The organism is Asprobacillus argus, assembly GCF_032248395.1.
GTDB lineage: Bacteria > Bacteroidota > Bacteroidia > Flavobacteriales > Flavobacteriaceae > Polaribacter > Polaribacter argus.
On record NZ_JAVTTO010000005.1, the window covers coordinates 115,344 to 173,014 of the forward strand.

Consider the following 57,671-nt stretch of genomic DNA (forward strand, 5'->3'; position numbering starts at 1 on the left):
GAAAGAAGTAAGTGTAGCCAAAAGAAATGCATGGAACGCATTCTCTAATGAGATTAAATCTGAAGTGGTTACCATTTCTGAACTATTAGAAAATATAGCTACCCAAAGTAGTAATGGAACATTTATTTCCAAGTTAAAGAACGATTTGAATGCCATTGCAGAACCTATTCGTAAAGACGTATTGGTGGCGGCTAGAAAAACGTTGCGATATATAAAAGATGAGAACTTTGCTGAGAAAATAGCATTACAAAACTTTATCGCATCTTATTTAAAAAGTGCAGAACATAAATACTCTTCTCACCTTTTAAGTGAAACGGAAGAAGGAGCTTTAAATGTTGTAGAAGTAGCTCCATCTTATGATAATACACCCGAATCAGTAGATGCGCGTGTAATCATGAGAGATAATTTTGATGCGCTTTTGAATAAATACCCTGAGGTTTTAGTTTTTGGTGAAGACGCAGGTCATATTGGAGATGTCAATCAAGGACTAGAAGGCTTACAAGAGAAATACGGAGATCTTAGAGTGTCTGACACTGGTATTAGAGAAGCAAGTATTTTAGGCCAAGGTATTGGAATGGCTATGCGGGGTCTAAGACCGATTGCAGAGATTCAATATTTAGACTATTTATTATATGCTTTGCAGATCATTAGTGATGATCTAGCCACTTTACGATACAGAACATTTGGCAAGCAAAAAGCGCCATTGATCATAAGAACGCGTGGACACCGTTTAGAAGGGATCTGGCATTCAGGTTCTCCTATGGGTGGAATCATTAATAATGTAAGAGGAATTCATGTATTGGTTCCTAGAAACATGACTAAAGCAGCAGGATTTTATAATACCTTATTACAATCAGATGATCCAGCTTTAATAGTGGAATGTTTAAATGGATATCGTTTAAAAGAAGATCTACCAACAAATCTTGGCGAATTTACGACACCTATTGGTGTAGTTGAAACCATTAAGGAAGGAAAAGATATCACGATAGTTTCTTATGGATCTACCTTACGATTAGTAGAAGAAGCTGCTAAAGACTTGGCACAAGTTGGCATCGACATCGAGATTGTAGACGCACAAAGTTTATTGCCTTTTGACATCAATCATGATACGGTAAAATCAGTAGCTAAAACAAATAGGCTATTGGTAGTCGACGAGGATGTTCCTGGAGGAGCTTCAGCCTACTTATTACAAGAGATTGTAGAAAAACAAAACGGATATCAGTACTTAGATAGCAAACCATCAACATTAAGTGCCAAAGCGCATAGACCTGCTTATGGTACAGATGGGGATTATTTCTCTAAGCCATCAACAGAAGATATCTTTGAGAAGGTGTACGAAATGATGCACGAAGCCGACCCTAATACATTTAAAAGCTTGTATTAAATATTAATAGCCCGCAAAAGAACTAATTTTCACAGCAAAGTTTCCAAACTACAGCTATTTCTAGCATTATAAAGCGTTCTTTTTTGGGCTATTTTTCTAATTATTTATATAATTCTTGAATTCATTTAAATTTTTGAGTTTGATATAATCAAGCTAGCCTTTTCATCAGCTATACCTATTTCAACCACACTTCCTGCATTAAAATTCAGAAAATCTGACTCAATTCCGTCGCTAAAAATTACACCTCTTGTTGGCATATTTGACTCTATTTTTAACGTCCTATTCTTAGTAATCAAACCATAACCTAAACTTCTTTCAGATGTTTTACTCGCAAATGGTTCTCTCACAACAAATACAAGTAAATCATCATCCCAATTCAACCTTTTATTGTATTCAGTTTTTTTGTTACTATATTGACCATTAATGTTATTGACCATATTAAAAACTGAGCTTAGCCATCCGGTAGACCCTGCGCCCGTCGATATAAGTACTCCACTAGAAGATTGTCTTTCCCTTTTCCCATTAAACTCAATATTGTATCTTGAAGACACATGAGAATCTGCACCTATATAAAAATCATTGAATGCCAACAATATTTGACCATCATTTAAAGCGGCTTTAGCCATAGTAATTTGACTAGTCTTATACTTCCCATTCAATACATTCTTTATTACCACACTTAAGTCTTCTGGGTTGTATTTTAATAATACACCATCATATCGTTCCGAATCAGGATTTACACCAATGATTGGCAAACCATTTATATACTTTGCTGTATTTGCAACTAACCCATCTTGTCCAATCACAAAAATTAAATCTTTCTCTGTAAAAATATAAGTTGGCAAAAATGAGCGATCGATGGTTTTATATTTCAAGCTTTTTGCAATAGAGTATTGAACCTTAGATAATGAATTATAAAATGTATCATTTTCAACTTCATAATATTCAAAATTCCCTCCTGACTTTTCAATATAAAACTTAGCTTGAGCTTTTGAATTAAACCTTTCGATTAATTGCTCAAGCCTAGTTTTATCTCTTATTATAATCGCTCTTTCAAATTTCATTCTCTATGATTTACTTTTAACTATAGAATCCAGTAATTCAGGAGAAATATTTAGATTGCCAATCTTATTTGCATTTTCAGCCAACTCTCTAAATGCTAAAGCGATATTGTTGCTTGGGTCGTTACCATTACTACTAATAGCCATTAGAGTTTTCCAATCTAACTCTTTATAAGGTTTTAAATTTGCATTTAGAACATATTCATTAACATCAGCTTCTTTCTTTTTATTGGTAACTTTAATATCAATAAGTTTTTTTCGTTTTTCTTCAAGTGAAATATTTGAAGCCATTTCCATTTCTTTAAGTTCCTGACCATTATTTTGCTTCACAACATCTGTCTCCATCTTTTTTTCAACAATCTGCTTTTGTTTTTCTTCTACCGCAATTTCAGTGTTCAATTCACTCTCTTTAATAATTCTTTCTTGTTCAACAGCAAAATTTCTACGTTCATAAATAGCTTGATCTGCTTCTTTTTGCAATGATTCTCTAGTTTGAGCTTCTAGTGCACGAGCCAATTCTGGATTTGGAGTTACTCCTAATACGTTTACACTTAAAATTTCTAACCCAAGCATTTCAACTGTTTTAGATTTTTGAATACTCGCAAAAATCTCTGCCTCAATTTCCTCTAATTGCCTTAATGCTTCTTTAAGTTTTAAGCGTTCCATTATCGAAGAACTAGCAGTTTGAGCTTCATTGATAATTCTTTGTTGAATTTTCTCATAATCGTTCTTCAAGTAATGTTTTTTCTTATTTACCGTAAAGTCTAGAGTTTCAGCCAGCTGTTTTGGATTCTGAATTTTATATGTTACTTGTCCTTGTAATGTAACTTCCTGATAATCCTTTGTTATTTCATTAAAAACAAATTGAAAATCATTACTTTGAACTGGTATTGAAACGATTGAAGAATTCGGAGAAAAATAAAAAAAAGATAAACCTCTACCTTCTTTTTTAACCCTTCCGTTTTTATAATGAATTACATAATTCATTGAATCGAACTTTATATAATTTACTCCTAGCATGACATTTAATTTAAAGATTATTAATTTGCGTAATTATGACACAAATATATGTTTTAATTAAATACTAGCAAAATTAATTTGCGTTTTTTTAACACAAACTAATTAAATATTTGATTTACAGTAAATTATATTTCAAATATTATTCCCTTCTCTTTTAAGTGAAAGTATCTTTCTTGATTAAACTTGAACAAATTTGCAGGCCTTCCAGACCCTTTTGATATCTTTTCTTCTAATTCATCTAGTACGTTTAAACTAATAATTTTTTTTCTGAAGTTCCTTCTATCAATTTTTCTTCCTAACAATGTAGTATACAACTTTTCTAAATCTGAAAAAGGGAATTTCTTATCAAGTAACTCGAAACCTATAGGTTCATAAGTAATTTTTCCTCTTAACCTTTGGGTCGCAACATTTAATATTTCTTTATGATCAAATGATAATTTTGGTAAATCATCAATATTAAACCATTGAACTTCCTCTGCATCAGTCGAAGCAGAAATTGAAAAAACATTAGGTCTTACTAGACCAAAATATGCTATTGACACTATCCTTCCTCTGGGATCTCTATCTGGCTTTCCAAATGTGTAGAGCTGCTCCAAATAACTAATCTTAATTCCTGTCTCTTCTTGTAGCTCTCTTTCTACTGCTTTCTTCAAAGATTCATTCTCTAAAATAAATCCACCGGGTATAGCCCATTTTCCCTTATATGGTTCATACTTCCTTTTAATCAATAGCACAGAGATAATGCCATCCTCATAACCAAATACAACAGCATCCACTGTTAATCTTATCTTTTGATTTCCCATATGTGTAATTTGTACACAAAAATAGCAATTTAATTTTTTAACAATTCCCTAAGTTTTTAATTTCTATAGATTTGATACCTTAGTTGTTTCAACAACTAACAATCATTTTCACATGAAGAGATTATTATTAGTAGCCTTGATCTGCTCAATGGCTATTCCCTCAGAAGCAACTGCACAAAGAAGGAAATCAAAAAGAAACAAAAAAAACCAAACAACTCAAACCAACAAACCCAAGCCTAAAAAGAAAAATGGGTATGCGAGTATCGTTAATAAAAATACGAAGACCGACAAAGGGTTGTTTGACGTGCACGAAACTAAAGGAAAATACTACTATGAGATTCCAGATAGTTTTCTAGGTACTGAAATGCTTTTAGTTACACGACTCAAAGAAATTCCTGGAGGATTGGGCGGCGGATATGTAAATGCCGGTTCCAAGGTAAACACACAAGTAGTCGTATGGGAAAAGTTTAAGAACAAACTATTACTGAAAGTACGTTCTTATAATGCAGTGGCCGATGATTCTCTACCTATTTATAAATCGGTAAAAGCGAATAATTTAGAGCCTATTATTTATGCCTTCCCTATAAAAACAGTCAACAAAGACTCTACTGCTACACTGGTAGATGTTACCAAATTCTTCTCTTCTGATGTGAAGGCTATTACAGGTATTCCTGCAAGTTTTAGAAGACGTTATAAGGTACGTAGATTAGATGCAAGTAGAAGCTTTATCAATTCGATAAAGAGTTATCCTAAAAACATTGAAGTAGTGCAGGATTTCACCTTTGACGCTGACACACCACCAAGCAACCGTAGTTCTAATACCATTACGGTACGTGTAAATCAATCGATGATCTTACTTCCCGAAAAGCCTATGATGCCAAGATTATTTGACGCAAGAGTAGGATATTTTACGGTAGGAACGGTAGATTATAACTCAGAAAAACTAAAAGCGGATAGCAAACGTTATATCCGTCGTTGGAGATTAGAACCAAAAGATCCTGCTGCCTATGCCAGAGGAGAATTAGTAGAACCCGTAAAACCTATTGTTTATTACTTAGATCCTGCTACTCCAGAAAAATTGAGAAAATATATTAAGCAAGGTGTGGATGACTGGCAAAAAGTTTTTGAGACTGCTGGATTCAAAAATGCCATCATGGCAAAATATCCACCTACGAAAGAAGAAGATCCTGAATTTAGCCCAGAAGACATTCGTTACTCCGTAATTCGTTATGTGGCAAGTACTACGCGAAACGCAGTAGGACCCAGTGTATCAGATCCTAGATCGGGAGAGATTATTGAAAGCGATATTATTTGGTATCACAATCATTTACGTTCTTATAGAAACCGATATTTGCTAGAAACAGGAGCAGCAAATCCATCAGCTAGAACCTTAGATACTCCGGATAAGGAGATTGGGGATATGATGCGTATGGTAATTGCTCATGAAGTAGGACATGCTTTAGGATTACCGCATAATATGGCAGCTAGTTATGCCTACCCTGTGGATTCTTTGCGTTCTGGGCCTTTTACGCAGAAATATGGTATTGCAGCAAGTATTATGGATTACGCTAGGTACAATTATATCGCTCAACCTGGAGATAAAGGGATTCGTTTTATTCGTCAGTTAGGACCTTATGACCACTACTCTATCAACTGGGGATACCGTGTGATTCCGAATGCTACAACTCCTGAGGATGAAGTAAAAACCTTAGATAAATGGATCGCTGCAAAAGCAGATGATCCAAAGTATCTTTTCGGAGTACAACGAAGAGGCGCTTTCGATCCAGCCTCGCAAACAGAAGGTATTGGAAATGATCAGGTAAAAGCAAGTACTTATGGAGTGAAGAATTTAAAATATGTTGCTCAAAACCTGTCAAAATGGACTTCGGATCAAACGAATAATTATGGTGACCTCAATGAACTATATGGAGAATTGTTAGGCGTATGGAGTCGCTATGCAGGTCACGTCACTGGCAATATAGGAGGTATCTATGAGCGCAATAAAAAACCTGAGCAAAATGGTGATGTATATGTGAACGTATCTAAAACAAAGCAAAAAGAGTCGATGAATTGGTTACAGAAAAACGTATTTACTACTCAGAAATGGTTAATGCCGAAAAATATTTTGAAAAACATCAATCACACGGGCTACGCACAACGTATGTTGCGACTACAAAACAGACAATTGTATAGTCTTTTAAGTGGAGGTAGATTGGAACGAATGATGAATGCTGAAACTACAGAAACCAATTATTATTCAGCTGTAGATATGGTTCGCGACCTAAGACGTGGCATCTTCTCGGAAACAGCAGGACAACGTAATGTAGATGTATTTAGGCGTAACCTTCAGAAATCTTTTATAGAAAGAATGGGCACATTAATGACTACAAGAGGCGCTCAAAATTCAGATCTAGTCTCTATTGTAAGAGGTGAATTGAATGTACTTAAGAGTCAACTGAGAACTGCAAGTAACCGAGCAGTAAATAGGATTACCAAATATCACTACAGAGATGGAGTTGCAAGAATTGACGCTATTTTAGATCCGAAAAAATAATTCATCTTTTAGCTAAAGTTATTTTACCTATTGCGCATTCTAAACAACGTTTAGAGGCGCAATAGTTGTTTTTAAGCTGCAATAAACCCTGACTTTCTAGAGCATTTTCTGGTTGAATAGTAAGTTCAGAAAACTTAGTTAAAATACGATTCTTTTCCGGTCGAATGCTGGAAATAAGAGTGATCATAGCCTCTACATTCAACTTTCCTAAACTTTTAAAGTAATGATATTTTATAGGTAAAATGGTGTTTATAACTAACAGATCTATAAACGATTTAGTGATCTTCTTAGCACTGAATGCACTCTTTTTACCAAAGGTAAAATGACATTTCCAATATGAATCAACATTAACATTAAACAAGTTATAATAATCTTCTATTGTTTCCGCTTTTAATATTAAAGAAAATAAATACCCATTTCCAGCATACAAACTTACGAGTTGCGCTATTCGAATAGTTGGAAAATTATGAGGTCGCATTCTAAAGAATTGTAACCGTCCTTTGTCTATTCCCCTCAGTTTATATTTATGACATAGATACCTATACTCCTCTTTTAACTTTACATAAAAGTCATCTTCTAGTTCATCTTCTAACAGTCCACCTTGACCGAATAATAATGCAGCTAGTTTAAATGGATCATGCACCTGCTTTCTTACAATTGACATTTCCATAGATTGCGCCATCATTAACATAGCATCCCCGTTCACACGAGACCCAAAGCCTCTTGCTAACATTTGAAAAAATACTGCCTCCCAATCATTTTTTGACCTATTCAGCAGCCCGTTTATAGTATCCAATTTTTGTTCAAGTCTTTCAAAATACAAACGTTCTAGCCAATTTTTTAACACAAACGATGGGGTTTTTTGGATGTGATTTTCGCATGGTATCCATCTCGAATCGGACTTATACAGCATGGTGTATTTCAAAAGTAATGCCTTAGATACAAAACTACTAAGTTCTAATGTTGGTAATGGCCTGTTGTCTTTCATATAAATATCTACATCGTGATTCCAAACGACATGCAGTATAATAGCGTCGTAATTCGAATCTTCTTCGTGTCTGTGATGATACCAATCAGATGCATTTATATGGATCTCTACATTCCCTACCCACTTCTGGTTATTAATTACTAGCTCGCTTTGCAAGAAATCGGGACCAGCGTTCGTATTATACTGGCCTGGTTTTACAATATAAATACGCTCTTTTTGTACGGTATATATTGTTGACGACGCATATAGACCATAACGCCATATATAATGGAGAAAATCTTCTTTCATAGTTTTTCTTTTCAAGATACAAAATTTCGAAAAACAGTATCTATATCACTATCAAAAATTATGATTATGAGAAATTAATAGCCGCTATAAATCATGTATTTTTGTAGAAAATAAGACAATATGAGTTCTATAGAAAGTTTACAATGGCGTTATGCCGTAAAGAAATTTGACAATACCAGATCTATTTCAGAAGATCAAATAGCCATCTTAAAGGAAGCTTTCAATTTAACTGCAACCTCATATGGTTTGCAACCTATAAAGTTAGTGATCATCAAAAATAAAGAGATCCAAAAAAGCCTTGTTGAGCATTCATGGAATCAGGAACAGGTTGCCCAAGCTTCTCACCTTCTGGTTATCTGTACTCAAAATATTGTTGATAAAGATTCTGTAGAGCACTATTTCAAAATGGTCAAAGAGATACGAAATACACCAGATGAAATCCTGGATCCATTTAAAAATTACTTATCAGACTCCATCTCCCAAAAAACAAAAGAAGAAATTAAAACCTGGGCAAAAAACCAGGCATATCTTGCATTAGGAAATCTATTGACTATTTGTGCATTAGAAAAGATAGACTCATGTCCGATGGAAGGATTTATTCCTGAAAAATACGATGAAACACTTAAACTTCAAGCTCAAAATTTAAGTGCTGCTCTAGTATTACCGGTTGGCTATAGAGCTGAGGATGACTTTATGAAAGATCTCAAAAAAGTGCGAAAAAGCATGAGTGAAATGGTGTTAGAAATACACTAGTTCTACCAAGAATTATATACCTTTGAGCTTCGTTAAAGTAAATCAAAAGTATTCATGAATTCAGACATTCGAAACCTAGAACCAAAAGCGCTTTGGAACCATTTTTCCGACCTTAATGCAGTACCTCGTCCTTCTAAAAAAGAAGAAAGAGTCATTCAGTTTATGGTAGATTTTGGTAAACAATTACAACTAGAAACTATGATAGATTCTGTTGGAAATGTGATCATTAAAAAACCTGCTTCTGCGGGAATGGAAGATCGAAAAACTATTGTCATGCAGAGCCATTTGGATATGGTACATCAAAAAAATTCGGATACTATTTTTGATTTCGATAACGAAGGAATAAAAATGCTTATTGACGGCGATTGGGTAAAAGCTGATGGTACCACTTTAGGAGCAGACAATGGTTTAGGCGTAGCGACCATCATGGCGATCTTGTCTTCAACAAATATTGAACATCCTGCAATTGAAGCTTTATTTACCATAGACGAAGAAACCGGAATGACCGGTGCTATGGGGTTAGAAGGTGGTATATTAGATGGTGAAATATTACTAAATCTGGACACTGAGGAAGATGATGAAATCGATATAGGTTGTGCAGGCGGCGTAGATGTAACGGCTACCCGAACATACGCTTTAAAAGATACTCCCGAGCAATCTATTGCATTCAAAATTTCGGTGACTGGTTTGAGTGGAGGGCATTCAGGAATGGATATTCACAAAGGTCTTGGGAATGCAAACAAGATTATGAATCGACTGTTGTATAACGGATTTGAACATTTTGGTTTGCGAATTACTGCTATTGATGGTGGTAGCTTGCGTAACGCTATTCCAAGAGAAAGCTTTGCCATTATTACCATTGATGAAATATCAAAAGAACCTTTTTTGTTTGAAATTGACGAACTCATTTCTACTATCAAAGAAGAGTTCTCAACTATTGAATCCAATCTCAGCATCGTTGTTGAGCCTACCAAATTACCCGAACATGTTATGGATCTTGGTGTTCAGGAAGGTCTTATAAAATCAATTTATGGGGCCTTAAACGGCGTTTACAAAATGAGTGCTGATATGGAAGACCTTGTGGAGACTTCTAATAATATTGCTCGAGTTATCGTAAAGGATGAAAACATTACTATTGGTTGTTTAACGCGATCTTCATCAGAATCATCAAAATATGACTTGGCAAATTCGCTACGTTCTACTTTTGAATTAGCTGGTTTTGACGTAGAACTTAGCGGTTCATATCCAGGTTGGCAACCTAATGTAGATTCAGAAATACTAGATGTTTTGTCTAACTTATATGAACAATTGCATGGAGAAAAGGCTCGCGTAGTTGCTTGCCATGCTGGGTTGGAATGTGGAATCTTAGGACAGAATTATCCAGAAATGGATATGATTTCATTTGGCCCTACCATCTTAGGAGCACATTCTCCAGATGAACGTGTAAGCATTTCATCAGTGGTGAAGTTCTGGAAATTCGTGGTAGAAATCCTCAAGAATGTTCCTAAGAAATCATAACATCGCTTTTGTTGTAGTAATTGTTTAAAAACTTCAATAAAACAAATCTAACATTCTGTTTTTCAGTGTTTTAAATTTTAACTTTTTTGTTAACATCTTTGGTTTTTAAAAACAGTAATTAATTGTAATTTTACTAGTTGAAAACGGTATTTCTTAATGGGTAAAATTATTGCAATTGCAAATCAAAAAGGTGGCGTAGGTAAAACAACTACTTCTGTAAATTTAGCAGCTTCGTTGGGTGTTTTAGAAAAGAAAGTATTGCTTATAGATGCCGATCCTCAAGCCAATGCTTCATCAGGCTTAGGTATTGATGTTCAAGAAGTTGAACATGGAACCTATCAAGTATTAGAACACACGGTTTCTGCGAAAAAAGCCATTCAGAAAACAACATCTCCTAATGTAGATATTATTCCTGCGCACATAGATTTAGTTGCAATAGAGATTGAACTAGTAGATAAAGAAGAGCGAGAGTATATGTTGAAACGTTCTTTAGAAAGTGTAAAAGGTGATTATGATTATATATTGATTGATTGTGCTCCTTCATTAGGCTTAATAACGTTAAATTCTTTGGTAGCTGCCGATTCGGTGATCATTCCTATCCAATGTGAGTATTTTGCCCTTGAAGGCCTAGGAAAGCTTCTGAATACTGTAAAAAGTGTACAAAAAATTCATAACCCAAATCTAGATATAGAAGGTCTTTTACTTACTATGTTCGATTCCAGATTAAGACTATCAAATCAGGTTGTAGATGAAGTACAGACACATTTTAGCACTATGGTTTTTGACACAATTATTAGAAGAAATACACGTTTAGGAGAGGCACCTAGTTATGGAGAAAGTATTATTGCCTATGATGCTACAAGTAAAGGTGCTGTAAATTACTTAAATTTGGCAAACGAACTCTTAAAAAAGAATTGAGATTATGGCTAAAGCCACGAAAAAACAAGCTTTAGGAAGAGGCTTATCAGCATTATTAAAGGACACAACAGATATCAACTCTGTTAGTGACAAAAATGCGGATAAGGTAGTGGGAAACATCATTGAAATTTCGTTGAATGAAATTGAAGTCAACCCATATCAGCCCAGAACATATTTCGATGAAGAGGCATTACGTGAATTGGCTTCCTCTATTAGAGAGCTAGGAGTAATTCAACCAATAACAGTAAGAAAGCTCAGCGGAAACTCTTTTCAATTAGTTTCTGGAGAACGCCGTTTTAGAGCGTCAAAACTTATTGGCAATACTTCTATTCCAGCATATATTAGGATTGCAAATGATCAAGAGATGCTAGAGATGGCATTGGTCGAAAACATTCAGCGCAAAAATCTAGATCCAATCGAAGTGGCTTTATCCTATCAAAGGTTGATCGATGAAATCAACTTGACTCAAGAAGAATTAAGTGTTCGTGTTGGTAAGAAAAGATCAACAGTTACAAATTACCTTCGATTGTTAAAGTTAGACCCTATTCTTCAAACGGGAATGCGAGATGGATTTATTTCTATGGGACATGGAAGGGCCATTATCAATGTAGAAAATAAAGAAGAGCAATTAAATATCTATGAGAAGATATTACAGGAAAAATTGTCGGTTAGACAAACCGAAGAACTTGTAAAAAACCTAAAGAGCGGTGGAACTTCTAGTAAACCAAAAAGAAAAGTTGTTCCTAAGTACATTAAAGACAGCATACAAGACATTAGTTCCTTTTTCGGCCACAAAGTGGATGTCAATGTGACCTCTAAAGGAAAAGGGAAATTAGTGATTCCATTTCATTCTGAAGAAGATTTTAATAGAATTAAAAACCTATTAAAATAAGTGTGTAAAGTTAGGATCATACTTGTTCTTTTGATATGTACCGTATCAATCAAAGCTTTTTCTCAAAAGGACTCTACGGCAGTTAAAGGCGTTAAGGTAAAAGGTAAAATCGAAGTCACCGATGACTTTTACAATCCTTTATCTCCATCCAAAGCTGCGTTTTATTCAGCTATTTTTCCTGGTATGGGGCAGATTTATAACAAAAAATACTGGAAAGCTCCAATTGTTTGGGGAGCCATGGGAACCAGCATTTACTTTTATCTTGATAATAATAGTGAGTACAAAAGATTTAGACGAGCTTTTAAACAGCGTAAGGCTGGCTTACAAGATGAATTTACCTTAGATGATGGTAGTCAATTGATTTCAGAAGATGGCTTGGTAAATGCGCAGAACATATTACGGCAGAATCGAGATCTTTCTTTATTAGCGACGATCGTATTATACACTTTACAAATAGTTGAAGCCAGTGTAAATGCGCACCTAATGCAATTTAACACCAACGATAATTTATCCTTTAAGCCGGTGATCATTCAAGACCCTTCTATGGTGTATGCACCTACGCTTGGGATGTCTTTTAAACTTACTTTTTAGATGAAAATTGCATTACTCGGTTACGGAAGAATGGGTAAAGAAATTGAAAAGATTGCTTTACAAAGAGGTCATGAAATTGTATTAAAGGTTTCTAAGGATTCTTCATATGATATTTGCAAAGCGGATGTAGCTATTGATTTTAGTATTCCAGATGCTGCCTATGGCAATATTTCAAATTGTATCAACAATAATATTCCTGTTATCTCTGGCACGACGGGTTGGTTGGATCATTATGACGCAATAGAAAAGTTATGTCTTGATAAAGAAGGAGCTTTTATTTACGCTTCAAATTTTAGTTTAGGAGTCAATATCTTTTTTGAGTTGAATAAGCAGCTGGCTACACTGATGAAGACAGTTGAAGGCTACAACACTTCAATTGAAGAAATTCATCACACAAAAAAATTAGACGCACCCAGTGGTACTGCTATTACACTTGCCGAAGGCATCATAGAAGATTCGGAAAAAACAGCATGGAAACTTGATGGCAAAGCATCTGAAAATACCATTCCGATTGCAGCAAAAAGAATTCCAGGTGTGCCCGGTACACACACCATATCGTACGATTCTGATATTGACAGTATCGAGATCAAACATACTGCTCATAATAGACAGGGGTTTGCCCTTGGAGCAGTAGTTGCAGCTGAATGGCTACAACATAGAAAAGGAGTTTTTACAATGAAAGATGTGTTAAACATTGGTTAAAGAATGTAACTTATTTGTTACTTTGCAGCCTAACATCGAATAGAATATAAATAGTTAGATATGACGTTTACAGAATGGTTACTTTTTTTCTTAGGAGTACAATTGATCCATTTTTTTGGAACCTGGAAATTATACCAAAGAGCGGGGAGAAAACCTTGGGAGGCTTTAATTCCCATTTATAACGGATTTGTATTGATGGAGATCATAAAGAGACCACGTTGGTGGATTCTTTTATTATTTATTCCTATTGTAAACCTTTTGATGTTCCCTATAATTTGGATCGAAACTGCGAGAAGTTTTGGTTTTTTAGAACGTAAATACACCATACTAACACTCATTACTTTTGGACTCTTTTCGTACTACATCAGTTATGGAACGGAAGCTCCATATAGAAAAGACAGAGCATTAGATCCAAGAACGCCTTTAGGAGAATGGGTAAGCTCTATTGCTTTTGCTATTATTGCCGCTACAATGGTGCATACGTATTTTATGCAGCCCTATACCATCCCTTCTTCTTCCTTAGAGAAAACACTATTGGTCGGAGATTACCTCTTTGTGAGTAAATTTCATTACGGAGCCAGGGTGCCTATGACCACAGTTGCCGCACCCATGTTGCACGATACACTTCCTATAATCAATAAAAAATCATATCTATATGAAGATGATATGGAGAAGCGGGACCAGGCATTAGTGAACAAACTGCAGTTACCGTATATGCGTTTACCTGGTTTCCAAAAAATAAAACGTAATGATATCGTTGTCTTTAGCTGGCCGGCAGATACTGTACATCAGTTCTTTAAAACTCCGGATAAAAGGATCAGAAAACCTATTGACAAAAGATCTAACTACGTAAAACGTTGTGTTGGGATTCCTGGAGATTCTTTATCTGTGATTGATGGGTTTGTTTATATTAATGGAAAACAAACGGTATTGCCAGATCGAGCAAAATTGCAGTTCTTTTATACAGTATATTCTAGCAAAGGGTTAAGTACAAGAGAGCTTAAATCATATACGCAGAAAGAATTTGGGAGAGAATATGTTGTAAATTTTACGAGTAACGAGCAAATTAAAGCGATTAGTCCTTATGGAGCTCTTGAAAGAATTGAAGGAAATAAGTTTAAACTCTCAACTAGCTATAAAGGTGTCCCTAGAGAAGTTATAACGGGATACAATATCGATATAACAGAACTGAAAATGAAAGTTAGGTTAGCGAACTTAACTACTAAGATAGCGGAAGAATTAAGAAAAAATCCTGCTGTGGATAGTGTGGTTAGAAATATAAAGCCAAAAGGTTCTTATAACGGTTTATTTCCCCAAGACAAAGATTATAAATGGTCCCAGAACAACTTTGGACCTATATATATTCCTGAAGCGGGAAAAACGGTCGCTCTTAATGCTAAAACCATTCCTTTTTATGAAAAGATTATTGGAGAATATGAACATAATGACCTATTAGTTGATGGTGAAAACATTTATATCAACGGATTAAAAACGGACTCTTATACGTTTAAACAGGACTATTACTGGATGATGGGAGATAATAGAGATAATTCTGAAGATTCAAGAACTTGGGGTTATGTTCCTTTTGATCATGTAGTAGGAAAACCTGTAATGGTATGGTTTAGCTGGGATACAGAGACAGGTTCCATTCGTTGGGATAGAATGTTTACGACCGTTGGAGGGAATGGCGAGTTGGTCTCTTATAGATACTTGGTTTTCGCGTTGATTCTATCGTACATCGGTTATAGCGTTTTTAGAAGTCGTCGCAAAAAGAAGGCATAATCATGTCTTTGTTTATACCAACATACTTCTCTCCTGTTTCACAGTATTCTGAGATCATAAAATCTAACACGATCACTTTTGAAGTTGAAGATAATTTTCAAAAGCAGACGTATCGGAATCGTTGTTATATTTATGGAGCAAATGGAAAACAGCTTTTAAACGTACCTGTTTCTCATCCACCTTCACATCAAAGAAAAAAAACAAAAGATACGCTAGTAAGTAATGAATCTGATTGGCAAAGACATCATTTCAAGTCAATACAAATTGCCTATAGATCTTCTCCATTCTTTGAATTCTACGAAGATGATCTTGCTAGAATATTTACCAAAAAGTACAACTACTTATTGGACCTTTCCATAGATACTTTTCTTTTCTTTAATGATGCCTTGGAATTAGAGAAAAAATATGAAAGAACGGTAGAATATCTGGTTGAATCACCTTTACAAGATTTCAGAAGACTTGCCTGCGTAAAACAAGAAAAGATGCATTCATTTAAACCATATATTCAGGTTTTTGATGAGAAACACGGCTTCATAGAAAATCTTTCTATGCTAGACCTTTTGTTTATGGAAGGCCCTAACAGTTTCAGTTATTTGTAAAAAATAACGTACCTTAGTAAGGATTTTATTCCCCTTAAATAGCAAATTACTCCTGAGAGTTTTTTAACATTTATGGAATTTATTACTGAATTTGTCTCAAATCTTTCGTCTCTTTCTGAGTCTTCAAAGAACAAGTTTTTAAAACTATTAACTTTGAACTCTTATGAGAAAGGTCATGTTATTGCCGAACTTGGAGAAGTCCCTACAAATTTCTATGTCCTAAAATCAGGTATTGTCAGGTCCTATATTACTAATGATAGAGGCAAGGAATTTATCAGAACTTTTTTTGTCCCTGTTTCTAGTACGGGTTCGTTCTCTGCGCTTGTATTAGAAAAACCTTCCAGACTTACTTATGATTGTTTAACGGATTGCGAGGTATATTCTGGTAACTTCAAAGCGTTCAAAAAATTAGCTGCTGAGAATATTGATATTAGCAATATGTATGCAGCTGTTCTAGAGCGTATATTTATGCGAATGGAGAAACGAATTTTTGAACTTTCTGTGTTAGATGCAACGAAGAGATATTTAAATTTAAAAAAAGAAATTCCGGATATAGATAATTTAATTCCTCAATATCACATTGCTTCTTATTTAAACATCACTCCTGTGCAATTGAGTAGAATTCGAAAGGATTTATATTCAAAAAAAGAAAAGCCTTAACATAGGTTAACAACCAACGGATTTATTTTAATTACTTTTGATATATAATATTTCCCCCAAGAATTATTAAATACCCATATAAAGACTTGTTATATTTGACAGGTCTTTTTTTGTTTATGGAAGTAGTAAAATTTAGTGTTCATTACGGTTTACATTTTGTCTTTCCCGCTATAATTGCCATTGTATTTTTTAAGGATCAATGGAAAAAGGCCTATGTAGTTATGCTGGTAACGATGTTGATAGATTTAGATCATCTTCTGGCCAATCCAATTTTCGATCCAGAAAGGTGTAGCATTAATTTTCATCCCTTGCATACATACTACATGTTTATTATTTATGTGGGCTTACTATTCTTTAAAAAAACACGTGTCGTTGGCATAGGACTGACTCTTCATTTAATAGCAGATTTTATCGATTGCCTTTTTTAAAGTGATTTAATTTCTTTAGTAGTTGATTTACGTCTTCAGATATTTTCAATTTCGAAACCACAAACAGGTATATAACTATAATCAATACGCTCTTTAAAACAATATTAATGATTGGATGAAAATGAAAATTCAAAAAATAGAAAATTGCATATAAAGTAGCTATTACAAAAATTAACACGAACGTTTTCGAAGTAAAAGGAAGCATATTAAATTTATGCTTTACGTACCAGATCTTTAGGGTATTAAAAAATAGAATCACGATCAATGTAGACAAGGCCGCTCCATTTATTCCGATAAGATCTATTAACCAATGATTTAAAAAATAAACCGAAAGGGCCATTGCAATACCGTAAGGCAATAAAATTTTGTAGTATTTTGAATTAGAAATGATAGCTCCATTACTCCCTAGAGACATAATATATAACTTCGCGAATGAAATCATTAAAACCACGAGCACTCCACCAGAATACTTTTCTGGAATCATTTTATACAACTCTATAATATTGAGATTTATCAATAGAAAAATTAAACCACTGATCAGTAAAAGGTTAATAGAACTTTTTTTGTACAAGCTGTTAACTTCGGTATTATTTCCTTCATTCAATGCCTTTGCCGTTAGCGGCTGTAAGATTTGAGCCATAGCCCTTCCAGGTGCTTCAATAACCGAACCTATATAAACTCCAACGCTGTAATAAGCAGTGTATTCAATAGCTTTTTTCGCGGGAATCATCACTTTGTCAATATCCAATAATATGGCTCCAGCGCTTCCTGCTAAAATAATATACCCTGAATATTTAAGGACTTCTATATAATTCTCAGGTACGGAAAAGGTAAATTTAGGCCTATATAGTTTCAGTGCATATATCATCATGATCAATGCTCGGATAAAGTATGCTCCTGTCAAGTAATAAATGAATTCAGGTTTACTAATTACATCGAAGAAAACCAAGAATAACAGCATCATGACTACAACCCTGTTATACAGTTCTTTTAAAACATTTCCGAAAACAGATTTTAAAAGTACTTTAGACCAAGCATAGAAAATTTCAAAATACGCAGTAGCTATAGCCACCAAGTAAATAATGTAGGTATAGTCTTTAATAATGGCATTTTCTTCTGACAAATAACTCGCTATCTCATGGTAAAACAGGTTCCCAAAAAAAGCAATAGGTATAGCAATTAGTAAAGGGATGAGGAGTGCTGCACTTAAAAATCGGTCTCGTTCTTTCTTAATTGTATAACTAGTATAAAACTTTACAATAGTGTATTGAATACCAAATGCCGTAAGCGGCATTAGAAGATTAGCTGTAGATAATAAATAGGTAACTAATCCGTAGTATTCTTCTTTTAAGAAACGTGTATATAGAAATAGCGCATTTATCCCACCAACCACAAAAGCAGTGTAAATAATGATCGTATTCCTGAAAGATTGTTTTAAAACTATTCCCAATCTAGTCTTGAATTAAAATTACGGATAATTCTCTGGTCAATTCTTTTCTATGATACTTTTCAATATTTGAGCTACTGACCGTTAAATCTCCTTTTTTAAATTTGTCATAATATTCCAATATAGTTCCTTTTAGTCCGGCGGCATCATCAAAATCAACCATAATTCCAGATGTAGTCTCGTTTACAATGTTAGCAGCATCACCATGAATAGGCCCTATACCTAAAATGGGGCGTCTCGCTTGCAAGTACTCAAATATTTTTCCAGTAATAATTCCTTTGGCGCTGGGCACGTTGTTAATAGCAAGCAACAGCAATTGAGATCTTTGCTGATATAACCTTGCGTCCTGATGATCCAAATATTCAATAAGGGCAATATTCTTTTCATTCAAACTAGCTAAATCTTTTTCGACTTCCGTCGCCACCTTTCCAATGAGTTGTACTTTAAGGTCTTTTTTGAAGTCAGCATTCTCATCACATATCTCTTTAAGGACAGACCATAAAATAGTAGGATTCCTGTCTGCATTCATCATTCCAATATGTGTAATGGTAAAAGACATATCTAACTCTTCATTTAATTCGGAAACTTTCGAATCATATCCGTTTGTAACTACATGAATTTCATCATTATATTTTTCAAAATTCTTTTTCATGGTTTCGCCAACTACAATTACAACATCAGATTTTGATACTACTTGCTCTTCCAACTCTATATGTTTTAGCTTTGATCTTTTGCTCAAAGGTAATTGATGGAAATAATCTATTTCTGTCCACGGGTCCCTAAAATCAGAAATCCATGTCATCCCTGTTCGTTCTTTAAGTTGCATAGCTATTAGATGCATACTATGAGGTGGGCCCGTACTTATTACAGCATCAATATCATTCTCTCTTACATACTGTTCTAAATATTTTACGGATGGTCTTATCCAGTACTTCCGTGCATCAGGTATAAAATAATTTGCTCGTATATATTGCAATAATTTTCCAATGGCACTAGGGTTTGGGTTTAAGAAACCACCACTCTGCTTTTTATTCTTTTTACCAAAAAAAGATAGTATTGAATTTGGTTCAAAAATAGGCTGTCTAATGACTTCAACTCCTTCAGGTATATCCGCAAGTAAGCTTGCATCCTCAATAACATATGCTGGGTTATCTACCGTATAAATGACTGGTTCTATATCAAAATCGCGAAGATACTTTACGAATTTCAACCAGCGTTGTACGCCAGATCCTCCAGCCGGAGGCCAATAATATGTAATAATTAATACTTTCAACGAGATAAATTGTTGTACAAAGTAAGAAGTTCTTTTGAGGTATGCTCCCAAGAAAATTCATTTTTTACAAATCTTTCTCCATTTTCTCCAAATTGCTTCCTCAGCTCTTCGCTATTGTAAAGCTCCATGATCTTGTCTGAAAAATCTTTAGCGTCTTTTTCTTTGTGCACCAGTCCTCCATTAATTCTGGAAATGAGTTTCTTTTGAGCAATGGCATCACTAACCAATACTGGTTTTCCAAAACTCATATATTGAAACAGTTTATTGGCATAGGCCACATCATGTTGTATATTTCTGTGCAAAGGTGAAATGCATACATCGCTAGCCTCAATATATGAAGGAAAAAGGGAAACATCCTGCCACCCTTCAAAATCTACAAAGCTTTCAAGTTGCAATTCCTTTACCTGTTGCCTCAAAATAGGATCGGTGGTGTTCTTCCCTACAATTACCAATTTAACATTAGGAATTTCTGTTCGAATAGTATCTATGCTCTCTATCGCAGTTTGTAACCCTCTGCGTACATGAGTATCTCCCAAATAAAGAATCACAAAGTTACTTTTATAGCGTTTTATGATATTTTCCTCAATAATAGCGTCTTCATAAAAAGATTTCCTGATCGTATTCGGAACCAGACTTATTTTTTCATTACTTATCTGCGTTCGCTTCACAACCTCATCCACAAACTCTTGAGACACGGTTACCACATGATCAACTTTAGCAATAAATTGCTCCTCTTTCTGTTTCCATTTTTTAGGTGATATTAAATACTTACCTGGGAACTTTTGAAGGTGAGGATATAACTTCATTACCTCTGGCATATTATCATGCAAATCTAATATGGCAGGTAGTTTATACTTTTTATTGGCCCACATTACGGCTTGTGCAATTCTTATGTCATGTATATGAATCGCCTGGACTTTATTCTTTGCTATGAAACGTCCAATTTTTTTCTTCATTATAGATGAATAAAAAGGAAATGTATACGCTAAAGCGGATAGTTTATACTCCCATTTATTAGAAAGAAATCGTCTAACTTTTATACCATTGATCTCCTCTTCTAACGGTTGATTTCCATAAGTCAAACAAAATAGGAATATCTCATGTCCTGCTTTAATTAAAGCTATGGCTTCATTTTCCACCCTAGGATCGGGAGGAAAATCTGAGTCCAAAATCATTCCGATTCTCACAAATTTCTATTTTTTACGTTCTGCATATACAGCATAATATCTAGGCGTGAATGTTCTTAGGATAGGTCTAAATCCAATAGTATTGATAGGACTTGTCCATTTAGTTGTTTCCTTAATCTTCCAACCTGATTTTTCTAGTAACCAATCAAATTGCCAATCTTCAAATTCATGATAATGTCGATCCCATTCATCTGTTTTACTTCTATAAGCCGTAGCAAACCATAATCTAAGTGGTATGGTCGCTACTAGTTTCGCACTACTAAATTCACGTAACACATTAAAAGGAGCAATTAAATGTTCAAATATCTCAAATGCTGTTACCGCATCCACTTTGTATTCTTTAACTATTTCTGGTAATACGTCCAAATCTTCGCCGCTTGTATTAAAAACAGTATAACCATGTTGTTCCATGATTTCCGTAAACGCATTGCGCGTTCCCAAGTCAAGAATTGTAGCCGGAGCCGGAACCACTTTTTGTAAAAATTCTAGTGTTTTGGAATACCTTCTTTGATGCGTCTTTGTCGCCATGATTATTCTTTTCTTTTACCCATAAAAAACCACCCAACAGGCACGAGCAATAGCAATCCGTAAGAAATCAAAGTAATTGTATTTCCTCTAGAAATTACGGAAGGTTCAAATTTAAAGGTTAAGACATGCTTTCCTTTGGGTATAACCATACCTCTAAGAACATAGTTAACTCTATAATGAGGTGCCAAGTTTCCATCTATATACGCATTCCAACCATCTTTATAATAGATTTCGGAGAACACTGCAAATTGTTCTTTTTCTGTATTCGACTCATATTCTAAGTCTGTTAACCCGTATTTGGTCAAGCTAATCGTGGCCGTAGAATCTTTTTGAATATTTGCATCAAAGTCGGTAGTAACCTTCCCATAATCACTCGCAGTAATAACGGCCGCGTATTTCGTTTGCAAGCTATCCAAAGCCTGGATCTCTTCATTGGCAGAATTTGCAATTTTAAGCTCATTAACAAACCACACATTTCCATTTGCATCTGGATTTACCTGAGCTTGCTCTCTACCTGAATTATCTGGTACAATAAAGTATTTCACATTCAACATATTAAATGCTTCCAAATTATTCTTAGCCATTTGAAAATCAAATAATTCTTGATATCGCCCAAGTTTCGCCGCATGATACCCTCCAATAGATTTGTGAAAATATGACGTTCTACCATCCTGTAACGGACTCGTGGTAAAGTTCGCAACACGATAGTGGCTTTTATCTTTTAATATTTGTAGATCTGCTGGAGACGCTACAAATGGTCTTTCAATTTTTCGAGCTGGTTTAAAATCATCTTTGTTCACATATCTTTTAGCTACCGAAACCAGATCAAATAAAATTAATATTCCTAATCCAAGAATCGCTTTTGTTTGATTCAATTTGTTCTTAACAAACATCCAAAGTAATCCGAATGACAATCCAATAAACAATACGGATTTCAAACTATCCATCAGTAGTACAGATTTTCGATCTGCAATAACTGCATCGATTACACCAGGATAACTCTTATAACTTGCATCTCTAATACCTTCAAAAGATGTAAACAAATGGGCATATGCAAAAGCTATTACAATCAACCCAACGACTATATATAGCGATTTTTTAAGAGCCTGTATCTTTTCTTCAGATGAAATTTTATCAGTAAACAATTCTTTCAGAGCTAAAATACCAAGTAACGGCACACATAATTCTGCAATTACCTGAATGGAAGATACAGCCCTAAACTTATTGTAAAGTGGTACATAATCTATAAATAGGTTTGTTAGAAATTCAAAATTCTTTCCCCAACTCATTAATATTGAAAAGATAGTTGCAGCTACCAACCAATACTTATACTTTCCTTTTACCAAAAAGATTCCCAAAAAGAATAGAAAAACAAGGATTGCTCCAATATAGGCGGGGGCTTCAATAATGGGTTGCTTTCCCCAATAGGTTAATACCTGCTCTACAAATCCATCAGCTTGTTTTGGCCCTGCCAATGATCTTACGGTTTCGTAAGTATTTGAGTTTTTTCCTAACTTTTCAACAGTTCCTCCCCCCATATATCGAGGGACCAATAAATTAAAAGTTTCTGCCTTTCCATAACTATACTCAGTAATATAGCTTCTATCTAAACCACTTCTTGCTGTTTTTTCTGTTCCGTCTGTGTTAATAGTTAATTCAGATTTACCTCGTGTACTATAATCAGCATATTGCTTCATTGATAGTAATCTAGTAGAATTAACACCTAGTCCTAACACCATGGCAAGGATAATTAATCCAGCTTGCTTTGCAAATACAGGCACTTCTTTTTTCTTAATCGCCTCAATAAGCTCAATAATTCCTAAAATGAGGATAGTAAATGCCATGTAATATGTCATCTGAGGATGGTTGGCATATATTTCTAAGGCGGTTGCCAAACCTGTAACCACGAAACCAAGCAAGTATTTCCGCTTAAACAACCAGATAACTCCTGCAATTACCATAGGCATGTACCCAATAGCATGTGCCTTTGCATTATGCCCAGCTCCAAAAATAATAATCAAATAGGTAGAAAAGCCAAAGGCCAATGCTCCCAATATGGACAGTTTCCAATGCGTGTTTAATGCTTGTAATAAGAGGAAGAATCCTAAAAAGTACAAGAACAAGTAATCAGCTGGTCTCGGTAAAAAGCGTATTGCTTTATCCAAATACCGCACAAAATCATTCGGGTAATACGCGCTTAACTGAAAAGCGGGCATGCCGCTAAAAGCACTTCCCGTCCAATAAGGCTCTGTTCCATTCTCGGCTCTAAAATCCTGTATTTCTTTCGCCATACCCGTAAACTGAGTAATATCTGACTGAGATATCTTATCCCCTTTTAAGACGGGATAAAAATAAATTAAGGAAATAGTAGTAAAAATTGCAAAAGCAATTAAATAAGGTGCTCCTTTTTTAAAATTCATGTTAGTCTAATTCTTCAAAATCGACATACTCGCCCACGGACGAATCACTTTGTTTCTGAGAATTGGGCTTTCTATCGATAACCGTTTCTCCTTCTTTTGCTTTTGCAGTATGTTGATGTTGACTGTTATATTGTTGTTGCGCCTTTTGCTGCATATTATTTACCGCTTTCTTTAAAAGTATAGGAGCAAATATTCTTGCCAAAAATTTAAGCAAGTAGTAAATAAATAATATGATAAGTATCGTTCTTAAAAAACCCATTAATTCCGCCTGTTGCATTTGTATTTCTAAATTAGAATCAAAAATAACAATTTGACCATAATTGTAGCGTTAACATAATACAAAAACTTTAAAACAATTAAAAAAGTATTTGCTAGGATTTGATGAATCGTTAATTTCAGCTATGTTTGTAAAACACTCTAAACCATTTTTTTCTTTGAAACTTCTATTTTCTACAAAACAAATTGCGCTGATAATCTTTCTATGCAGTATTGGATTTATAGATACCATGCATGCGCAATATACTGAAGTCATCAATTCTAATAGGCCTGGTTTTTCGGAAAGTCCCTATAGTGTTGGCACAGGAGTATACCAATTTGAGTCAAATTTCTTTTTTAGAAATACATCGATAGAACCAACTTTTTCTAGGCCTCAGTCATTTGGTGTTAATTTTGCTTTTAGGACTAGCTTCTTTTTTGAGCGATTAGAACTAAACCTTACTGGTAGTTATCAACGGGATAAAGTTGCTTTTAAAAATATTTTCACCTCTCATTATTTTGAATCAGGGTTTAGCGAGTTTACGGTTGGTGCAAAGTATTTAGTCTATCAGCAAGAGTATAAAGATAAAAGTAAAGAAATTCGAAGCTGGAAAAAGCGTAATGCTTTTGATTGGAAAAGAGCTATTCCTTCTGTAGCAGTTTATGCCGGAGTAAATCCTGATATGCTAAGTGAAGGGTATAAAATAGGTCAGTTTTCTCCTAAAGCTGGGATACTTCTTCAGAACGATTTCTCCGAGAGTTTTAATCTAATCACAAACGTGTTTTATGATAAGATCGGTACAGATTTTTCTGAACTTTCTTATATCATAACGGCTACCATTAGCTTAAGTGACAGATGGTCTACCTTTTTTGAAAACCAAGGAGCAAGTAACAAATTTGTATCTAAAGGAAATGTGGGAACTGGATTGGCTTTTTTATATAGCAAAGATTTACAATTTAATAGCTCACTTAGATTAATTACCGAAGGAAAAGCTACTGGTTTTTATGGTTCTTTCGGGATCTCTTACCGTCTGGATAGGCATAAGGACAAGTTAATTTCCGATGGAAATACTGACGAATTACCTGAAGGTAAAGAAACTAGATACGCTAAGAAGAACAGAAAAGGGTTCTTTGGAAGAATGTTTGGTAAGGTTACTGGCATCTTTAAGAAGAAAGACAAATCTAATAAAACGACAGGAAAAAAAGGTGAAAATGAGACTCGAAAAAAACCAAGAAGGGTTCGAAAAAAGAAAACAAAAGTAAAACCTGTTAAGAAAAAGAAAGATGACTCTAAAGAAGAAGATAATAATGAGTAAAATGATTATTTTTACCTTATGATTACATTACAAGAATGTCATACAAAAAAGGAAATGAAACAGTTCGTTACGTTTCCTTTTTCTATTTATAAGAATAGTAAATACTGGGTTCCTCCAATTATTAAAGATGAATTAGAAACTTTTGACAAAAAAGTAAATCCTGCTTTCGAAAATGCTGACGCGTATTTTTATGTGGCTCTTAGGGAAGGAAAAATTGTGGGTCGTATTGCGGCCATTATTAATCGTTACGAGGTAAATGAGCAGAAGATTAAGAAAATGCGCTTTGGTTGGTTTGATGTTATCGATGATATTGATGTAACAAAAGTGCTATTAGCTAAGGTTAAAGAAATTGGAAAAGAAAATAATCTTGAATATATGGAAGGCCCAGTTGGCTTTTCTAATTTGGATAAAGTTGGAGTATTAATTGACGGTTTTGATCATATTGGAACCATGATTACCTGGTATACACATCCTTATTATAAAGAGCATTTAGAGCAACTAGGGTTTGTAAAGGAGAAAGAATATTTAGAAAATAAATTTCAATTAACTAATGTAGATGCAGCTTATTATGAGCGAATCTCAAAATTAATCTGTAGAAGATTTCATTTAACTGCTCTAAGTTTTACAAAGACAAAAGACATTCTTCCATATGTCGATGAAATGTTTGACCTATTCAACAAAACGTATGCGACACTATCTTCATATGTGCCGATTTCGGATAGCCAAATAGCCTACTTTAAAAATAAATACATCAGTTTTATAAATCCTGAGTTCATCAAGTTTGTTATTGATGCAGATAATAAGTTAGTAGCTTTCGGTATTATGATGCCTTCTTTCTCGCTAGCGCTACAAAAAGCAAAGGGTAAGTTATTTCCATTTGGAATTTTCCATTTGTTAAAGGCAAGAAAGAACCCAAAAGTTGTCACGTCATATTTAATTGGTGTTGATCCACAATACCAAAACAAAGGAGTAACAGGTATTATATTTAGTGAATTTGCAAATGCTTTTAATAAAATTGGCGTAGAAACAATAGTTAGAACACCTGAATTAGAAGAAAATACTGCTATTCATCAATTATGGAAAAGTTTCGACCCGGTAACACATAAAAGAAGAAGAACTTATCGACTTAATATCTAATGCAATTATTTTATAATCCTAATATCGACGCTACCGTCTCTCAATTCGTATTTGACAAAATTGAGAGCAAACATGTTGTAAAAGTGCTTCGTAAAAAAGAAGGAGACACATTACACATTACCAATGGCAAGGGCCATCTATTTACATGTCAAATAATCATTGCAAGTGATAAAAAATGTGTTGCCTCTATAATTGCTTCCAAAGAAATGCCTCCCCATAGAGATTACGTACTTCATGTTGCCATTGCACCCACAAAAAACAACGATCGGATGGAATGGTTTCTAGAGAAGGCCACGGAAATAGGCATTGATGAGATTACTCCAATTATTTGTGACAATTCTGAAAGAAGGGTGGTAAAAATAGAACGTTTTCAAAAAATACTGCAATCAGCCATGAAACAGTCGCTTCAATTTCAATTACCGAAACTAAACGACCCTATGCTCCTTTCCGATTTTATGATGCAGAAACTTAAAGGAAGTACATATATCGCTCATTGCGAGGATGGAGAGAAGAAGGGAATCAAAGATCTGATCGGTTCAAAGCAAAATGTCACTATATTGATCGGTCCAGAAGGTGATTTTTCTTCTAAAGAAATTACTACAGCATTAGAGAAAGGTTATATTCCAATTAGTCTGGGGGAGACTAGATTGCGAACCGAAACAGCAGGTATTGTTGCAGTTCAAAATATTGCCTTTATTAATCAATAAAATAAGAATTCTTATATTGCTTTAAATTATAGCAAATGAATTCTAAGAGTCCTCTCTTTTTCTTACTGTTTTCCCTTTTTTTGATTTCGACACATACTAAAATGGTAGCTCAAGATGTTGCTATTTTAAAATATAATGGAGGTGGTGATTGGTATTCAAACCCAACAGCTGTTCCTAACTTAATACAATTCACCAACGAGAACTGTCATACAAAAATCAGCAAGGATCCTAAGACCGTGGCTGTAGGAGATATTGACATTTTTAGCTACCCAATTGTTTTTATGACCGGTCATGGGAATGTCTATTTTTCAGATGATGAAGCTAAAAACCTTAGGAACTATTTAATATCTGGAGGGTTTTTGCATATTTCTGATAACTATGGTTTAGATAAGTTTGTTAGAAAAGAATTGAAAAAAGTATTTCCAACATTACAATTGCAAGAGATTCCCGCAGACCACCCGATTTATAATCAAACATTTACCTTCAAAAATGGACTTCCTAAAATTCATGAGCATGATAAAAAGGTTCCACAAGGCTTTGGACTTTTTTATGAAGGACGATTGATTTGTTTTTATGATTATGAATCCGACCTAAGTGATGGATGGGAAGATTCATCTGTACATAATAATCCTAAAGAAATTCGTGAAAAAGCATTAAAAATGGGTGCAAACATTATAGAATATGCTTTTAAAAACTGATTCCCCGATCGACATTGATGCTATTAGAATTAATTTCAGTACCGATTCACTTTGGATACTAAATATAGCCCTAGCTGTTATTATGTTTGGTGTTGCATTGGGTATTACCTTAGATGATTTTAGAAGATTGATCAAGAAACCAAAGATCTTGCTTGTAGGTATTTTCTCTCAGTTCTTCATGCTTCCTTTTCTTACATTTTTAGCCATATTAGTGATAAAACCTCATCCTAGTTTTGCATTGGGAATGATGATGATCGCTGCCTGTCCTGGCGGAAATGTTTCCAATTTCTTTAGTAAATTGGGTAAAGGCAATGCTGCCTTATCTGTTAGCCTTACAGCTTTTGCTACACTTATCTGTATTGTTATGACTCCCTTCAACTTACAGTTTTGGGGCAGTTTATATGAACCAACAGATGCCATTCTAAAAACGGTAGAATTAGACCCTTTTGAGCTATTTAAACTGGTTTCTTTGATCTTAGGGATCCCATTAATTTTGGGCATGTTACTCAGGCATTACAAAGATGTCATGGCGCGTAAGATTGAAAAGATCCTAAAGCCTTTTTCTATGTTGGTATTTATTGTGTTAATAGCCATTGCGTTTTCTGAAAACGTAGACATCTTTACAGAGCATATACACCATGTGCTGTTCTTAGTAATCTTTCACAACATTTTTGCATTCCTTATAGGATTTTATATTGCGAAAGCTTTCGGATTAGAAAAAAAAGATGTTAAAACAATCTCCATGGAAACCGGCATTCAGAATGGCGGTTTGGGACTCCTATTGATCTTTGGATTCTTTGGTGGATTAGGCGGTATGGCATTGTTAGCTGCATTTTGGGGAGTCTGGGATATCTTCTCTGGAATGACTCTGGCTCTCTATTGGAGTCGCAGGGACAAAGATTAATGACACTGCATCGTAGTATTTACTAAATCTAAAACGGGTTCGGGAGAAACATAAGGAATTCCTAATCCTAGCCCTCTCAAGACAAATAGGACCCCCATACATACCACAACTACTGGAATTAGTTTTCTTATCTTTTTTCTCTGAATTCTATTTGTGAATTTCGCCATGTAAACAACCGATGTCATTAACGGAATGGTTCCTGCACCAAAAAGGGCCATATAAAATACCCCCTGAGTTACTGTAGACATCGTCAACGCTCCGAAAATTGCCATATAGACTAACCCACAAGGCAGTAATCCATTTAAAAAACCAATGGTTAAAAAAGTATTATTTCTCTTCTTTTTCAATTCTTGCCCCAATCTATTCTGCACCTTATGTGTAAATGCGAAAATAGGTTTGGTGATCGAAAATTTTTTAAATACAGAAGGCACCAATATAGACAGGATCATAATGGCTCCCACAACAATAGATAGCTGCTGTTGAAACCCAAAAAAGTAAAAACTCTTTCCTAGTAACCCGAACAGCATTCCCAATAGTCCATAAGAGATCAATCTACCTACATGATAACTTATTATCTGCCACAATTGTATCCATTTGTTCTTTCTATCTACAGGCAGCATAAAGGCAATAGGCCCACACATACCTACGCAGTGTAAGCTTCCAAACAACCCTAATATGAACCCTGACACTAACATCTAGTATACGATCTCTTCTTTAAACAAATATTTCTTTCCTGAATATTCACATTCTACAGTTATGTTCCAGCGACCACCCAATAAACTTTTGTCAGGCACGAGCAAATATTTATTGAGAAGTGAAATCGAAATTTCAAAATCCAATTGTTTATTAGATGGTCTATATAGGAACACTTTTCCTTTAACCTTGGTTGGTTCCAGCTCGGATGGAAACTCTATAACCAAGCCTTTTGTTGTTCGTTCTATTTTTAATACTTCTTTTAAATCCGCTGCATTTTCTGAGGCATCTATTTTCTCTTGATAGACTAATTCTTTTTGATAGTATTTTTCAGTTACTAAATCATGACTATAACTATCATCTGTACTCATTGTAATCACAAAATACATGATGAATCCTATAAATAACACGATGGTAATAACAATACCTGTTCCCCAATTTATCTTCATTTTTTCTATTTTTATCTGTAGGATCTAGGTCCTAAAAAATTAGTAATTGTTGTTTCAATAAGTTTATCGTTACTATACACACCTATTTTTAATCGAACTTTATCTTTCTTTAATGCCGACTGGTTAATCTCAATAAACAATGTACCCTCTGCAAAACCTTGTTTTGGGATTTCAAATCTAGTGTCGCTTACTAAAAGAATCGTCCCTTTATGTGAAAGCAATTTATAACGCACATTTTCAATCTCTTCTGTTGTTTTATTAATCACCTTATAGGTATACACATTGCTAATTATATTATTTTCCTTATGTTCATATAACTGCCCTGGTAATCGTAATATAGTTGCTTCTACATCATTTCGTAAGAATAGCATTCCAGTGAGCACTCCCATAAGAATTAATAATACCGCTGCGTACCCTTTCATTCTGGCTGTAAACTTGAAAGGGGTCTTTTTTTCTATGTTGTCAATACTTGCATATCGAATCAATCCTTTAGGTAATCCCACATTCTCCATCATATGATCGCATTCGTCTATACAAGCGGTACAGTTTACACATTCTAACTGCGTTCCGTTCCGAATATCAATACCCGTTGGACAGACATTAACGCATAATTTACAATCTATACAATCCCCTTTTCCAGAAGCTGGCCTATCCTCGTTCTTTTTAAATTTTGCTCTTCCTTGTTCCTTTTCTCCTCTCTTATAATCGTACGCAACTACCACAGATTGATTGTCCAACAACACCCCTTGTAGTCTTCCATATGGACACGCTATAATACACACCTGTTCTCTAAACCATGCAAATACAAAATAGAAGACTGCTGTAAAAATGGTTAGCGAGATCAACGTATTTAAGTTATCAAAAGGAGATCCTTGAATGTAACTCAATACTGTATCTCCTCCGATCAAATAAGCAAGAAAAACGTTGGCAATGATAAATGAGATAATAAAGAACAAGGTCCACTTTAGTAATCGCTTTTTTATTTTATCTGCATTCCATTTTTGCTTGTCTAGTCTAATCTGTTTCCCTCTATCTCCTTCTATCCAATACTCAATTCTTCTGAATACCATTTCTAAAAAGATCGTTTGAGGACAAAACCATCCACAAAATATGCGTCCGAATACCACGGTAAATAGGGTAATAAAAACTACACCGATGATCATAGAGATCACAAACAAGTGAAAGTCTTGTGGCCAGAATGGGAAACCAAACATATTGAAACGTCTTTCCAACACATTAAAGAGCAGGAATTGATTTCCATTGATCTTAATAAAAGGAGCTGATAATAAAAATGCAAGTAAAAAATAACTTAACCATTTTCGATAATCATAAAACCTTCCTTTTGGTTTTTTTGGATACACCCAAGACCGTTTTCCATCTTGAGTTATAGTCCCTATACTATCTCTAAAACTTTCGTTCTCAGGTGTTTCCATTACTAACTATTAAAACTTACTGTTCTTTTAATTCTCCTCCCAAATATCACCTTCTGCCTTCTTTGGTTTTGCAGGTGATGTTCCTTGTAAGGACAGTATATAACTTGCTACTTTTTCAATATCTTGGGGTTTTAAGGTTTTCTTCCAAGCTATCATTCCTTTTCCTGGCCTTCCTCCGTCCGATATAGTTTTAAACACATTTTGAATACCTCCACCTAAAATCCAATTCTTATCAGTCAGGTTAGGGCCAATACCTCCACCTCCATCGGCAGCATGACAACTAGCACAATTGAGTCTAAATACAGCATTACCTCTTTTTAAGGAACCTTGATCTGTACGAGCTTCTATTTTAGTAATATCAAATGCATCTGGAGTCGTTTCTTTATACTTCTTAAGCTCTAATTCAGCAGCAGCCACCTCTTTTCTATATTCTGTTTCTTGGTCATCTCCCCCCATGATCTCGTATTTCACCAAGTATATTGCCGCAAACAGAATTGTAGCATAAAACATATATACCCACCACGGCGGTAGTGTATTGTCCAATTCTCGAATACCATCATAATTATGATCCAATACAATTTCATCTTCCTCTTCAATGGCCTTAGATTTTGTCCATTTTTCCATCAGTTTCTTCCACCATGCATTACTTGGTTCAGGTTCAATACCGTCCTTTTCACGTTGTAATTCATCCGCTTTCTTTTGAGCGATCAAATTCACCATTTCTTTCATCACCACAACCAACACAAAGCCAATTAATGCCAACCAAACAAGCGGGTTTTCATAAATATCGAAAGGATCTTCATAGGTTGTAAAGGCTTTTGTAAGACCTATAAATGTGATCACTACAAATCCGATGTATCCAAATGATTGTATATACTTTTTCATGTTATAATGATTTAATATTATCTTCTAATGGTAAATTACTTACCTTTTGTATGTACTCTTTTTTTGCTGTAAACACCCACCAAAATAGGATGACAAAAAAAGTAAAGAATATGAGCAACGAGATCAGCGGGTATATTTCTATTCCAGTGATACTTTCCATGTGATTTTTTATAAACTTTAGCATCTTATTTCTGATTTTGGGTTACTAATTCTTTACTATCCTTCAGTTTAATATCAGTCCCTAATCGCTGTAGGTATGCAATCAGTGCAACTATTTCCCTGTCTCTCATATTCACAAAATCTTCTCCATTGTCTTGGGCATACTTTTTATCTGCTTCGTATGATGTTGCGAAATCTGGATCTGAATATAAATTCTGTTCAATCTTATTTCCTTGATCTGTCATACTTTGCTGCGCATTCGCTATTTCTTCATCTGTATAAGGAACTCCCAGAGTTACCATTGCCCTCATTTTAGCTTCTGTACTGCTCTTATCAAGCTTATTTCGTATCAACCATTTATACGCAGGCATAATGGATCCTGACGATGTACTTTGTGGGTCATACATATGATTAAAGTGCCAGTTATCTGAATACTTTTCTCCTATTCTGTGAAGATCGGGGCCCGTACGTTTACTACCCCATAAGAATGGATGATCGTATACAAATTCCCCAGCTTTAGAGTATTCACCATATCGCTCTACCTCACTTCTAAAAGGACGTATCATTTGTGAATGACAACCTACACAACCCTCTCTGATATACAAATCTCTACCCTCTAGCTCTAATGGAGTATACGGTTGTACACTTGTAATCGTCGGAATATTAGATTTTACCAATAGTGTAGGAACAATTTGTATAATCCCTCCGATTAAAATCGCTACTGTTGCATAAATAGTCAATTTAACAGGTTTTCTTTCTAACCAAGTATGGTACTTTTCTCCTTTTTGTCTGTATTTAGAAACTCGTTTTAAAGCAGGTGCTTCCGCTAACTCGTCTGTAACGTCAACTCCTGATTTTACAGTTTTAACCACATTGTAGAGCATGATGATTGCACCAAGGATAAATAAACTTCCTCCAATAGCTCTCATCCAATACATTGGTACGATCTCATTCACGGTTTCTAAGAAATTTCCGTACGTCAATGTTCCGTCCGGGCCAAATTGTTTCCACATAGATGCTTGTACAAATCCTGCGATGTACATCGGTAATGCATACATTACGATACCTAAAGTTCCTGTCCAAAAATGGATATTTGCCAATTTGGTTGAATATAATTTTGTTTTAAACATTCTAGGAATCAACCAATACAGCATTCCAAAAGTGAAAAACCCGTTCCATGCCAACGCTCCAACGTGTACGTGCGCAATAATCCAATCGCTAAAGTGGGCAATTGCATTCACATTCTTTAACGAAAGCATAGGGCCTTCAAAAGTTGCCATACCGTAACCGGTAATAGCCACCACCATAAATTTCAACACAGGGTCTGTTCTCACTTTATCCCAAGCACCTCTTAATGTTAATAATCCGTTGATCATACCTCCCCAGGAAGGTGCTATTAGCATAACAGAAAAGGCAACTCCTAAACTCTGCGCCCATCCAGGTAGGGATGTATACAAAAGGTGATGTGGTCCTGCCCAGATATAAATAAATATCAAAGACCAAAAGTGCACAATGGATAACTTATAAGAATATACGGGTCTGTTGGCTGCCTTAGGAACAAAATAATACATCAATCCTAAGAAAGGTGTCGTTAAGAAAAATGCTACTGCATTATGCCCATACCACCATTGCACCAGAGCATCTTGTACACCAGCATATACAGAATAGCTTTTTAACACTCCAACAGGTAGTTCTAAACTATTGAAGATATGCAATACAGCTACGGTTACAAAAGTTGCTAGGTAAAACCAAACTGCCACATACAAGTGTCTTTGTCTTCTTCTTAGTATGGTCCAGATCATGTTTACTCCAAAAGCAACCCATACTAAGGCAATGGCAATATCTATCGGCCATTCAAGCTCAGCATACTCTTTGGATGTAGTGTATCCTAACGGCAACGTAATCGCCGCTGCTACAATGATCAACTGCCATCCCCAGAAATTGAAATTGCTTAAAAAATTGCTAGCCATTCTTGTTTTTAGCAATCGCTGCAAGGAGTAATATACCCCAGCGAAAATAGCGTTTCCTACAAAGGCAAATATCACTGCATTGGTATGTAGTGGTCTTAATCTACCAAAACTTAACCATGAAATCCCGTCAGTAACATTGGGGAATAAAAACATGAAAGCCAATAGTAAACCAACACTAAAACCAACGATACCCCATAGTAGCGTTGCGTAAATGAATTTTTTTACGATCTTGTTGTCGTAATAAAATTGTTGCATCTCCATAATTAAATTATTTTGTATCTGTTAATGGTTAATTGTTTTCTTCTTTCACAATCTCATCATCAAACAACATGCGAACAGAAGGAGTATACGAGTCATCGTATTGTCCTCTTTTTACCGAAATGATAAATGCTATAAAAAAAATAATAGCTACCAGAATACTTAAAGAAAGTAGTAAGTAAATAACGCTCATATCTTGCCTGATAATTTCTATGTAAAATTACCTCTAGAGCATTCCTTAAAAAATGATATTTATCATGTTTCCAAAAAAAATGACCATTAAATGGTCATTGAAAAAAGCTGCGTTTTTGGTTTGCTTTTTTGAAGTCGTTTGTCAAACGCCATACAGACGTTCCTCACAAATGGCCTAGCTTCTTCATATAAGATTAATCGTTCTTTTTCAATTGTAATAAGACCGTCCTTTTCCATTTCTTGCAATAAAGAAAGGCTCTCTTCTATAGCTGGAATTCGTTCATGTTCACGTTCCCATGAAGTACAAAAACTACACATTATATTTAATATATGTTTCCTAATGACAAGATCTTCATCGGTGAGTATATGTCCTCTAAACACTGGAATTTCACCCAAATCTACAAGCTGCTTATATTCTTTAACTGTCTTTACATTTTGAGCAAATCCATACCAAGAGTCTGAGATAGCCGACATACCAAGACCAATCATCAGTTGCGTTTTATTCGACGAGTACCCCATAAAATTTCTATGTAGTGTTTTCTCTCGGTTCGCCTTATACAAACTATCCGTTTTCAATGCAAAATGATCCATGCCTATTTCGTGATACCCTAACTCAAAGAACATTTTTTTCCCTATTTCGTATAACTCCCTTTTCTCTTCATCTTTTGGAAGATCTTGCTCATTAAATCCTCTTTGACCAACACCCTTTACCCAGGGCACATGTGCATAGCTATAAAAAGAAATTCTATCTGGTTTTAACTCCTTTGTTTTTTGAATGGTATCTATAATATTTTTCTTCGTTTGAAAAGGTAATCCAAAAATCAGATCATGACTGATTGATGAATATCCAATTTCTCTTGCCCATTCCGTAACGTTCTGAACATTTTCATAGGGCTGTCGCCTGTGAATCGCTTTTTGAACGTTCTCATCATAATCCTGAACACCAAAACTTACTCTTGTAAAACCCAATTTATATAAAGTCTCTAAATGTTCTCTTGTTGTATTGTTAGGATGCCCTTCAAAACTATATTCTTTGTTAGGATGTTCAATAGCTCTGCCTATCAGCTCTTGCATCAAGTTTTTTAAATTTTCTTTGGAAAAAAACGTCGGAGTACCTCCTCCTAAATGAATTTCTTTAATAATAGGTTTCTCCTCCATTAGATTTGTATACAACATCCATTCTTTTAACAACGTTTCGATATACTCCTCTTCTACTTCATGCCTCTTTGTAATGTGTTTATGACACGCGCAAAACGTACATAAACTTTCACAAAAGGGTAAATGTATATATAAGCTGATCCCCTCTTTCTGATTACTCTCTTCAAAGGATTTTTTAAAAGTGGCAACCCATTTCTTTTTGCTGAATGTTTGATCTTCCCAAAACGGTACTGTGGGGTAACTAGTATATCTTGGTCCGGGTATATTGTATTTCTGAATCAATGACTTCATATCTTATAATGTTCCCAAGGCTAAATAAACCATATCCGTAAAAGTACTTTCGCGTTCTGCCGCTGTGGTTTTTTCTCCCGTTACTAAGCTATCAGAGATGGTGAGTATGGAAAGTGCATTTACATTATGCTTAGCCGCCGCTGTATAGATTCCTGCTGTTTCCATTTCTACACACAAAACTCCAAATTCCGCCCAGTGCTTATAATCATTAAAGTTATCTGTGTAGAACTCATCTGAACTTAGTACATTTCCTGCTTTAATGGAGATATTTCTTTTATCTGCCTCTTTCATAGCGCTTTTAAAAAGTCCAAAACTAGCGGTTGGCGCATAGCTTGCACCATGAAAGCGTTGCATGTTTATTCCCGATGTGGTTGACCCTGCCATTGCTAATACAATATCTCTAATTTTGACATCTTCTTGGTAAGATCCAGCCGAACCTACTCTAATTAAATTCTGAACCCCAAACTGTGTGATCAGTTCATTCGCATATATCAATGCAGATGGAATACCCATTCCCGTTCCCTGAACAGAAACACGCTTTCCTTGATATGTTCCCGTATATCCTAACATTCCTCGAACCTCATTGTAACAGAAAACATTATCCAGAAATGTGTCTGCAATCCATTTTGCTCTAAGCGGATCTCCCGGCAGTAATACGGTTTCTGCTATTTCCCCTTTCTTTGCTCCAATATGTATACTCATCTTAATATGAATTTTTATCTGAAAGCCCTGTAGTAACTAACAATACTCCAGAAGAAGTTCCTAACCTTTCAACTCCCATTTCGATATATTTTTTTGCTGTGTCTACATCTCTAATACCTCCAGCTGCTTTTATTTTTACATGATCTCCAACAGATTCTCGCATCAATTTTACATCTTCAAAAGTGGCTCCACCATCTCCAAAGCCTGTTGATGTTTTTATGTAATCTGCGCCAGCATTCTCTGATAGTTTCGAAACCAACTTAATTTCATCTTTTGACAACGCTGCATTTTCAAAAATCACTTTTAAGATCTTTTCTCCAATAGCCTGCTTTATCTCAAAAATTTCCTTTTCGACATATGCGTACTCTTTCCCTTTTAGATAGCCTATATTGATGACCATATCAATTTCATCCGCTCCATGTTCGATACAGTTCTTGGCTCCAAAAACTTTGGCTTCTGTAGTCATTGCTCCCAAAGGAAATCCAATAACTGCCGCTATTTTAACATTTGAGTCTTTTAGCTTTTCTTTTGCAAACTTCACATAACTACCGTTCACGCAAACGGCATAAAATTTATACTTGATGGCTTCATTACACAACTTTGAAATCTCTTCTTGCGTTGCTGCAGGCTTTAATAAAGTATGGTCTATATATTTATTGATCATCATTGTTTTTTATTTTTTTTCCTTCAATATTGGTTACAATAGTCGTAAAGATAACAACACTAATAGAACTTAAAGGCATTAATATAGCTGCAATAACAGGCTCTAATTGTCCGGTTACTGCAAAGTACAATCCTATACTATTGTAGCACAGTGATAATAAAAAACACTGTTTAATGATTTGAATAGAGCGATTTGACAGTTCTAGAAACTTTGGAATCAGAGAAAAACTTCGAGCATCTAAGATGGCATCAGAAGCTGGAGAAAACACATTGATGTTTTCTGACAATGAAATTCCCACATCACTTTGTGCAAGTGCTCCGGCATCGTTCAACCCATCTCCTACCATTAATACTGATTTGTTACCTTCTTGTAATTCTTTGATATAGTTTAGCTTGTCGTTTGGCTTCTGATTGAAAATTAGTGTCGTTGACTCTGGAACAAGCTGCTTTAATGTTTCCTTTTCACTTTCGTTATCTCCTGATAACACCGATAGTTTATAACTAGTACTCAAATTTGAAAATAGCTTTGCTACAGAGGTCCTATAGCTGTTCTTAATACTATAAACTCCTTTATATTTTTCATTGATACTTATGTGAACCTCTGTACGTAACGGATTGAATTGCTTTCTACCTATAACGAAACTAGAAGAACCAATTTTTATTTTTTCCCCATCAACAACACCTTGGATGCCCTTACCAACGACTTCCTCAAACTCATCTATTTCCTGACTTTTTTCAGTACTCAAATACGCATCTAATGCTCTACTCAACGGATGATTCGATTGTCTCATAACACTTTTAACCTTCGCACGTTCTTCTTGATCTAACAATGCACCCTCATATATAATCGTACTCTTTGTATTGGTAGTAATCGTTCCCGTTTTATCAAAAATTGCGGTATCTACAGCCGCCAAACGTTCAATCACATGAGCATTCTTCAGATAAAACTTCTGCCTTCCAAAAATTCGCAACATATTTCCTAAAGTAAACGGCGCGGCCAATGCAATAGCACAAGGGCAGGCGATAATCAGTACCGATGTAAACACATTTAAAGCTAAATTATAATCCTTGAATAGCCAGAATACTGTTGATATGGTAGCTATACTCAGCACAAATGCGGTGAAGTGTTTGCTAATTCGATCTGTCAAGGTTTTAAAAGAAGATTCTTTATCCTTTCTAAAAACATCGTTACTCCATAATTGTGTTAAATAACTTTGAGAAACCGTGGTTAGCACTTCCATTTCAATTGTGGTACGTAACTGTTTTCCTCCTGCAAATATTTTATCCCCTGATCTTTTACTCACAGGTTTTGATTCTCCGGTCACAAAACTGTAATCTATTTGTCCATTGCCATTGATCAATATTCCATCAACAGGTATTAACTCTTGATTTCTAATCAAAAGTCTGTCTCCCTTTTTTATATCGTAAATCTGTACATTTTCTTCTTTTCCATTTGTAATTCTGGTTACTGCAATTGGGAAGTACGATTTATAATCTCTCTCAAAAGATAGGTAGCTGTATGTTCTCTGTTGAAAAAACTTCCCTAGTAATAAAAAGAAAACAAGCCCAGTTAAGCTATCAAAAAAACCTGTTCCCAAATCCAATACGACTTCTACAACACTACGTAAGAAAAGTACTAGAATACCTAAAGCAATCGGAACATCAATATTAAGTATCTTAGATTTAATCCCCTTATAAGCCGAAATAAAATAGCTATCCGCAGCATAAAAAACGACGGGTAATGAAAAGATGAGCATTAGCCATCTAAAAATGAACTTATATTTGTCCAACCAATATTCAGACACTTCAAAATACTCAGGAAAAGATAAGAACATTACATTTCCAAAAGCAAATCCCGCTATTCCTAACTTATAATAAAGGCTTCTGTCTATTTGTTTTTTACCAGCATCATAGTCTTCTAAACTAATGTATGGTTCGTATCCAATACTATTAAGCAATAGCACCAATTCCTTTAAGGATAATTCGTTGGAATTAAATGTAATTCGTACCGTTTTCTTGGGAAAGTTTACCTGCGAGCTTGTTACAGATTTTTGAAGTTTATATAGATTCTCTAGAACCCATATACAGGAACTACAGTGTATATGCGGAATATATAAATTTACTACTTGAATACCTCCATCATCAAATTCTAATAGTTTTTCTACGACATCCTTATTATCAAGATAGTCGAATTTCCCTATCATTTCGTCCGGAATAGCACCTGGGTTATTCTGTAAATCGTAATAGCACGATAAGTCGTTTTCTGTGAAGATCTGATATACCGTTTTACACCCATTACAACAGAATGGTTTTTGATCTACTAAAATGGGATTCTTATCACAAGTATCTCCGCAATGAAAACATAATTTATTTTCCATTAAATATTTACTCTTTGCCTGGTACAAATTTCGGATACAAAATAGATTTAAAAGATGATAATTATCATCTTTTATGTATCTTTGAAATAGTCCACTAACACCTCATATATGAGCAAATGTGATCAATGTATTGTTCGTCAATTAAACTCGTTAAAAGAGCTTTCAAAAGACGAGTTAATTCGTATTTCAGAGTGTAAAACTTCTACCCTAATTAAAAGAGGTGATGTCCTTTTTGACGAAGGAGAGCATATTAATGGTGTTTTTTGTATCCGTGATGGTGTATGCAAAGTCTCTAAAATGAGTGCTAATGGCAAGGATCAGATTATTAAATTGATCAAAAAAGGAGATCTTATTGGAGAGAGAAGTTTAATTTCTAATGAGACTTCTAATCTAAAAGCGGTTGCTTTAAACGATATGGAAGTTTGCTTTATCCCTAAGGAAGAAATCATGAAAGATCTAAGGCAAAATTCTAATTTCACTATGAGTATTCTTAACGATCTGGCTGCTGCCCTAAAGCAATCAGATAATGTTGTGGTAGATATGGCTCAGAAGACAGTTAAACAACGTTTAGCAGAAACCTTACTACATTTAAACAAGAACTTTGACACAAAGGAAAATGGCGCTTTAGATATACAGCTTTCCCGAGAAGACCTTGCGAATATTATAGGTACAGCAACAGAATCTGCCATTCGATTATTATCTGGTTTTAAAAAAGAAAAACTTATTGATTTAAAAGGAAAAGAGATCTTTATTTTAGATATTGTAAAATTAAAGAACCTTTCAGAAGGTTTTTAATTGATCGAACTTGAAAACACTTTGGTATTATTCTTTTAGGATCTTAGTCAAAACGGCCTTATTCTTTTATATCAAAAGAATAAAAGTTGAAGGAAAGGAGCATATTCCTCAAAAAGGTGCTGTTCTTTTTACAGTAAATCATCCTAATGCGCTAATAGACCCTTTGTTGGTTGCTACAACTAACAGGAGAATGCAACACTTTTTAGTAAGGGCAGCTTCTTTTAAGAACCCTACAATTAAAAAACTACTCGCTACCTTAAACTTAATGCCAATCTATCGTATACGGGATGGAGTAAAGGAACTCGCGAAGAATGAAGCCATTTTTGATCAATGTTTTTCGATATTCAAAAAAGGGCAGGCTTTAATGATTTTCCCAGAAGGAAGCCATAACATCAAACGTACGATACGTCCTATTAGTAAAGGTTTTACAAGGATAGTCTTTGGTGCTATTGATAGGTATCCAGATCTCAAGATCACGATTATACCGGTAGGAATTACCTATCAAAATCCTTCCGAATATCCGACAAGTGTTTCTATAAAATACGGAACTCCAATTATTGCAAATGACCACTATGACATCAACAATATTCCTGCTGCTACTTTGAGCCTAAGAACTCAGGTTAGGGAACAATTAAAAAAAATGGTGGTACATATTCCGAATAATGAAAAATATCAAGACGTTCTAGATCAATTAAACAATGCTCATACCGATTATACTGAGGTTGCTAATGTAAACAGTATAATATCTGATGGCACTATCACTTCTAAAACGAAGAAATATCACTACTTTCTTCCTTTAAAAATATTGATTGTTCTAAATAGTCTGCTCCCCTGGTTGCTTTGGAAGCATATTGCTAAAAAAGTAGATGAAATTGAATTTGTGGATACTTTCCGATTTGGAATTAATGTAGTTACTTTCCCGCTATTCTATGGAATTCAAACTTGGATCGTATCGTTGCTTTTCGGATGGAAGATCGGATTAATATATCTTGGAACTTCGCTAGTTCTATTATTGATCTATACAAAGTTCGAATCTATTCCTCCAAAATCGATTCCTGAATAAGTCTCTGTATTTCGGTTCTGATATTTTCTTTTACTAAACCTCTATTTTCCATGGTTGGGTACACTCTATTAGATAAGAATACATAAACGACCTCACTCTCTGGATCTGCCCAGGTGTATGCTCCTGTAAATCCACTATGTCCAAAACTCTTGTCTGAAACACAACCACATGTAGCCTCTACTCTAGGATCTAATTGTGGTTTATCAAAACCTAATCCTCGACGCACTTTTTTATCTTCAAAGTAGCGTTTATTGAATTTATCAATAGTCGATGATCTTAGAAAACGCTGTCCCCCATAAAATCCTTTTTGCAAATACATTTGCATAATTTTCGCTACATCATTCGCATTGGAGAATAATCCTGCATGACCACTCACACCTCCCAACATGGCTGCCCCCATATCGTGGACATATCCATGAAGTAATTGGTTTCTATAGTATGTGTCTTTTTCGGTAGGAACAATTTCCTTTTTCGAAAACTTTTTCAACGGTAAAAAGGTGGTTCTATCGGCTCCCAAACCACTGTAGAACTCTTTATCTGTTAACTCATCTAAGCCTTTTCTATATTTTCTTTCAATAGCTTCTTTTAAGATATAGTACCCCAGATCGCTATACTTATACCCTGGTTTTTCTCTTTGCTCCGCTTCCTTTATATACTTGTAGATAGAATCTTTATAAGATTTACTCAAGTACAAATTCTCGGCTACCTCAATAGGAAATTTCTTTGACTTTTTGTTTCTATAGAACTGTTGTAGGTTTTTTCCAGTAATACTATCCTGAGTTAAGCGATAGAAAGGTATCCAAGCTTGTAATCGACCATAGTGTGATAGCAATTCCTTAACTGTTACGGTATCCTTATTAGATCTTTTAAATTTTGGTAGAATGTCACGAATGCTGGAGGAAAGCTTTATTTTTTTATCCTCTTCAGCCTTCATCACCATAGGTAAAGAAGCTAAAATCTTAGTCAAAGATGCAACATCATATAGATCAGAATTTTTTACAGTATCCTTCTGAGCATCCGTATGATACCCGAAACTCTTTTGATATACTACATTTCCTTTTCTGGCCACTAAGATCTGAAAACCAGGTGCCATTTTCTTGGTCAGTATCTCATTAGCCACAGAGTCAATTCTCGCTAATTTTTCTGATGATAATTGTACTGCTTCGGGAATTGAATATTGCAACCTATTCAAATTAGAAGTTGTAAATCCTGTTCCTTCGGCAAAATCTGACTTTATGGATACGGGTAGCTTTCCTTTAAACTGAGTTGCTCCAAACAAGGCTTGTGCAGAAATCTCTTGTGCAAGTCTACTATTTTGATAGGATACAACCACGCTTTCAATATTGGTAAAAGATTTTACATCCAGCAAACTATAAGGGCTTGCAAAAACATCAAGAATCACCTTCTTCTCTCGAGCAATTTCCTGCAACCATACTATTTCTTGATTGCTAAATTTATAGGATTTCCAAGGGTGTCTATTAGATTTATGAAATCCAACAATTACCAAATTATAAGGCTTCAATTTCTTCAATAATACATCTAGGTTTTGATCAGAAATGGTATCTACCTTCGTATAGTTTTGAAGCATATTTGCAAAGCTATTTCCTCGATCGTCTCCTAATCTCACATACGCTATCTTCTTTTCATCCAATTTTCGAATGGGAACAACATCACCTTCATTTTTCACTACAGTTAATGAAGCCTTTACCAGTTTTCTATGTAATACCTCGTCTTCAATCGTATTGAGTTCTTCTTGCAAATTTTCCAAAACAATGGGTTCGTACTTGTGCAATCCTACCCAATATTTGGCTCGTAATATTTTACGAACAGAAGTTTCTAATCTTTCTTGAGATAGTGCTCCAGTAAATAAGGCTTTCTTAATAAGTGCAACGGATCCTGGAACATCTTGCGGAATCAATAAGATATCATTTCCTGCTTTAATTGCTTCCAGATCTATTTCTGCAGAAGTCGCAAAATTAGTAGCTCCTTTCATGTTCAATCCATCCGTAAATATCAAACCTAAAAAACCCAGTTCTTCTTGCAATAAGCCTGTCACCACATTTTTGGACAATGAAGTGGGTAGTTCTCTATTTGGTTCTAACGAAGGAATACTCAGATGTGCGGTCATTACACTTGCTATTCCGGCATCAAAAACTCTTGGATATGGATATAGTTCAACGCTATCCAATCGTGCTTTGTCAAAATTCAATACGGGAAGTGCATAATGAGAATCCGTAGCGGTATCACCATGTCCAGGAAAATGCTTAGCATTTGCCATAACCCCTTCACTTTGCATTCCCTGCGTAAATGCAATAGCCTTTTCCGTAACATTGACTTTGTTTTCTCCAAAAGAGCGATTCCCTATTATCGGATTTGCTGGATTGATATTTACATCAACCACTGGTGCAAAATTGACATGAATTCCAAGTCGTTTACAATGCTTTCCTAAATGTTTCCCAAACTGCTCTATAAGGTTATTATCCTGAATAGCTCCTAAGGTCATGTTCCATGGAAAGCGATATGTGTTCTTTAATCGCATATCTAATCCCCATTCTCCATCAAAACCGATAAGTAACGGAACTTTAGACAGTGCTTGATATGTATTGGTAAGTGTTGCTTGTTTTTCTGGAGTTCCCTGCATAAAAATAAGATTTCCAACATGGTACTTGGTAATCATCTCCTTAATAAAATCCTCATGCTTTTCTTCTTTATTCGAATATGCCTGTATCATAAACAACTGGCCTATTTTCTCTTCCAACGACATGGTGTTTATAACACTATCTACCCAATGGGTTTGGGCTTTGTAATCTGCTGTATAAAGTGGATTTACATTTTGAGCAAATCCATTTAGGACTGCCCATGTTATTAGAAAAACAAAAATTTTATACCTCATTATCTACTCTCATTTTAAGCTAAAAAACGACGATGCCAACTTTGATTTGCCGGTACCTCCCATTTTGTTTCTAAATCTTCTTTTGTTGCTATCATGTTATTAAAAACAATCGTCTCTGCTGTAATCTTATTTGCTTTTGCATACTCCTTAAAAGCCGACATTTTCACAATATTTATATTATCTTGATCTTTAAACGAGATATTCATTTTATCCATCAAATCGACATTCAATTTTTGCTCCAAAGCTTGTACAAATCGAACAGAAGCATCAATAGAACATCCAGACACATCTGCGAAACTTTCATCTACTGCCAATACCAAAAACTGGTCATACTTTATAGTAAATGATCCCTTTAAATCATCTCCATGGCGCGTCCACTGCTCGACAAAGGTCTGTGCATTCTCCGAGATAAAATCTATCTCATCTCGCGTAAACATCCTTTCAGATTGATACACCCATACTCTAGCATTATTAGGTAAATTATTATATGTTATATACATTATCTTAAATTAAATTTTTGTTGCAACGCTTGCAATTTTTCTTCATCCGTCATTTTCTTTTTCGGAGTAACCATACGCTGTTTAATCTCACGCAATACTTTCTTCGTATACAATGGGAAGTCTGCATTTTGAATCCAGGCATTATAACCAGGGTTCTCTTTAAGTACTTCTTCTACAGTTCTACCTTTGTACTTTCCAAAAGAAAAAATCTCTTGATCTTGATCATTAAAGAGAATAAATCCAGCAAAATCTCCTCGTTTTCCATGTGTAGAGAATTCACTTAGCGCATCTACAGAGTTTTCAATATCTTCATATTTATCCAATTGAGCTTTTAAGATCTCATACGTCGCTTTAGTATCAGCTTCAGCAGAATGCGCATCATCTAAATCTTTTCCGCAATAGAACTTATAGCCTGCACTTAACGTACGTTGTTCTTTTTTGTGAAAGATAACTTGCACATCTATTGCTTTTCGATTATTCATATCAAAATCAATACCAACTCGTAAAAATTCTTCGGCTAACAGAGGAATATCAAATCGATTTGAGTTAAATCCAGCCAAATCAGCATCCGCGATCATTGTATTCACAACATCTGCTATCTCTTTAAATGTAGGTTCCGTAACCACCTTTTCATTAGTAATACCATGTACTGCAGTGGCATCTGCAGGAATTTCGATTTCCGGATTTACCAACCATGTTTTACTTTCCTGGGTTCCATTTGGAAATATCTTTAAAATGGATATTTCTACAATTCTATCGTTCGCAATATTAATACCTGTGGTTTCCAGATCAAAAAACACTATTGGTTTTGTGAGTTTCAACTCCATAAATTCATTCGTTTATATATACATTAAAAGTAAGAAAAATGTGTACAACTACTTCTAAAAATTACTCCAATTTTTAAAATAAAAACCCGAACTTGTACTCTCTTTAATTTGGTAAACATGAAAAAGCTTTTAGTACTTATTTTACTTGTTCTTGGAGTTGGATGTAGTACATCTCCGTCTAGAATTTTATTTAGTTCCAATGAAAGCGGGAACTCAGATATTTATATGATGCTCTTAGACGGTTCAGAAAAAGAAGCCATTGTACAGACTGATAAAGAAGAATGGGGTGCTGTATTTGCTACGCCGAACGTAATTCAATTCTTACGCCAAGATAGTACACGCATCAACCGTTATGAGTTTAATTTGATCACTAAAGATGAAAAAAAGATCGATCAACCCAAGGAGTGCATTCTAGATGACAAAAATATAGTGTTTTCTGGATATGGTATAGAAGCATATACTTGTGCTGGAGATATATTTATAAAGGATAGAGATGCAAGCATTGGTAAAAACTACACCAAAGATCTTGACGGTACTTCTAACTATCTGGCATGGTCTTTTGACAACAGTGCCATTATCTTTACTAATAATGCCACTGGAAATAATGAAGTGTACTCAATGAATATAAGAACACGCGAGCTAAAAAATCTTACAAATAACCCTGCCAATGATGAACGTGGTGAATTATCGCCTGATGGAAGGTTATTAGTTTTTAGTTCGAACAGAAAAGATCCTTCGGATCCTGACCTTTATATTTTGCATCTAGAGACCAATGAAATCAAGAACATAACCAATAGCAAAGGATACGACCTAATTGGTAGGTGGTCTAAAGATGGATTCTCTATTGTATATGGAAGTAATCGAAGTGGAAACTGGGAAATTTATAGGTACGATATCCTAAATGGACTGTCTACACAATTGACAAACAATAGTGCTTTTAATGGCGATCCCAGAGTACGGTAACCTATGAAGAAAGTTAAGTATACTGTTACGAGTCTTCTTTTCCTTTCGTTATTGGTGATAGGGTGCAGGCAAGTACAACAAAAGCAAAAATCAAATATGGAAGATACATCAATGAATGCAATGACAATTATTAAAGAACTAGGCTTACTTGAACATCCTGAAGGAGGTTACTTTAAGGAAACCTATAGAAGTACAGGTGAAATATCCAATGTAGAATTGGGTCAAAAGTACAAGGGAGATCGAAATTACTCAACGGGGATCTATTTTTTGCTGACTTCAGAAAAGTTTTCAGCATTTCATAAGATCAACCAAGATGAAATGTGGCATTTCTATAAAGGTGCTCCTCTATTATTACACATGATCAGCAAAGAAGGCGAATATACTTCGGTGATCATAGGGAACGATTTTGATAAAGGTGAAGTTCCTCAATATGTAGTAAAAGGTGGTGATTGGTTTGCTGCCGAAGTGATTGGTGACAATACCTATACCTTAGTGGGCTGTACAGTGGCTCCTGGATTTGATTTTGCCGATTTTGTATTGCCAGAACGGAAAGAGTTGGCCAAACAATTTCCACAACATCAAGAAATTATAACGAAACTAACACATCATTAAATGAAAATATTAATTGTAGGTGGAAACGGGACCATTGGAAAAGTGGTAGCAAATCATTTTAAAAATGATCATGAAGTGCTTATTGCCGGAAGAACATCTGGCGACGTCACTGTAAACATTGCTGAGAGCTCCTCAATAACAGCCATGTTTGAAAAGACTGGAAAATTAGATGCTATTATTTGTATAGCTGGTGAAGCTAAATGGGCGCCGTTTCAAGAACTCTCTGAAGAAGATTATTATATCGGTTTAAAGAGTAAATTGATGGGTCAAGTAAACCTAGTACGGATTGGTCAGAAATACCTAAATGAAGGTGGTTCTATAACTTTGACTACCGGAATTCTTGCAGATGACCCTGTGATTAAGACAGCGAGTGCTTCGATGGTTAATGGTGGAATTCACAGTTTTGCACAAGCTGCTTCTTTAGAAATTGAAAACGGAATTCGACTCAATGTTGTTTCATCGGGAATGGTTGAAGATGCCTATGAAAAATACAAAAGTTATTTTCCAGGTCATAACCCAATTCCCATGTCTAAAGTAATCAACGGATATGCTAGAAGCGTGTTAGGAAAAGGAAATGGTGAGATTATCCGTATATATTCTTAAAGCAATAAGATAAATCATGAGGAAAATTACTAAAGTATTTCTTTTCATAATAGTCTCTAGTTTCCTTATTAGTTGTAATACGACAACCGAACAAGAAAGTATCACATTATCAAAAAAGTTGCTTTCGACGAAACTATTAAATAGTGAGCGTATCAAAGAAAAGTTTGGCAGTTATGACATTGATGTTTTAAGTCATACAAACAAAGTACGTATTTCTAATTTATATAGTTTTGAAGAAGGGACTAAGGTAACGAGAACCTTTGCCGTTGTTAATTATCCAGAGCAGATAGATTCGAGTTATGCAGCCATACATTCAAAAGTTATAAAGGGTGCATCGATTGGAAGGATCTTCAAAAAAAATAGATGGAGCATTGTCAAAGTGCCTCTATATAAAGGAACCATTCCTACAAAGTTAAAGGAGTTTTCCTATGTATACGATCTAATGTCAATTCAAAAAAATGCATTGGCCTTTTATATGTATGATTTTCACATACAAAAAGATGGTAACGACTATAAATACGCTACGATCACGGAAATCTACCACCCTCAGTATATAAATACCAAGACATTAGAACTATTGTATAAGGAACAACAAATCCCTATCAAAAAAACGCCTCAGGTTAATCAAATATTGAATATTGTTTACGCGAAAATGCAATCCAAGTAAAGCTTAAGTTACTAGTATGCCTAAAAAAGGAAAAGCAAAAAATACAGTCAATAAAGCAAAGCACTCCAAGTTGATGGCTCAAAAGGTTTCTAAGGTGCAGCAACAAAAAGTCAAGAACAAGGAACGACTAAAAGCCATTATCAGAAAATCCAACGAAAACAAAAAATAGACAGACTTGTCTGTTTTTAAAAAATAATTGTATCTTTGCATCATGAAACATTCAGAAATCAAAGATCATATTATTAAAACTGCCTCACATCTATTCTACCATAAGGGATATAATTTGACCGGGATTAATGAAATCATTTCTGAAGCTGGTATTGCTAAAGCGACATTGTATAATCATTTTAAATCTAAAGAAGATATTTGTCTTGCCTACTTACAGTATAAGAATTCTGCATTCTTAACTAAAATAAAAGAGGTTTGTGCTTCGAAGAAAAAAGGTATTGGTCAAGTATTAGCGGTATTTGATTTTTTAGAAGCCTTTTTTAAAGATAAAGATTTTAATGGATGCTGGTGTATTAATACTATTTCGGAGTTGCCCAAAGAGAATCAACGGATTCGGTCCGAAATCCAACAGCAGAAAAATAGTCTTATCAACTTTCTAACTGAGCTAGTAGGACAGAATCTGCCAGATCATAGTACATTGGAACAACAAAAACTGGCAAAGCAGATTTACTTATTGTATGAAGGTGCTGTTGCAGAGAGTCATTTGCATCAAAATGATTGGCCAATTACCTCTGCCAGAGAATTATGTAACTCCATTATTAATTAAAAAAATTTGTTTAACTAAAGACAGACTTGTCTGTCTATTTTAAAATAACTATATGAATCAATTCAAGAACAAAGTAGCCATTATTATTGGTGGAACAAGTGGCATTGGAAAATCCACTTCAGAACAATTACTCGCTCAGGGAGCAGTCGTACACATTGTAGGAAGAAATACTGATAAGGTTCAGGATCAGGATAACTTAAGAAAGCACACCGTGGATATTTCCAACAGCAGTCAACTAAAGGATTTCTTAAAAGCTATTGACGCATTGGATCGCGTAGACTATTTAGTTAATGCTTCGGGTATATTTGGACCTAAACCATTCTTGGATCATACTATTTCAGATTATGATGCTTATCTAAACCTTAATCGTGGGTTCTTTTTCATTACACAGGCAGCAGCAAAGAAAATGAAAGAACACGGAGGAGGTGCTATTGTTAGTGTTGGATCCATGTGGGCAAAACAAGCTGTAAAAGCTACGCCGTCATCGGCCTACTCTATGCAAAAGGCAGGTTTACACTCGCTTACGCAACACGTAGCCATGGAACTGGCTGAAGATAATATTAGAGTCAATGCTGTTTCTCCCGCTGTGGTAAGTACACCTGTATATCATGGAGTTTTTGGAGGTAAAGAAGAAGCAGAAAAAGCATTGGAAGGATTCCACGGCTTCCACCCTATTGGAAGGAACGGAACTCCTGAAGATATAGCGAACAGTATTATTTTTCTGTTATCCGACAAAGCTTCCTGGATTACCGGAACCATTTTGGACATTGATGGTGGAGTCATGGCAGGGAGAAATTAATTATAGATAAAAATGAAAACTTGAAAAAAAGTCAGGTTTTCATTTTTATATAAACTATTTATCGTAATATTGCAATATAATAATTAATATGGGGCTAACGAAGTCAGAAATATTTACAGAGGAGCAAAACAACTTGGCAGCTATTGCTAAAGTGTTAGGGCATCCTGCGCGAATTGCTATTCTTCAACATTTGATGAAGATACAATCTTGCATCTGCGGAGATCTGGTTAATGTGATAGGCTTAGCGCAACCCACGATATCGCAACATTTAAAAGAGTTAAAAAAAATAAACATCATTCAAGGAGATATAGAAGGAACTAGTGTTTGCTACTGCATTAACAAAGAAGAATGGAAAAACATTCAACACAGTCTAACCGCGTTTCTAGATCTTTCTGTATATAAAAATTGTTGTTGAAAAAAATTTATATTTATTAATCGTAATATTACAATAAAATGAAGTTATCAGAAATTAAACAACACTTGTCGAACTTAGAGACCATTGCTTTTGAATTACCAGATGGTTCTTTAGTTCCCAATCATTTTCACGTTACCGAAGTAGGGCAAATCACCAAAAACTTTATCGATTGTGGGGGAACTATAAGAAAGGAAGAAGTCATTAACTTTCAGCTGTGGGACGCAAATGATTACGATCATCGACTACATCCGGAAAAGTTGGTGCATATTATTAATCTATCTGAAAAAGTATTGGGATTGAATGACCTAGATATTGAAGTAGAATATCAAGGCACTACCATTGGAAAATTCGGACTGGATTTTAATGGAAAGAACTTTTTATTAACCTCTACCAATACTGCTTGCCTGGCTCAAGAAGCATGTGGTATCCCAGAAGTAAAAACGCAAACAGCTTGCGCACCAAATTCAGGTTGTTGTTAACAAAATCAAATATCCAAGTACTCATGTTTTTAGCAATAAGAGAAACAATCTCCAGCCTTAATACAAACACCATAACACAAGAAAGGAAACAAATTTTAAACCCGCTTACGGAATTTATTCAGAACAAGATTGACAATGACGAGGTTATAAATATCAACTTTATATGTACGCATAATTCTAGGAGAAGTCATTTGTCTCAAATCTGGATGAAAACGTTGGCGGACCACAGGGGTATCCCAAATGTGTATTGCTATTCTGGTGGAACAGAAGCAACAGCGATGGCATCAGGAGTATTAACCACACTAAAAAATCAAGGTTTTGACATCCAAGCTATTTCAGATGAATCAAACACGGTGTATGCGGTGAAGTACGGAAAAAATGCGCAACCCATCATTGGTTTTTCTAAGAGATATGATGATCCTTTTAACCCAGAAGATAGCTTTGCAGCTATTATGACCTGCTCTCAAGCCGATGGCGGTTGTCCGTTTATTGCTGGAGCAGAAAAAAGAATTCCGATTACCTTTGAGGACCCAAAGCTATTCGACGGAACAGATCAAGAAAAAGAAAAATATCAAGAGCGAAGTATACAGATCGCTACGGAAATACTATATGTTCTTCAACAAGTAAAAACATAAAAAAATCCCGAGCACATGCTCGGGATTTTTATCTTTATAAGATACAGGATTAAGTATCAATAGATCCTAAAACTCGCTTCATAAAAGCATTTAATGCTTCCTTTTTAGGAGTCCCATCCTTGACCATTTTATTTACTTCAATGGCCCCATACATATTAGAGATCAATTCTCCAATAACATCTAATTCTTCATCTTTTAATGAGGGAACTTCTGTTAAAGCCTCTAAAGTTTCGATCGTTTCTATAACATAGTCCTGATCGTTTTCTTCGATAAAATTTGTCAAATGTTTTATTACTGGCAATTTCATACTAGTTGATTTGATCTACTAACTCTTTTAAAACATCAAACTTGTTCGTTTGTACCTGATTTTGAAATGTTCCATTCGAAAAAGTAGCGAATGTAGGCAAATTATCTACTGTAGCTAATTTTCTGCTTTCAGGAAATTTTTCTGCATCTGCCATCACAAACACCATTCCATCATTTTCACCAGCCAGCTTTTTAAACTTTGGCTTCATGATTCTACAGTTACCGCACCAGGTAGCAGAATATTGTACAACTACTTTATCATTGCTAGCAACGATCTCTGATAAATTATCTTGACTTAATTCTTGTATCATTATTAACTATTTAGAATATGCTTAGTGAACTGCTAAATATTCAGCTGTACCTTTAGCATTTGGTGCCAATGCAGTTTTTCCTTCTTCCCAGTTTGCTGGGCATACTTCTCCATGAGATTGTACGTGTGCATATGCATCAATTAAACGTAAGAACTCATTTACATTTCTTCCTACTGGCATATGGTTCACACCTTCATGGAAAACCGTTCCCTCTTCGTCAATTAAGTAAGTAGCTCTATAAGTTACATTATCACCTTCTACCTGCACTGTTCCAGTTGCCTCATCATAGATTTCATTGGTGATATCTAAAATACCAAGGATGCTAGATAAGTTTCTATTGCTATCTGCTAAAATCGGGTAGGTAACTCCTTCGATCCCTCCATTATCTTTAGCTGTGCTTAACCACGCAAAGTGAACTTCAGGAGTATCACAAGAAGCTCCGATTACCACTGTATTTCTTTTTTCAAATTCTGCGATGGTAGCTTGAAAAGCATGTAATTCAGTTGGACAAACAAATGTGAAATCTTTTGGGTACCAGAATAACAATACTTTTTTCTTACTATTTACCGCTTCTTCTAAGACGTTCATTTTAAATGTGTCTCCCATTTCATTCATTGCATCTACTGCGATGTTTGGAAATTTTTTACCTACTAGTGTAGCCATTTTTTCGTTTATTTTTATTGATTAATATTTCGCTTCATTTTTGCGTTGCAAATATATCTATGCAATGGTTCATAAATTGAAAAACCATCATTTTTTTTCTTGATTTTACTATAGTTTTTTCAAATAGTAAATAGTCTTTCTTTATACGTTATAAATCAAGATTCTATACCATAAAAAATTCTTTCAGCAAAAGCGATCAAATAACCTATATATTCATAGTTTTAACTTATAATGAAATAAAAAATATAGATAAAAATTATTCATAATTTATTGTAAATTTGGGAGTATCATAATTTAATAATTAATAGAACATGGAAAATCACGGATCTAACCAAGGAAAATGTCCTTTTATGAGCGGAGAGCTTAGCAAAGGTGCCGGAGGCGGAACATCAAACCGCGACTGGTGGCCAAACGAATTGAAATTAAACATTTTGCGTCAAAATGCATCAAAATCTAATCCAATGGGTGACGATTTTAATTATGCAAAGGCATTCAGTAGTGTCAATTATGATGCACTAAAAAAGGATGTCATTGACTTGATGACTAATTCTCAAGATTGGTGGCCAGCCGATTATGGGCACTACGGACCTTTTATGATTCGCATGGCTTGGCACAGTGCCGGAACCTACCGTGTTGGAGATGGACGTGGAGGCGCTGGTTCAGGTACACATCGCTTTGCTCCTTTAAATAGCTGGCCAGATAATGGTAACCTTGATAAAGCTCGTTTATTACTATGGCCTGTAAAAAAGAAATATGGTAATAAGATCTCCTGGGCAGATCTTATGATACTAGCAGGAAATTGCGCCTTAGAATCTATGGGGTTCAAAACCTTTGGTTTCGCTGGTGGTCGTGAGGATGTATGGGAACCAGAACAAGATATTTATTGGGGGTCAGAAACTGGATGGTTAGATAATGATGATAGATATGATACAAGTGATGGAGATTTAGAAGGTCACCTCGGTGCTGTTCATATGGGATTGATCTATGTAAATCCTGAAGGACCTAATGGAGAACCAGATCCATTAAAATCTGCTCACGATATTAAAATCACATTTGGAAGAATGGCCATGGATGATGAAGAAACAGTTGCTTTAGTTGCGGGCGGACATACTTTTGGAAAGGCACATGGAGCTGCTGATCCAGACAAATATGTGGGTGTAGAACCTCATGGTGCTCCTATAGAGCAGATGAGTATGGGCTGGAAAAACACCTATCAAAGCGGTGTTTTAGATGATGCCATTACTAGTGGATTGGAAGGCGCATGGACACCGAATCCTACCAGATGGGATGATGAGTATTTTGACGTTCTATTAAATTATGATTGGGAATTAACTAAAAGTCCTGCTGGAGCGCACCAATGGACACCTACTGAAGCGTCTAAAGCTAAACGAGCTCCGAAAGCAGGAAATGCGAACGAATCGCAAGCATTGATGATGTCTACCGCAGATATGGCACTAAAAATGGATCCGACTTATTTAGAGGTCTCGAAACGCTTTCACGAAGATCATAATGCGTTTGCAGATGCGTTTGCAAGAGCATGGTATAAACTAACGCATAGGGATATGGGGCCGATACATCGCTATCTAGGTCCAGAAGTTCCTCAGGAAGAATTAATCTGGCAAGATCCTATTCCAACCGTAAATTATAGTTTAAGCGATAGTGACATAGCTACCTTAAAAAATAGTATTGCTGCTTCTGGTTTAACCATTTCTCAGCTGGTATCCACTGCATGGGCTTCTGCTTCTACCTTTAGAGGTTCAGACATGCGCGGTGGAGCCAATGGAGGAAGAATTCGTTTGGAGCCTCAAAGAAATTGGGAGGTAAATAACCCAAGTGAATTACACAAAGTACTTACCGTATATGAAGGAATTCAAAATGATTTCAGCGGGGAAGTTTCTATGGCAGACCTTATCGTGCTAGGAGGAAATGTTGGTATTGAGCAGGGAGCTCAAAATGCAGGACATTACGTGACAGTTCCATTTACACAAGGACGAGGAGATGCCTCTCAAGAACAAACTGATATAGAATCATTCAACTACTTAAAACCTTTGGCTGATGGATTTAGAAATTATGTACACCCAAAGGTAAAAGCTGTGGCTGAAGACCTATTGGTAGATAGAGCAAATTTGCTAACACTTTCTATTCCAGAAATGACTGCTTTAGTAGGCGGATTGAGAGTATTAGGAACAAATTACGATGGTTCTAACCATGGTGTATTTACAGATAATGTTGGAAGTTTATCTAATGATTTCTTTGTAAATGTATTGGATCTTGGTACAACCTGGAGTGCAACTTCAGACGACCAAACCTTATTTGAAGGACGCGATCGTATAACGGGAGCGCTAAAACATACTGGAACACGTGCCGATCTGATCTTCGGATCGAATACGGAGCTAAGAGCAGTTTGTGAAGTATATGGTGCCAATGATGGGGAACAAAGATTTGTGAATGACTTTGTGGCTGCATGGACCAAAGTGATGAACCTGGATCGTTATGATCTGGATTAGATCAAAATAGACGAAATAAAAAAGGCGATCCATAAATGGATCGCCTTTTTTATTTATCAAATGGATTACTTACTTGCAAACAGTTTTACATCGTTTTCTGAGACTTCTTGTTCCCCTAAAATGATCAATCGCTCTACAACATTTCGTAATTCCCGAATATTACCCGTCCAGTCATATTTTTGTAATAGATCAATCGCTGATTTAGAAAATGATTTCTTCGCCATTCCTTGTTCTCCTGCTATTTTCCCTGCAAAGTAGTTAATCAATAATGGAATATCATCCCGTCTATCATTCAATGCAGGCACCTGAATTAGAATAACTGCTAATCTATGGTATAGATCTTCTCTAAATCTTCCTTCTGAAATTTCCTTTTTAAGATCCTTGTTGGTTGCCGCAATCACTCGAACATTTACCTTAATGTCTTTATCGCTTCCTACTCTAGATATTCTGTTTTCTTGTAAAGCTCTGAGCACTTTTGCTTGGGCGGATAAACTCATATCTCCTATTTCGTCTAGAAAAATAGTTCCTCCATTTGCTGCTTCAAACTTTCCTGCCCTATCTTTATTGGCACCCGTAAAACTTCCTTTTACATGACCAAATAGTTCGCTCTCTATCAATTCTGATGGAATCGCCGCACAATTTACCTCTATCATTGGAGATTTAGCACGTTCTGATTTTTCATGCAGCCAATGAGCCACCAATTCTTTTCCAGTCCCGTTAGGTCCCGTGATCAAAACTCGTGCATCTGTTGCTGCAACTTTTTCTATGATGTCTTTGATATGAGTGATCTCCTTACTCTTACCAATCATTTCATAGTTCTTACTTACTTTTTTCTTTAAACGCTTATTCTCAACAACCAGTACCTTTCTATCTAACGCATTTCGAACCGTATTTAACAAACGATTCAGATCTGGTGGTTTAGAAATATAATCATAAGCTCCTAAGCGCATCGTGTTTACCGCTGTATCCAGATCACCATGCCCAGAGATCATTACAAACGGTGTTTCTGGCTTTATCTTCTTTGCTTTTTCTAACACCTCTACTCCATCCATTTTTGGCATCTTGATATCGCATAATACCAAATCAAAGTCAGTATCCTTGATCATTTCTATACCTCGTAAGCCATCCTCTGCCTCTTCTACTTGATATGCATCGTTTTCTTCCGAAATAATCTTCGTTAACACTCTGCGGATTGCAGCTTCATCTTCTATAATTAGTATTTTACTCATTCTTGATTTTTAGGGTTGAATATATGAACATCTCTTTGCGGAAATGGAATTCTAATCTCATGTTCTCTAAACGCTTTTTCTATGGCAAAGCGTATATCGCTCTTAATCTTATTTCTGGTAAAACTATCTCTGATTACAAAAAGAAGTTTAAAACGCATAGAACTTTCGGCAAATTCCCAAAATAAGACGTCTGGTTTTTTCGCTTTAGTGATCATAGGGTGCTCTTCCGCAATCTTTAGTAAGATCTCTTTTACTTTTTCCACATCTGTTCCATATGCGACACCAACCTCAACAGACTCTGTTGTTACATTTCCATTCTGAGTCCAATTATACAAGCTATGCGTCATGAACTTGTGGTTCGGAATAATCAACACGCGATCATCAATCGTAACCGCCCTTGAAGTACGCAACTTTATTTCAAAAATACGCCCCACTTTACCATCAACTTCCACAATATCATCTACCTGTAGCGATCTGTCAACCAAAATGAATATCCCAGAAATAATATCTTGAAATAAGGTTTGTAGCCCTAAACCAATACCTACTAATAACGCAGCAGATCCAGCCAGTAAAACACTCATTTTT

59 protein-coding genes (2 of these 59 cut by a window edge) are annotated in these 57,671 nt (G+C 35.2%); 30 read left to right on the plus strand and 29 right to left on the minus strand.

Annotated elements, in window-relative coordinates:
- A protein-coding gene (locus RQM59_RS13160; RefSeq protein ID WP_349242723.1) for an alpha-ketoacid dehydrogenase subunit alpha/beta crosses the window boundary here: on the plus strand, positions 1-1,384 show its 3' portion. The gene continues 1,067 nt to the left of window position 1, outside the view; only the last 1,384 of its 2,451 coding nucleotides appear in the window; its start codon lies off the left edge, out of view; it ends in the stop codon at positions 1,382-1,384.
- A gap of 125 nt (positions 1,385-1,509) precedes the next feature.
- Here the strand turns inward: RQM59_RS13160 and RQM59_RS13165 are convergent, their stop codons facing one another.
- The 3 genes from RQM59_RS13165 to RQM59_RS13175 form a co-directional block, all read right to left on the minus strand.
- Positions 1,510-2,448, minus strand: a complete 939-nt coding sequence (locus tag RQM59_RS13165; protein ID WP_349242583.1) for an NAD(+)/NADH kinase — start codon at positions 2,446-2,448, stop codon at positions 1,510-1,512.
- Between the two features lie 3 nt (positions 2,449-2,451).
- Positions 2,452-3,432: an SPFH domain-containing protein gene (locus tag RQM59_RS13170; protein ID WP_349242584.1), complete on the minus strand. Its 981-nt coding sequence runs from the start codon at positions 3,430-3,432 to the stop codon at positions 2,452-2,454.
- Between the two features lie 158 nt (positions 3,433-3,590).
- Positions 3,591-4,268 carry an NUDIX hydrolase gene (locus RQM59_RS13175; RefSeq protein WP_349242585.1) on the minus strand — a complete coding sequence of 226 codons (678 nt, stop codon included), beginning with the start codon at positions 4,266-4,268 and terminating at the stop codon, positions 3,591-3,593.
- A gap of 112 nt (positions 4,269-4,380) precedes the next feature.
- Here RQM59_RS13175 and RQM59_RS13180 point away from each other — a divergent pair, with 112 nt between their 5' ends.
- Positions 4,381-6,822: a zinc-dependent metalloprotease gene (locus RQM59_RS13180; protein ID WP_349242586.1), complete on the plus strand. Its 2,442-nt coding sequence runs from the start codon at positions 4,381-4,383 to the stop codon at positions 6,820-6,822.
- Between the two features lies 1 nt (position 6,823).
- Here the strand turns inward: RQM59_RS13180 and RQM59_RS13185 are convergent, their stop codons facing one another.
- On the minus strand, positions 6,824-8,098 hold the full coding sequence (locus RQM59_RS13185; protein ID WP_349242587.1) for a DUF2851 family protein: 1,275 nt from the start codon (positions 8,096-8,098) through the stop codon (positions 6,824-6,826).
- Positions 8,099-8,218: 120 nt separating this feature from the next.
- On the opposite strand from RQM59_RS13185, the gene RQM59_RS13190 reads away from it, so the two are divergent.
- The 10 genes from RQM59_RS13190 (at position 8,219) to RQM59_RS13235 (ending at position 16,941) form a co-directional block, all read left to right on the plus strand.
- On the plus strand, positions 8,219-8,851 hold the full coding sequence (locus RQM59_RS13190; protein ID WP_349242588.1) for an NAD(P)H-dependent oxidoreductase: 633 nt from the start codon (positions 8,219-8,221) through the stop codon (positions 8,849-8,851).
- Positions 8,852-8,905: 54 nt separating this feature from the next.
- Complete coding sequence (locus RQM59_RS13195; RefSeq protein WP_349242589.1) at positions 8,906-10,369, plus strand: aminoacyl-histidine dipeptidase; 1,464 nt, start codon at positions 8,906-8,908, stop codon at positions 10,367-10,369.
- 156 nt (positions 10,370-10,525) lie between these two features.
- Positions 10,526-11,287: a ParA family protein gene (locus tag RQM59_RS13200; protein ID WP_349242590.1), complete on the plus strand. Its 762-nt coding sequence runs from the start codon at positions 10,526-10,528 to the stop codon at positions 11,285-11,287.
- Positions 11,288-11,291: 4 nt separating this feature from the next.
- Positions 11,292-12,179 (plus strand): ParB/RepB/Spo0J family partition protein, encoded by an 888-nt coding sequence (locus tag RQM59_RS13205; protein WP_349242591.1) that lies wholly within the window; start codon positions 11,292-11,294, stop codon positions 12,177-12,179.
- Positions 12,180-12,209: 30 nt separating this feature from the next.
- A complete protein-coding gene (locus RQM59_RS13210) occupies positions 12,210-12,770 on the plus strand; it encodes a DUF5683 domain-containing protein (protein ID WP_349242592.1) in 561 nt (186 codons plus the stop codon).
- Complete coding sequence (gene dapB, locus RQM59_RS13215; protein ID WP_349242593.1) at positions 12,771-13,472, plus strand: 4-hydroxy-tetrahydrodipicolinate reductase; 702 nt, start codon at positions 12,771-12,773, stop codon at positions 13,470-13,472.
- 60 nt (positions 13,473-13,532) lie between these two features.
- Complete coding sequence (gene lepB, locus RQM59_RS13220) at positions 13,533-15,254, plus strand: signal peptidase I (protein WP_349242594.1); 1,722 nt, start codon at positions 13,533-13,535, stop codon at positions 15,252-15,254.
- 2 nt (positions 15,255-15,256) lie between these two features.
- Positions 15,257-15,853: a WbqC family protein gene (locus RQM59_RS13225; RefSeq protein ID WP_349242595.1), complete on the plus strand. Its 597-nt coding sequence runs from the start codon at positions 15,257-15,259 to the stop codon at positions 15,851-15,853.
- A gap of 72 nt (positions 15,854-15,925) precedes the next feature.
- Positions 15,926-16,513: a Crp/Fnr family transcriptional regulator gene (locus tag RQM59_RS13230; protein ID WP_349242596.1), complete on the plus strand. Its 588-nt coding sequence runs from the start codon at positions 15,926-15,928 to the stop codon at positions 16,511-16,513.
- A 116-nt stretch (positions 16,514-16,629) separates the two neighbouring features.
- Positions 16,630-16,941: a DUF6122 family protein gene (locus RQM59_RS13235; RefSeq protein WP_349242597.1), complete on the plus strand. Its 312-nt coding sequence runs from the start codon at positions 16,630-16,632 to the stop codon at positions 16,939-16,941.
- Here the strand turns inward: RQM59_RS13235 and RQM59_RS13240 are convergent.
- Genes RQM59_RS13240 through RQM59_RS13265 form a run of 6 tightly spaced genes read right to left on the minus strand, consistent with a single transcriptional unit; the run spans position 16,922 to position 24,073 of the window.
- Positions 16,922-18,391: a lipopolysaccharide biosynthesis protein gene (locus tag RQM59_RS13240; RefSeq protein WP_349242598.1), complete on the minus strand. Its 1,470-nt coding sequence runs from the start codon at positions 18,389-18,391 to the stop codon at positions 16,922-16,924. The two genes, RQM59_RS13235 and RQM59_RS13240, sit on opposite strands and share 20 nt — an antisense overlap.
- A 1-nt stretch (position 18,392) precedes the next feature.
- On the minus strand, positions 18,393-19,661 hold the full coding sequence (locus RQM59_RS13245; RefSeq protein WP_349242599.1) for a glycosyltransferase: 1,269 nt from the start codon (positions 19,659-19,661) through the stop codon (positions 18,393-18,395).
- The gene (locus tag RQM59_RS13250) at positions 19,658-20,848 is read right to left on the minus strand and encodes a glycosyltransferase family 4 protein (protein ID WP_349242600.1); all 1,191 of its coding nucleotides are present in this window, start codon (positions 20,846-20,848) and stop codon (positions 19,658-19,660) included. Before RQM59_RS13250 ends, RQM59_RS13245 begins: the two co-directional genes overlap by 4 nt.
- 6 nt (positions 20,849-20,854) lie before the next feature.
- Entirely contained in the window at positions 20,855-21,376 is a 522-nt protein-coding gene (locus RQM59_RS13255) for a class I SAM-dependent methyltransferase (RefSeq protein WP_349242601.1), read from the minus strand.
- A gap of 2 nt (positions 21,377-21,378) precedes the next feature.
- Positions 21,379-23,796 (minus strand): YfhO family protein, encoded by a 2,418-nt coding sequence (locus RQM59_RS13260; protein WP_349242602.1) that lies wholly within the window; start codon positions 23,794-23,796, stop codon positions 21,379-21,381.
- A 1-nt stretch (position 23,797) separates the two neighbouring features.
- On the minus strand, positions 23,798-24,073 hold the full coding sequence (locus tag RQM59_RS13265) for a DUF4834 family protein (protein ID WP_349242603.1): 276 nt from the start codon (positions 24,071-24,073) through the stop codon (positions 23,798-23,800).
- Positions 24,074-24,230: 157 nt separating this feature from the next.
- On the opposite strand from RQM59_RS13265, the gene RQM59_RS13270 reads away from it, so the two are divergent.
- The 5 genes from RQM59_RS13270 to RQM59_RS13290 all read left to right on the plus strand — a co-directional run bounded on the left by RQM59_RS13270 (position 24,231) and on the right by RQM59_RS13290 (position 28,813).
- Positions 24,231-25,367, plus strand: coding sequence for a transporter (locus tag RQM59_RS13270; RefSeq protein ID WP_349242604.1), 1,137 nt, complete (start codon positions 24,231-24,233; stop codon positions 25,365-25,367).
- Between the two features lie 18 nt (positions 25,368-25,385).
- Positions 25,386-26,504, plus strand: coding sequence for a GTP cyclohydrolase (locus RQM59_RS13275; RefSeq protein ID WP_349242605.1), 1,119 nt, complete (start codon positions 25,386-25,388; stop codon positions 26,502-26,504).
- The gene (locus tag RQM59_RS13280; protein WP_349242606.1) at positions 26,504-27,211 is read left to right on the plus strand and encodes a 16S rRNA (uracil(1498)-N(3))-methyltransferase; all 708 of its coding nucleotides are present in this window, start codon (positions 26,504-26,506) and stop codon (positions 27,209-27,211) included. Before RQM59_RS13275 ends, RQM59_RS13280 begins: the two co-directional genes overlap by 1 nt.
- A 101-nt stretch (positions 27,212-27,312) precedes the next feature.
- Positions 27,313-27,909 carry a DUF4159 domain-containing protein gene (locus RQM59_RS13285; protein ID WP_349242607.1) on the plus strand — a complete coding sequence of 199 codons (597 nt, stop codon included), beginning with the start codon at positions 27,313-27,315 and terminating at the stop codon, positions 27,907-27,909.
- Positions 27,893-28,813, plus strand: coding sequence for a bile acid:sodium symporter family protein (locus RQM59_RS13290; RefSeq protein WP_349242608.1), 921 nt, complete (start codon positions 27,893-27,895; stop codon positions 28,811-28,813). Before RQM59_RS13285 ends, RQM59_RS13290 begins: the two co-directional genes overlap by 17 nt.
- Here RQM59_RS13290 and RQM59_RS13295 read toward each other — a convergent pair.
- From RQM59_RS13295 to RQM59_RS13345, 11 genes are all read right to left on the minus strand, one after another.
- Positions 28,810-29,508 (minus strand): sulfite exporter TauE/SafE family protein, encoded by a 699-nt coding sequence (locus RQM59_RS13295; protein ID WP_349242609.1) that lies wholly within the window; start codon positions 29,506-29,508, stop codon positions 28,810-28,812. The two genes, RQM59_RS13290 and RQM59_RS13295, sit on opposite strands and share 4 nt — an antisense overlap.
- Positions 29,509-29,955, minus strand: coding sequence for a FixH family protein (locus tag RQM59_RS13300; RefSeq protein ID WP_349242610.1), 447 nt, complete (start codon positions 29,953-29,955; stop codon positions 29,509-29,511).
- 11 nt (positions 29,956-29,966) lie between these two features.
- The gene (ccoG, locus tag RQM59_RS13305; RefSeq protein WP_349242611.1) at positions 29,967-31,388 is read right to left on the minus strand and encodes a cytochrome c oxidase accessory protein CcoG; all 1,422 of its coding nucleotides are present in this window, start codon (positions 31,386-31,388) and stop codon (positions 29,967-29,969) included.
- A 27-nt stretch (positions 31,389-31,415) separates the two neighbouring features.
- Positions 31,416-32,273: a cbb3-type cytochrome c oxidase N-terminal domain-containing protein gene (locus tag RQM59_RS13310; protein WP_349242612.1), complete on the minus strand. Its 858-nt coding sequence runs from the start codon at positions 32,271-32,273 to the stop codon at positions 31,416-31,418.
- A 1-nt stretch (position 32,274) separates the two neighbouring features.
- Positions 32,275-32,457, minus strand: coding sequence for a CcoQ/FixQ family Cbb3-type cytochrome c oxidase assembly chaperone (locus RQM59_RS13315; protein ID WP_349242613.1), 183 nt, complete (start codon positions 32,455-32,457; stop codon positions 32,275-32,277).
- Position 32,458: 1 nt separating this feature from the next.
- Positions 32,459-34,663, minus strand: a complete 2,205-nt coding sequence (gene ccoN, locus RQM59_RS13320; protein ID WP_349242614.1) for a cytochrome-c oxidase, cbb3-type subunit I — start codon at positions 34,661-34,663, stop codon at positions 32,459-32,461.
- A 28-nt stretch (positions 34,664-34,691) separates the two neighbouring features.
- The gene (gene ccoS, locus RQM59_RS13325; RefSeq protein WP_349242615.1) at positions 34,692-34,853 is read right to left on the minus strand and encodes a cbb3-type cytochrome oxidase assembly protein CcoS; all 162 of its coding nucleotides are present in this window, start codon (positions 34,851-34,853) and stop codon (positions 34,692-34,694) included.
- An 86-nt stretch (positions 34,854-34,939) separates the two neighbouring features.
- Positions 34,940-36,301 (minus strand): oxygen-independent coproporphyrinogen III oxidase, encoded by a 1,362-nt coding sequence (gene hemN, locus RQM59_RS13330; RefSeq protein WP_349242616.1) that lies wholly within the window; start codon positions 36,299-36,301, stop codon positions 34,940-34,942.
- A gap of 3 nt (positions 36,302-36,304) precedes the next feature.
- Positions 36,305-37,003, minus strand: a complete 699-nt coding sequence (gene deoD, locus RQM59_RS13335; RefSeq protein WP_349242617.1) for a purine-nucleoside phosphorylase — start codon at positions 37,001-37,003, stop codon at positions 36,305-36,307.
- A gap of 1 nt (position 37,004) precedes the next feature.
- On the minus strand, positions 37,005-37,670 hold the full coding sequence (gene deoC, locus RQM59_RS13340; RefSeq protein ID WP_349242618.1) for a deoxyribose-phosphate aldolase: 666 nt from the start codon (positions 37,668-37,670) through the stop codon (positions 37,005-37,007).
- On the minus strand, positions 37,657-40,044 hold the full coding sequence (locus RQM59_RS13345; RefSeq protein WP_349242619.1) for a heavy metal translocating P-type ATPase: 2,388 nt from the start codon (positions 40,042-40,044) through the stop codon (positions 37,657-37,659). Before RQM59_RS13345 ends, deoC begins: the two co-directional genes overlap by 14 nt.
- Positions 40,045-40,152: 108 nt before the next feature.
- Between RQM59_RS13345 and RQM59_RS13350 the strand changes: the two genes are divergently transcribed.
- Together RQM59_RS13350 and RQM59_RS13355 are read left to right on the plus strand one after the other, a co-directional pair.
- On the plus strand, positions 40,153-40,839 hold the full coding sequence (locus tag RQM59_RS13350; RefSeq protein WP_349242620.1) for a Crp/Fnr family transcriptional regulator: 687 nt from the start codon (positions 40,153-40,155) through the stop codon (positions 40,837-40,839).
- 10 nt (positions 40,840-40,849) lie between these two features.
- A complete protein-coding gene (locus RQM59_RS13355) occupies positions 40,850-41,902 on the plus strand; it encodes a lysophospholipid acyltransferase family protein (RefSeq protein WP_349242621.1) in 1,053 nt (350 codons plus the stop codon).
- On the opposite strand, the gene RQM59_RS13360 is transcribed toward RQM59_RS13355, so the two are convergent.
- From RQM59_RS13360 to RQM59_RS13370, 3 genes are read right to left on the minus strand one after another with little or no spacing between them, the layout of a single operon-like run.
- Positions 41,874-44,795 carry a serine hydrolase domain-containing protein gene (locus tag RQM59_RS13360; RefSeq protein ID WP_349242622.1) on the minus strand — a complete coding sequence of 974 codons (2,922 nt, stop codon included), beginning with the start codon at positions 44,793-44,795 and terminating at the stop codon, positions 41,874-41,876. The genes RQM59_RS13355 and RQM59_RS13360 overlap by 29 nt on opposite strands.
- Before the next feature lie 14 nt (positions 44,796-44,809).
- On the minus strand, positions 44,810-45,295 hold the full coding sequence (locus tag RQM59_RS13365) for an ABC transporter ATPase (RefSeq protein ID WP_349242623.1): 486 nt from the start codon (positions 45,293-45,295) through the stop codon (positions 44,810-44,812).
- On the minus strand, positions 45,295-46,122 hold the full coding sequence (locus RQM59_RS13370; RefSeq protein ID WP_349242624.1) for an exonuclease domain-containing protein: 828 nt from the start codon (positions 46,120-46,122) through the stop codon (positions 45,295-45,297). The genes RQM59_RS13365 and RQM59_RS13370 overlap by 1 nt, the downstream gene beginning before the upstream one ends.
- A gap of 117 nt (positions 46,123-46,239) precedes the next feature.
- On the opposite strand from RQM59_RS13370, the gene RQM59_RS13375 reads away from it, so the two are divergent.
- The 10 genes from RQM59_RS13375 (at position 46,240) to RQM59_RS13420 (ending at position 52,070) form a co-directional block, all read left to right on the plus strand.
- Positions 46,240-47,085 (plus strand): hypothetical protein, encoded by an 846-nt coding sequence (locus RQM59_RS13375; protein ID WP_349242625.1) that lies wholly within the window; start codon positions 46,240-46,242, stop codon positions 47,083-47,085.
- Between the two features lie 3 nt (positions 47,086-47,088).
- Positions 47,089-47,697, plus strand: coding sequence for a cupin domain-containing protein (locus RQM59_RS13380; protein WP_349242626.1), 609 nt, complete (start codon positions 47,089-47,091; stop codon positions 47,695-47,697).
- Positions 47,698-48,300: a short chain dehydrogenase gene (locus RQM59_RS13385; protein ID WP_349242627.1), complete on the plus strand. Its 603-nt coding sequence runs from the start codon at positions 47,698-47,700 to the stop codon at positions 48,298-48,300.
- 16 nt (positions 48,301-48,316) lie between these two features.
- On the plus strand, positions 48,317-48,967 hold the full coding sequence (locus tag RQM59_RS13390) for a hypothetical protein (protein WP_349242628.1): 651 nt from the start codon (positions 48,317-48,319) through the stop codon (positions 48,965-48,967).
- 16 nt (positions 48,968-48,983) lie between these two features.
- Positions 48,984-49,136: a hypothetical protein gene (locus RQM59_RS13395; protein ID WP_349242629.1), complete on the plus strand. Its 153-nt coding sequence runs from the start codon at positions 48,984-48,986 to the stop codon at positions 49,134-49,136.
- A gap of 42 nt (positions 49,137-49,178) precedes the next feature.
- Positions 49,179-49,742, plus strand: a complete 564-nt coding sequence (locus RQM59_RS13400; protein WP_349242630.1) for a TetR/AcrR family transcriptional regulator — start codon at positions 49,179-49,181, stop codon at positions 49,740-49,742.
- Positions 49,743-49,794: 52 nt separating this feature from the next.
- A complete protein-coding gene (locus RQM59_RS13405; RefSeq protein WP_349242631.1) occupies positions 49,795-50,541 on the plus strand; it encodes an SDR family NAD(P)-dependent oxidoreductase in 747 nt (248 codons plus the stop codon).
- Between the two features lie 88 nt (positions 50,542-50,629).
- Positions 50,630-50,956 (plus strand): ArsR/SmtB family transcription factor, encoded by a 327-nt coding sequence (locus RQM59_RS13410; RefSeq protein WP_349242632.1) that lies wholly within the window; start codon positions 50,630-50,632, stop codon positions 50,954-50,956.
- 38 nt (positions 50,957-50,994) lie between these two features.
- Complete coding sequence (locus RQM59_RS13415) at positions 50,995-51,435, plus strand: DUF6428 family protein (protein WP_349242633.1); 441 nt, start codon at positions 50,995-50,997, stop codon at positions 51,433-51,435.
- A 23-nt stretch (positions 51,436-51,458) separates the two neighbouring features.
- Positions 51,459-52,070: an arsenate-mycothiol transferase ArsC gene (locus tag RQM59_RS13420; RefSeq protein ID WP_349242634.1), complete on the plus strand. Its 612-nt coding sequence runs from the start codon at positions 51,459-51,461 to the stop codon at positions 52,068-52,070.
- Between the two features lie 49 nt (positions 52,071-52,119).
- On the opposite strand, the gene RQM59_RS13425 is transcribed toward RQM59_RS13420, so the two are convergent.
- Genes RQM59_RS13425 through RQM59_RS13435 form a run of 3 tightly spaced genes read right to left on the minus strand, consistent with a single transcriptional unit; the run spans position 52,120 to position 53,350 of the window.
- On the minus strand, positions 52,120-52,377 hold the full coding sequence (locus RQM59_RS13425) for a DUF6952 family protein (protein ID WP_349242635.1): 258 nt from the start codon (positions 52,375-52,377) through the stop codon (positions 52,120-52,122).
- Position 52,378: 1 nt separating this feature from the next.
- Positions 52,379-52,687, minus strand: a complete 309-nt coding sequence (locus tag RQM59_RS13430) for a thioredoxin family protein (protein WP_349242636.1) — start codon at positions 52,685-52,687, stop codon at positions 52,379-52,381.
- Positions 52,688-52,708: 21 nt separating this feature from the next.
- Entirely contained in the window at positions 52,709-53,350 is a 642-nt protein-coding gene (locus tag RQM59_RS13435; protein WP_349242637.1) for a peroxiredoxin, read from the minus strand.
- A gap of 311 nt (positions 53,351-53,661) precedes the next feature.
- On the opposite strand from RQM59_RS13435, the gene katG reads away from it, so the two are divergent.
- Complete coding sequence (gene katG, locus RQM59_RS13440; protein ID WP_349242638.1) at positions 53,662-55,857, plus strand: catalase/peroxidase HPI; 2,196 nt, start codon at positions 53,662-53,664, stop codon at positions 55,855-55,857.
- 65 nt (positions 55,858-55,922) lie between these two features.
- Here the strand turns inward: katG and RQM59_RS13445 are convergent, their stop codons facing one another.
- Together RQM59_RS13445 and RQM59_RS13450 are read right to left on the minus strand one after the other, a co-directional pair.
- The gene (locus RQM59_RS13445; RefSeq protein WP_349242639.1) at positions 55,923-57,086 is read right to left on the minus strand and encodes a sigma-54-dependent transcriptional regulator; all 1,164 of its coding nucleotides are present in this window, start codon (positions 57,084-57,086) and stop codon (positions 55,923-55,925) included.
- On the minus strand, positions 57,083-57,671 hold the 3' portion of the coding sequence (locus RQM59_RS13450) for a mechanosensitive ion channel family protein (protein ID WP_349242640.1). Its footprint extends 248 nt past the window's final position; the window shows 589 of its 837 coding nt (coding positions 249-837); the start codon falls outside the window, past its right edge — the gene reads right to left on this strand; it ends in the stop codon at positions 57,083-57,085. The genes RQM59_RS13445 and RQM59_RS13450 overlap by 4 nt, the downstream gene beginning before the upstream one ends.

Excerpts from the sequence above, each read along its gene's own strand:
- RQM59_RS13170 (WP_349242584.1), bottom strand. The coding sequence starts at position 3,432 with ATGAATTATGTAATTCATTATAAAAACGGAAGGGTTAAAAAAGAAGGT.
- RQM59_RS13395 (WP_349242629.1), top strand. The coding sequence starts at position 48,984 with ATGCCTAAAAAAGGAAAAGCAAAAAATACAGTCAATAAAGCAAAGCAC.
- RQM59_RS13385 (WP_349242627.1), top strand. The coding sequence starts at position 47,698 with ATGAAAATATTAATTGTAGGTGGAAACGGGACCATTGGAAAAGTGGTA.
- RQM59_RS13400 (WP_349242630.1), top strand. The coding sequence starts at position 49,179 with ATGAAACATTCAGAAATCAAAGATCATATTATTAAAACTGCCTCACAT.
- RQM59_RS13380 (WP_349242626.1), top strand. The coding sequence starts at position 47,089 with ATGAAGAAAGTTAAGTATACTGTTACGAGTCTTCTTTTCCTTTCGTTA.
- RQM59_RS13205 (WP_349242591.1), top strand. The coding sequence starts at position 11,292 with ATGGCTAAAGCCACGAAAAAACAAGCTTTAGGAAGAGGCTTATCAGCA.
- RQM59_RS13405 (WP_349242631.1), top strand. The coding sequence starts at position 49,795 with ATGAATCAATTCAAGAACAAAGTAGCCATTATTATTGGTGGAACAAGT.
- RQM59_RS13425 (WP_349242635.1), bottom strand. The coding sequence starts at position 52,377 with ATGAAATTGCCAGTAATAAAACATTTGACAAATTTTATCGAAGAAAAC.
- RQM59_RS13300 (WP_349242610.1), bottom strand. The coding sequence starts at position 29,955 with ATGAAGATAAATTGGGGAACAGGTATTGTTATTACCATCGTGTTATTT.
- RQM59_RS13315 (WP_349242613.1), bottom strand. The coding sequence starts at position 32,457 with ATGCTAAAGTTTATAAAAAATCACATGGAAAGTATCACTGGAATAGAA.
- dapB (WP_349242593.1), top strand. The coding sequence starts at position 12,771 with ATGAAAATTGCATTACTCGGTTACGGAAGAATGGGTAAAGAAATTGAA.
- lepB (WP_349242594.1), top strand. The coding sequence starts at position 13,533 with ATGACGTTTACAGAATGGTTACTTTTTTTCTTAGGAGTACAATTGATC.
- hemN (WP_349242616.1), bottom strand. The coding sequence starts at position 36,301 with ATGAAGTCATTGATTCAGAAATACAATATACCCGGACCAAGATATACT.
- ccoG (WP_349242611.1), bottom strand. The coding sequence starts at position 31,388 with ATGGAAACACCTGAGAACGAAAGTTTTAGAGATAGTATAGGGACTATA.
- RQM59_RS13185 (WP_349242587.1), bottom strand. The coding sequence starts at position 8,098 with ATGAAAGAAGATTTTCTCCATTATATATGGCGTTATGGTCTATATGCG.
- RQM59_RS13190 (WP_349242588.1), top strand. The coding sequence starts at position 8,219 with ATGAGTTCTATAGAAAGTTTACAATGGCGTTATGCCGTAAAGAAATTT.
- RQM59_RS13180 (WP_349242586.1), top strand. The coding sequence starts at position 4,381 with ATGAAGAGATTATTATTAGTAGCCTTGATCTGCTCAATGGCTATTCCC.
- RQM59_RS13260 (WP_349242602.1), bottom strand. The coding sequence starts at position 23,796 with ATGAATTTTAAAAAAGGAGCACCTTATTTAATTGCTTTTGCAATTTTT.
- RQM59_RS13275 (WP_349242605.1), top strand. The coding sequence starts at position 25,386 with ATGATTACATTACAAGAATGTCATACAAAAAAGGAAATGAAACAGTTC.
- RQM59_RS13290 (WP_349242608.1), top strand. The coding sequence starts at position 27,893 with ATGCTTTTAAAAACTGATTCCCCGATCGACATTGATGCTATTAGAATT.
- RQM59_RS13195 (WP_349242589.1), top strand. The coding sequence starts at position 8,906 with ATGAATTCAGACATTCGAAACCTAGAACCAAAAGCGCTTTGGAACCAT.
- RQM59_RS13435 (WP_349242637.1), bottom strand. The coding sequence starts at position 53,350 with ATGGCTACACTAGTAGGTAAAAAATTTCCAAACATCGCAGTAGATGCA.
- RQM59_RS13225 (WP_349242595.1), top strand. The coding sequence starts at position 15,257 with ATGTCTTTGTTTATACCAACATACTTCTCTCCTGTTTCACAGTATTCT.
- katG (WP_349242638.1), top strand. The coding sequence starts at position 53,662 with ATGGAAAATCACGGATCTAACCAAGGAAAATGTCCTTTTATGAGCGGA.
- RQM59_RS13415 (WP_349242633.1), top strand. The coding sequence starts at position 50,995 with ATGAAGTTATCAGAAATTAAACAACACTTGTCGAACTTAGAGACCATT.
- RQM59_RS13410 (WP_349242632.1), top strand. The coding sequence starts at position 50,630 with ATGGGGCTAACGAAGTCAGAAATATTTACAGAGGAGCAAAACAACTTG.
- RQM59_RS13265 (WP_349242603.1), bottom strand. The coding sequence starts at position 24,073 with ATGCAACAGGCGGAATTAATGGGTTTTTTAAGAACGATACTTATCATA.
- RQM59_RS13235 (WP_349242597.1), top strand. The coding sequence starts at position 16,630 with ATGGAAGTAGTAAAATTTAGTGTTCATTACGGTTTACATTTTGTCTTT.
- deoD (WP_349242617.1), bottom strand. The coding sequence starts at position 37,003 with ATGAGTATACATATTGGAGCAAAGAAAGGGGAAATAGCAGAAACCGTA.
- RQM59_RS13255 (WP_349242601.1), bottom strand. The coding sequence starts at position 21,376 with ATGGCGACAAAGACGCATCAAAGAAGGTATTCCAAAACACTAGAATTT.
- RQM59_RS13200 (WP_349242590.1), top strand. The coding sequence starts at position 10,526 with ATGGGTAAAATTATTGCAATTGCAAATCAAAAAGGTGGCGTAGGTAAA.
- RQM59_RS13370 (WP_349242624.1), bottom strand. The coding sequence starts at position 46,122 with ATGGAGTTGAAACTCACAAAACCAATAGTGTTTTTTGATCTGGAAACC.
- RQM59_RS13420 (WP_349242634.1), top strand. The coding sequence starts at position 51,459 with ATGTTTTTAGCAATAAGAGAAACAATCTCCAGCCTTAATACAAACACC.
- ccoN (WP_349242614.1), bottom strand. The coding sequence starts at position 34,663 with ATGGAGATGCAACAATTTTATTACGACAACAAGATCGTAAAAAAATTC.
- RQM59_RS13360 (WP_349242622.1), bottom strand. The coding sequence starts at position 44,795 with ATGAGGTATAAAATTTTTGTTTTTCTAATAACATGGGCAGTCCTAAAT.
- RQM59_RS13350 (WP_349242620.1), top strand. The coding sequence starts at position 40,153 with ATGAGCAAATGTGATCAATGTATTGTTCGTCAATTAAACTCGTTAAAA.
- deoC (WP_349242618.1), bottom strand. The coding sequence starts at position 37,670 with ATGATGATCAATAAATATATAGACCATACTTTATTAAAGCCTGCAGCA.
- RQM59_RS13310 (WP_349242612.1), bottom strand. The coding sequence starts at position 32,273 with ATGAAAAAGTATATACAATCATTTGGATACATCGGATTTGTAGTGATC.
- RQM59_RS13345 (WP_349242619.1), bottom strand. The coding sequence starts at position 40,044 with ATGGAAAATAAATTATGTTTTCATTGCGGAGATACTTGTGATAAGAAT.
- RQM59_RS13295 (WP_349242609.1), bottom strand. The coding sequence starts at position 29,508 with ATGTTAGTGTCAGGGTTCATATTAGGGTTGTTTGGAAGCTTACACTGC.
- RQM59_RS13375 (WP_349242625.1), top strand. The coding sequence starts at position 46,240 with ATGAAAAAGCTTTTAGTACTTATTTTACTTGTTCTTGGAGTTGGATGT.
- RQM59_RS13390 (WP_349242628.1), top strand. The coding sequence starts at position 48,317 with ATGAGGAAAATTACTAAAGTATTTCTTTTCATAATAGTCTCTAGTTTC.
- RQM59_RS13280 (WP_349242606.1), top strand. The coding sequence starts at position 26,504 with ATGCAATTATTTTATAATCCTAATATCGACGCTACCGTCTCTCAATTC.
- RQM59_RS13365 (WP_349242623.1), bottom strand. The coding sequence starts at position 45,295 with ATGTATATAACATATAATAATTTACCTAATAATGCTAGAGTATGGGTG.
- RQM59_RS13165 (WP_349242583.1), bottom strand. The coding sequence starts at position 2,448 with ATGAAATTTGAAAGAGCGATTATAATAAGAGATAAAACTAGGCTTGAG.
- RQM59_RS13285 (WP_349242607.1), top strand. The coding sequence starts at position 27,313 with ATGGTAGCTCAAGATGTTGCTATTTTAAAATATAATGGAGGTGGTGAT.
- RQM59_RS13230 (WP_349242596.1), top strand. The coding sequence starts at position 15,926 with ATGGAATTTATTACTGAATTTGTCTCAAATCTTTCGTCTCTTTCTGAG.
- RQM59_RS13175 (WP_349242585.1), bottom strand. The coding sequence starts at position 4,268 with ATGGGAAATCAAAAGATAAGATTAACAGTGGATGCTGTTGTATTTGGT.
- RQM59_RS13445 (WP_349242639.1), bottom strand. The coding sequence starts at position 57,086 with ATGAGTAAAATACTAATTATAGAAGATGAAGCTGCAATCCGCAGAGTG.
- ccoS (WP_349242615.1), bottom strand. The coding sequence starts at position 34,853 with ATGAGCGTTATTTACTTACTACTTTCTTTAAGTATTCTGGTAGCTATT.
- RQM59_RS13430 (WP_349242636.1), bottom strand. The coding sequence starts at position 52,687 with ATGATACAAGAATTAAGTCAAGATAATTTATCAGAGATCGTTGCTAGC.